Annotated in this window: 53 protein-coding genes (1 of these 53 cut by a window edge); 26 read left to right on the top strand and 27 right to left on the bottom strand. The window is 60.9% G+C overall.

Going from position 1 to position 56854, the window contains the following annotated elements; translation table 11 throughout:
* On the bottom strand, window positions 1-116 hold the 5' end (the start) of the coding sequence (locus AOA60_RS04250) for a YchJ family protein (protein ID WP_099583328.1). The gene continues 355 nt to the left of window position 1, outside the view; the window shows 116 of its 471 coding nt (coding positions 1-116); the start codon lies at window positions 114-116; its stop codon lies beyond the left edge, outside the window.
* A 4-nt stretch (window positions 117-120) separates the two neighbouring features.
* On the bottom strand, window positions 121-618 hold the full coding sequence (locus tag AOA60_RS04245) for a DUF6231 family protein (RefSeq protein WP_099583327.1): 498 nt from the start codon (window positions 616-618) through the stop codon (window positions 121-123).
* A gap of 206 nt (window positions 619-824) precedes the next feature.
* Here AOA60_RS04245 and AOA60_RS04240 point away from each other — a divergent pair, with 206 nt between their 5' ends.
* The gene (locus tag AOA60_RS04240; RefSeq protein ID WP_099583326.1) at window positions 825-1583 is read left to right on the top strand and encodes a hypothetical protein; all 759 of its coding nucleotides are present in this window, start codon (window positions 825-827) and stop codon (window positions 1581-1583) included.
* Between the two features lie 100 nt (window positions 1584-1683).
* Here AOA60_RS04240 and AOA60_RS04235 read toward each other — a convergent pair whose 3' ends face one another.
* Complete coding sequence (locus AOA60_RS04235) at window positions 1684-2148, bottom strand: CopD family protein (protein ID WP_099583325.1); 465 nt, start codon at window positions 2146-2148, stop codon at window positions 1684-1686.
* Between the two features lie 99 nt (window positions 2149-2247).
* Here AOA60_RS04235 and dinG point away from each other — a divergent pair, with 99 nt between their 5' ends.
* The 6 genes from dinG (at window position 2248) to AOA60_RS04205 (ending at window position 10723) form a co-directional block, all read left to right on the top strand.
* The gene (dinG, locus tag AOA60_RS04230) at window positions 2248-4392 is read left to right on the top strand and encodes an ATP-dependent DNA helicase DinG (RefSeq protein WP_099583324.1); all 2145 of its coding nucleotides are present in this window, start codon (window positions 2248-2250) and stop codon (window positions 4390-4392) included.
* An 88-nt stretch (window positions 4393-4480) separates the two neighbouring features.
* A complete protein-coding gene (locus AOA60_RS04225) occupies window positions 4481-6778 on the top strand; it encodes a beta-galactosidase (RefSeq protein WP_099583323.1) in 2298 nt (765 codons plus the stop codon).
* An 82-nt stretch (window positions 6779-6860) separates the two neighbouring features.
* Window positions 6861-8006 carry a serine hydrolase domain-containing protein gene (locus tag AOA60_RS04220; protein WP_099583540.1) on the top strand — a complete coding sequence of 382 codons (1146 nt, stop codon included), beginning with the start codon at window positions 6861-6863 and terminating at the stop codon, window positions 8004-8006.
* Window positions 8007-8149: 143 nt separating this feature from the next.
* Window positions 8150-9319, top strand: a complete 1170-nt coding sequence (locus AOA60_RS04215) for an OmpA family protein (protein ID WP_099583322.1) — start codon at window positions 8150-8152, stop codon at window positions 9317-9319.
* Window positions 9320-9346: 27 nt separating this feature from the next.
* Window positions 9347-9994, top strand: a complete 648-nt coding sequence (gene pdxH / locus AOA60_RS04210) for a pyridoxamine 5'-phosphate oxidase (RefSeq protein WP_099583321.1) — start codon at window positions 9347-9349, stop codon at window positions 9992-9994.
* Window positions 9995-10258: 264 nt separating this feature from the next.
* Window positions 10259-10723 (top strand): glycine zipper 2TM domain-containing protein, encoded by a 465-nt coding sequence (locus AOA60_RS04205; RefSeq protein WP_003189251.1) that lies wholly within the window; start codon window positions 10259-10261, stop codon window positions 10721-10723.
* 75 nt (window positions 10724-10798) lie between these two features.
* On the opposite strand, the gene nhaA is transcribed toward AOA60_RS04205, so the two are convergent.
* A complete protein-coding gene (gene nhaA, locus AOA60_RS04200) occupies window positions 10799-11974 on the bottom strand; it encodes a Na+/H+ antiporter NhaA (protein WP_099583320.1) in 1176 nt (391 codons plus the stop codon).
* Between the two features lie 216 nt (window positions 11975-12190).
* On the opposite strand from nhaA, the gene AOA60_RS04195 reads away from it, so the two are divergent.
* Window positions 12191-13285, top strand: a complete 1095-nt coding sequence (locus AOA60_RS04195; protein WP_099583319.1) for a PLP-dependent cysteine synthase family protein — start codon at window positions 12191-12193, stop codon at window positions 13283-13285.
* Between the two features lie 62 nt (window positions 13286-13347).
* Here the strand turns inward: AOA60_RS04195 and AOA60_RS04190 are convergent, their stop codons facing one another.
* The 3 genes from AOA60_RS04190 to AOA60_RS04180 all read right to left on the bottom strand — a co-directional run bounded on the left by AOA60_RS04190 (window position 13348) and on the right by AOA60_RS04180 (window position 16433).
* Window positions 13348-14961, bottom strand: coding sequence for an NAD(P)/FAD-dependent oxidoreductase (locus tag AOA60_RS04190; protein WP_099583318.1), 1614 nt, complete (start codon window positions 14959-14961; stop codon window positions 13348-13350).
* A gap of 105 nt (window positions 14962-15066) precedes the next feature.
* Complete coding sequence (locus tag AOA60_RS04185; RefSeq protein ID WP_099583317.1) at window positions 15067-15738, bottom strand: COG3650 family protein; 672 nt, start codon at window positions 15736-15738, stop codon at window positions 15067-15069.
* 95 nt (window positions 15739-15833) lie between these two features.
* On the bottom strand, window positions 15834-16433 hold the full coding sequence (locus AOA60_RS04180; protein ID WP_099583316.1) for a short chain dehydrogenase: 600 nt from the start codon (window positions 16431-16433) through the stop codon (window positions 15834-15836).
* Window positions 16434-16536: 103 nt separating this feature from the next.
* On the opposite strand from AOA60_RS04180, the gene AOA60_RS04175 reads away from it, so the two are divergent.
* Window positions 16537-17445, top strand: coding sequence for a LysR family transcriptional regulator (locus AOA60_RS04175; protein ID WP_099583315.1), 909 nt, complete (start codon window positions 16537-16539; stop codon window positions 17443-17445).
* Here the strand turns inward: AOA60_RS04175 and AOA60_RS04170 are convergent.
* From AOA60_RS04170 to AOA60_RS04130, 9 genes are all read right to left on the bottom strand, one after another.
* Window positions 17442-17927, bottom strand: a complete 486-nt coding sequence (locus tag AOA60_RS04170; RefSeq protein ID WP_099583314.1) for a DoxX family protein — start codon at window positions 17925-17927, stop codon at window positions 17442-17444. The genes AOA60_RS04175 and AOA60_RS04170 overlap by 4 nt on opposite strands.
* A complete protein-coding gene (locus tag AOA60_RS04165; RefSeq protein WP_099583313.1) occupies window positions 17924-18700 on the bottom strand; it encodes a DNA-binding domain-containing protein in 777 nt (258 codons plus the stop codon). Before AOA60_RS04165 ends, AOA60_RS04170 begins: the two co-directional genes overlap by 4 nt.
* Window positions 18697-19575 carry a DUF692 domain-containing protein gene (locus AOA60_RS04160; protein WP_099583312.1) on the bottom strand — a complete coding sequence of 293 codons (879 nt, stop codon included), beginning with the start codon at window positions 19573-19575 and terminating at the stop codon, window positions 18697-18699. The genes AOA60_RS04165 and AOA60_RS04160 overlap by 4 nt, the downstream gene beginning before the upstream one ends.
* Window positions 19576-19598: 23 nt before the next feature.
* A complete protein-coding gene (locus tag AOA60_RS04155; protein WP_099583311.1) occupies window positions 19599-19895 on the bottom strand; it encodes a DUF2282 domain-containing protein in 297 nt (98 codons plus the stop codon).
* 181 nt (window positions 19896-20076) lie between these two features.
* Window positions 20077-20778 carry an ABC transporter ATP-binding protein gene (locus AOA60_RS04150; RefSeq protein WP_078731918.1) on the bottom strand — a complete coding sequence of 234 codons (702 nt, stop codon included), beginning with the start codon at window positions 20776-20778 and terminating at the stop codon, window positions 20077-20079.
* A gap of 1 nt (window position 20779) precedes the next feature.
* Window positions 20780-21547 carry a high-affinity branched-chain amino acid ABC transporter ATP-binding protein LivG gene (gene livG / locus AOA60_RS04145; protein WP_099583310.1) on the bottom strand — a complete coding sequence of 256 codons (768 nt, stop codon included), beginning with the start codon at window positions 21545-21547 and terminating at the stop codon, window positions 20780-20782.
* Window positions 21544-22797 carry a high-affinity branched-chain amino acid ABC transporter permease LivM gene (locus AOA60_RS04140; protein ID WP_099583309.1) on the bottom strand — a complete coding sequence of 418 codons (1254 nt, stop codon included), beginning with the start codon at window positions 22795-22797 and terminating at the stop codon, window positions 21544-21546. Before AOA60_RS04140 ends, livG begins: the two co-directional genes overlap by 4 nt.
* On the bottom strand, window positions 22794-23717 hold the full coding sequence (gene livH, locus AOA60_RS04135) for a high-affinity branched-chain amino acid ABC transporter permease LivH (protein WP_025855194.1): 924 nt from the start codon (window positions 23715-23717) through the stop codon (window positions 22794-22796). Before livH ends, AOA60_RS04140 begins: the two co-directional genes overlap by 4 nt.
* 229 nt (window positions 23718-23946) lie before the next feature.
* Window positions 23947-25074 carry a branched-chain amino acid ABC transporter substrate-binding protein gene (locus AOA60_RS04130; protein WP_099583308.1) on the bottom strand — a complete coding sequence of 376 codons (1128 nt, stop codon included), beginning with the start codon at window positions 25072-25074 and terminating at the stop codon, window positions 23947-23949.
* Window positions 25075-25414: 340 nt separating this feature from the next.
* Between AOA60_RS04130 and AOA60_RS04125 the strand changes: the two genes are divergently transcribed.
* Together AOA60_RS04125 and AOA60_RS04120 are read left to right on the top strand one after the other, a co-directional pair.
* The gene (locus AOA60_RS04125) at window positions 25415-25720 is read left to right on the top strand and encodes a DUF2288 domain-containing protein (RefSeq protein WP_099583307.1); all 306 of its coding nucleotides are present in this window, start codon (window positions 25415-25417) and stop codon (window positions 25718-25720) included.
* Between the two features lie 257 nt (window positions 25721-25977).
* The gene (locus AOA60_RS04120; protein WP_099583306.1) at window positions 25978-27069 is read left to right on the top strand and encodes a hypothetical protein; all 1092 of its coding nucleotides are present in this window, start codon (window positions 25978-25980) and stop codon (window positions 27067-27069) included.
* A gap of 36 nt (window positions 27070-27105) precedes the next feature.
* On the opposite strand, the gene AOA60_RS04115 is transcribed toward AOA60_RS04120, so the two are convergent.
* The 3 genes from AOA60_RS04115 to AOA60_RS04105 all read right to left on the bottom strand — a co-directional run bounded on the left by AOA60_RS04115 (window position 27106) and on the right by AOA60_RS04105 (window position 32273).
* Window positions 27106-29301 (bottom strand): hypothetical protein, encoded by a 2196-nt coding sequence (locus AOA60_RS04115; protein ID WP_099583539.1) that lies wholly within the window; start codon window positions 29299-29301, stop codon window positions 27106-27108.
* 203 nt (window positions 29302-29504) lie between these two features.
* Complete coding sequence (locus AOA60_RS04110) at window positions 29505-31769, bottom strand: bifunctional diguanylate cyclase/phosphodiesterase (protein ID WP_099583305.1); 2265 nt, start codon at window positions 31767-31769, stop codon at window positions 29505-29507.
* A 138-nt stretch (window positions 31770-31907) separates the two neighbouring features.
* Entirely contained in the window at window positions 31908-32273 is a 366-nt protein-coding gene (locus AOA60_RS04105) for a YkgJ family cysteine cluster protein (protein WP_099583304.1), read from the bottom strand.
* Between the two features lie 251 nt (window positions 32274-32524).
* Between AOA60_RS04105 and AOA60_RS04095 the strand changes: the two genes are divergently transcribed.
* Entirely contained in the window at window positions 32525-33871 is a 1347-nt protein-coding gene (locus tag AOA60_RS04095) for an MFS transporter (RefSeq protein ID WP_099583302.1), read from the top strand.
* 660 nt (window positions 33872-34531) lie between these two features.
* On the opposite strand, the gene rapA is transcribed toward AOA60_RS04095, so the two are convergent.
* Window positions 34532-37378 (bottom strand): RNA polymerase-associated protein RapA, encoded by a 2847-nt coding sequence (gene rapA / locus AOA60_RS04090; RefSeq protein WP_099583301.1) that lies wholly within the window; start codon window positions 37376-37378, stop codon window positions 34532-34534.
* A gap of 218 nt (window positions 37379-37596) precedes the next feature.
* Here rapA and AOA60_RS04085 point away from each other — a divergent pair, with 218 nt between their 5' ends.
* Complete coding sequence (locus tag AOA60_RS04085) at window positions 37597-37938, top strand: aspartate-semialdehyde dehydrogenase (RefSeq protein WP_099583300.1); 342 nt, start codon at window positions 37597-37599, stop codon at window positions 37936-37938.
* Here the strand turns inward: AOA60_RS04085 and AOA60_RS04080 are convergent.
* From AOA60_RS04080 to AOA60_RS04070, 3 genes are all read right to left on the bottom strand, one after another.
* A complete protein-coding gene (locus tag AOA60_RS04080) occupies window positions 37935-39116 on the bottom strand; it encodes an aminotransferase class V-fold PLP-dependent enzyme (RefSeq protein WP_099583299.1) in 1182 nt (393 codons plus the stop codon). The genes AOA60_RS04085 and AOA60_RS04080 overlap by 4 nt on opposite strands.
* Window positions 39113-39583 carry a RidA family protein gene (locus AOA60_RS04075; RefSeq protein WP_099583298.1) on the bottom strand — a complete coding sequence of 157 codons (471 nt, stop codon included), beginning with the start codon at window positions 39581-39583 and terminating at the stop codon, window positions 39113-39115. Before AOA60_RS04075 ends, AOA60_RS04080 begins: the two co-directional genes overlap by 4 nt.
* Before the next feature lie 91 nt (window positions 39584-39674).
* Window positions 39675-40547, bottom strand: a complete 873-nt coding sequence (locus tag AOA60_RS04070) for a LysR substrate-binding domain-containing protein (protein ID WP_099583297.1) — start codon at window positions 40545-40547, stop codon at window positions 39675-39677.
* 133 nt (window positions 40548-40680) lie between these two features.
* Here AOA60_RS04070 and AOA60_RS33005 point away from each other — a divergent pair, with 133 nt between their 5' ends.
* Window positions 40681-40842, top strand: coding sequence for a hypothetical protein (locus AOA60_RS33005; RefSeq protein ID WP_090408332.1), 162 nt, complete (start codon window positions 40681-40683; stop codon window positions 40840-40842).
* Window positions 40843-40985: 143 nt separating this feature from the next.
* Window positions 40986-41102: a cytochrome c oxidase subunit CcoM gene (ccoM, locus tag AOA60_RS34155; protein ID WP_276145525.1), complete on the top strand. Its 117-nt coding sequence runs from the start codon at window positions 40986-40988 to the stop codon at window positions 41100-41102.
* 151 nt (window positions 41103-41253) lie between these two features.
* On the opposite strand, the gene AOA60_RS04060 is transcribed toward ccoM, so the two are convergent.
* Both AOA60_RS04060 and AOA60_RS04055 read right to left on the bottom strand, forming a co-directional pair.
* Entirely contained in the window at window positions 41254-42729 is a 1476-nt protein-coding gene (locus tag AOA60_RS04060; RefSeq protein ID WP_099583296.1) for an inorganic phosphate transporter, read from the bottom strand.
* A 311-nt stretch (window positions 42730-43040) separates the two neighbouring features.
* The gene (locus AOA60_RS04055) at window positions 43041-43241 is read right to left on the bottom strand and encodes a hypothetical protein (protein ID WP_099583295.1); all 201 of its coding nucleotides are present in this window, start codon (window positions 43239-43241) and stop codon (window positions 43041-43043) included.
* A gap of 558 nt (window positions 43242-43799) precedes the next feature.
* Between AOA60_RS04055 and pcaR the strand changes: the two genes are divergently transcribed.
* From pcaR to pcaC, 11 genes are all read left to right on the top strand, one after another.
* A complete protein-coding gene (gene pcaR / locus AOA60_RS04050) occupies window positions 43800-44642 on the top strand; it encodes a pca regulon transcriptional regulator PcaR (RefSeq protein WP_025855315.1) in 843 nt (280 codons plus the stop codon).
* Between the two features lie 145 nt (window positions 44643-44787).
* Window positions 44788-46128 (top strand): MFS transporter, encoded by a 1341-nt coding sequence (locus tag AOA60_RS04045; RefSeq protein ID WP_099583294.1) that lies wholly within the window; start codon window positions 44788-44790, stop codon window positions 46126-46128.
* A 145-nt stretch (window positions 46129-46273) separates the two neighbouring features.
* A complete protein-coding gene (locus tag AOA60_RS04040; RefSeq protein ID WP_099583293.1) occupies window positions 46274-47131 on the top strand; it encodes a CoA transferase subunit A in 858 nt (285 codons plus the stop codon).
* Window positions 47131-47910, top strand: a complete 780-nt coding sequence (locus tag AOA60_RS04035; protein ID WP_099583292.1) for a CoA-transferase subunit beta — start codon at window positions 47131-47133, stop codon at window positions 47908-47910. The genes AOA60_RS04040 and AOA60_RS04035 overlap by 1 nt, the downstream gene beginning before the upstream one ends.
* Window positions 47907-49109, top strand: a complete 1203-nt coding sequence (pcaF, locus tag AOA60_RS04030) for a 3-oxoadipyl-CoA thiolase (protein WP_177411606.1) — start codon at window positions 47907-47909, stop codon at window positions 49107-49109. The genes AOA60_RS04035 and pcaF overlap by 4 nt, the downstream gene beginning before the upstream one ends.
* Window positions 49110-49126: 17 nt before the next feature.
* Window positions 49127-49831: a protocatechuate 3,4-dioxygenase subunit beta gene (gene pcaH / locus AOA60_RS04025; RefSeq protein ID WP_099583290.1), complete on the top strand. Its 705-nt coding sequence runs from the start codon at window positions 49127-49129 to the stop codon at window positions 49829-49831.
* Between the two features lies 1 nt (window position 49832).
* Window positions 49833-50399, top strand: a complete 567-nt coding sequence (gene pcaG, locus AOA60_RS04020) for a protocatechuate 3,4-dioxygenase subunit alpha (protein ID WP_099583289.1) — start codon at window positions 49833-49835, stop codon at window positions 50397-50399.
* Between the two features lie 198 nt (window positions 50400-50597).
* The gene (locus tag AOA60_RS04015; RefSeq protein WP_099583288.1) at window positions 50598-51893 is read left to right on the top strand and encodes an MFS family transporter; all 1296 of its coding nucleotides are present in this window, start codon (window positions 50598-50600) and stop codon (window positions 51891-51893) included.
* Between the two features lie 10 nt (window positions 51894-51903).
* The gene (locus AOA60_RS04010) at window positions 51904-53268 is read left to right on the top strand and encodes a 3-carboxy-cis,cis-muconate cycloisomerase (RefSeq protein ID WP_099583287.1); all 1365 of its coding nucleotides are present in this window, start codon (window positions 51904-51906) and stop codon (window positions 53266-53268) included.
* A 10-nt stretch (window positions 53269-53278) separates the two neighbouring features.
* Window positions 53279-54070 carry a 3-oxoadipate enol-lactonase gene (pcaD, locus tag AOA60_RS04005; protein ID WP_099583286.1) on the top strand — a complete coding sequence of 264 codons (792 nt, stop codon included), beginning with the start codon at window positions 53279-53281 and terminating at the stop codon, window positions 54068-54070.
* A 10-nt stretch (window positions 54071-54080) separates the two neighbouring features.
* Window positions 54081-54479 carry a 4-carboxymuconolactone decarboxylase gene (gene pcaC / locus AOA60_RS04000; protein ID WP_099583285.1) on the top strand — a complete coding sequence of 133 codons (399 nt, stop codon included), beginning with the start codon at window positions 54081-54083 and terminating at the stop codon, window positions 54477-54479.
* A gap of 65 nt (window positions 54480-54544) precedes the next feature.
* Here the strand turns inward: pcaC and AOA60_RS03995 are convergent, their stop codons facing one another.
* Window positions 54545-55444 carry a polysaccharide deacetylase family protein gene (locus tag AOA60_RS03995; protein WP_099583284.1) on the bottom strand — a complete coding sequence of 300 codons (900 nt, stop codon included), beginning with the start codon at window positions 55442-55444 and terminating at the stop codon, window positions 54545-54547.
* A gap of 84 nt (window positions 55445-55528) precedes the next feature.
* Window positions 55529-56779 carry an OprD family porin gene (locus tag AOA60_RS03990; protein ID WP_099583538.1) on the bottom strand — a complete coding sequence of 417 codons (1251 nt, stop codon included), beginning with the start codon at window positions 56777-56779 and terminating at the stop codon, window positions 55529-55531.
* Window positions 56780-56854: the final 75 nt, after the last annotated feature.

The raw sequence follows: 56854 nt of genomic DNA, 5'->3' as shown, positions 1-56854 counted from the left end.
CTGTAGCGTGAGCGCATCAACGCGCTGGCGCACGGCGCCGGATGGCCGGCGTGATAATGGCCGCAGCAGGCATCCAGCAGGTTGCCACTGCCGCAGGGGCAAATGGATGTACTCATTGGGTTACCACCAATACTTTCCAAAGTTTTCCGGGTTGGCCCAGAAGCGGGCGTTGAGCCAGTCCGGCACCTGTTTATAGTCAAGCAGATCGTAGGTAAACAGCGTCAACACCTGTTCATCGCGCTGGAAACGCTCGCCGGCCTGCAGGGCCAGGGAGAAAAAGTCAGTGTCTTTCCAGTCGCAGGCACCCAGGTCCACCAGTACCGCAATGCGGCTGGCGTTGAGGTTGCGAATACCGCCGAGCAGGGTCAGGCCCTGCGGTTTTGACAGGTGCTCCAGGCAATCGACCACCAATGCCAGGTCAAAGCGCTGCGCCGCCAGTTCTGCGGGCAACGGCCCAGGCGCCGCCACGGACACTTGGGTACCGGGGTGCGCCTCCTTAAAGGCATCCAGCGCCGGGAACTGGCTGGCGCCCAACAGCAACAGGCGTTTGGGCTGGTGCAGATCGAGCAAAGCGGCCAGGGCTTGCTGGGGGGGACGGGCAGAAATACCAGCGGTCATCAGAGATCCTCACATCAGGACCGTAGAGACTAGCGCGGCTGAGCGTGCGGGCCTAGAGCGAGAGGCTGCGAAAAATCCTCCAGGGGCGGTGATCCTCGCTTAACCCATGGCCTTCTCAAGTTTTTTGAACCTTCACTGGCAAATCGCCGGTAGAAGTCGTTACTGTGCGTCCAAAGAAAAATTTGAAAACACTCAGGAGCCCCATGATGCGTAAGGTTTTTCTGTTGGCCCTGCTGGTCAGCCCCGTTGCCCTGGCCCAGAGCGTCAGTGTCGAAACCAACTCGTTGATGCGCCTGCCCAGCAGCACCAGCGTGTTGCAACTGGAGCGCCTGGAGGTCGCCGACTACGGCACGTTGCTGATCCCGGCGACCATCAGCCAGGTCAACGTCGATGAGCTGCATCTGGGGCGTGACGCACGCATCGCTATTGTCCCCGGTGCTGTCGGGCTGCAATTGCAGGTGGGTCGTGCGCAACTGGAGCATGGCAGCCAGATCACCTCGCGCGGCGCGCCTGGCACTCATGAAAAACCGGCCAAGGCCGGACGAGACCTGACCTTGCGCATCAACTCGCTGACGGCTGAAGAGCTGTCGGTAGATGCCCGTGGCGGCGCCGGCGCCCAAGGGTATGCCGGGCTTGATGGCGCCAACGGCGTGGACCCTGGCTGCACCTGGGGCTCGGCAGGGCGCGGTTTTAATGGGGATAACGGCGGTGATGGCCTGCCAGGTGGCGCGGGCGCACAGGTACGCGTGGAGTTGCCGAAGGACTTCCCGGCTGAACACATCAAGGTCTGGGTGGACGGCGGCGCCGGTGGGTTGGCCGGTGTAGCAGGCAAACCCGGCAAGGGCGGGGAATCCAAAGGCTGCCTGGTGTACCGCGCCGATGGTGGCGAAAAAGGCCGGCCAGGGTTGGAAGGGCAGCCGGGGCCGGTTGGGCCGGCGGGGACGGTGACCATCCAGCGGCTTTGAGTCGAAAGGTCTGACGCCATCGGGGCAAGCCCCCTCCCACATTTGGAATGCATCTAACTGTGGGAGGGGGCTTGCCCCCGATGGCGATATAAGACTCGCCTCAGAACATCGGCCGAGCCGAAGCAATCGCCACCACCACTAGCCCCACAATCAGGTTGATCCCCACCAACTTGCGAATCTGCCCCAGCGCAGCCGCGCCCGCCGGCCAATCCTGTGCCGTCACTGCTGCCTTCAACTGCGGAAACTTCAACGCCTGGATGCGGATAAACAGCGCCGTCATCACCAGATACAAGCCCATCATCACCTGCACGTAACGGGGTGCAGTCTCAAACCCGCTGAAGCGCAGGTGCAGCAGGCCGACACCGCTGATCGGCAAAATCAGCACCGCCACCCACACCCATACGAAAAAACGTTGAAACACATTCGCCCACAGCGTCAGCCGGGCAGGGCCCTCAAGTGCCGCCACAGCGGCGGGGCGCAGGATCATCCAGGCGAAAAACATACCGCCCACCCATACCAGGGCGGCCAATACATGCAGGGTGTAAGCGAGGCTAAACGCGGTCATTGTGGTACTCCGTTCTGCGCGGGATTAATTAGCGGGGTATGATAGCGGCCGATCCGAACCACTGAAAATTTATCCAGCGTTTTTTGCGCCCGACTATCCATGATCAGCACTGAACTCAAAACCACGATCCAGGGCGCCTACTCGCGTTTTCTCGAAGCCAAGAGCCTGAAACCGCGCTATGGCCAACGCCTGATGATCGCCGAAGTTGCCAAGGTCCTCGGGGATATCGACACCGACGACGAAGGTCGCCGCGAGGGTGACCCGGCGGTCGTGGCCGTCGAAGCCGGCACCGGTACCGGCAAGACCGTGGCCTACAGCCTGGCCGCGATCCCTACCGCCAAGGCCGCGGGCAAACGCCTGGTGATCGCCACCGCCACCGTCGCCCTGCAAGAGCAGATCGTCTACAAAGACCTGCCTGACCTGATGCGCAACAGCGGCCTGAACTTCACGTTCGCCCTGGCCAAGGGCCGCGGTCGCTACATGTGCCTGTCCAAGCTCGACGTGTTGTTGCAGGAAGGCCACGCGCAGACGGCCACGGCGTCGCTGTTCGAAGAAGAAGGCTTCAAGATTGAGGTTGATGAAGTCAGCCAGAAGCTGTTTACCAGCATGATCGAGAAACTCGCCGGCAATAAATGGGACGGCGACCGCGACAGCTGGCCCACCGCCCTGGAAGACGCCGACTGGGCGCGCCTGACCACCGACCATAGCCAGTGCACCAACCGCCATTGCCCGAACTTCGGCCAATGCGCCTTCTACAAGGCACGCGAGGGCATGGGCAAGGTCGACGTAATCGTCACCAACCACGATATGGTCCTGGCCGACCTGGCCCTGGGCGGCGGCGCTGTGTTGCCGGACCCCCGCGACACGCTCTATGTGTTCGACGAAGGGCATCACCTGCCCGACAAGGCCATCGGCCACTTCGCCCACTACACGCGCCTGCGCTCCACCGCCGACTGGTTGGAGTCCACCGCGAAGAACCTCACCAAATTGCTGGCCCAGCACCCGCTGCCCGGTGACCTGGGCAAGCTGATCGAGCAGGTGCCAGAGCTGGCGCGGGAGATCAAGACCCAGCAGCAGTTCATGTTCAGCGCCTGCGAGCAGGTTGCCGACTTCAAGCCCGGCGAAGATGTGGAAGGCCGTGAACGCCCTCGACACCGCTTTGTCGGCGGGATGATCCCCGAGCATATGCGCGAAATGGGCATTGAGCTGAAGAAGGGCTTTTCACGCCTGACCGACCTGTTCACCCGTCTCACGGATCTGCTCAAGGAAGGCATGGATGGCGAGGTCAATATCGGCATCGCCAGCAACCAGGCCGAGGAGTGGTACCCGCTGTTCGGCAGCCTGTTGTCCCGTTCCCAGGGCAACTGGGAGCTGTGGACTGCGTTTACCGTCGAAGACCCGGAAGACAACCCGCCCATGGCGCGTTGGCTGACCTTGTCGGAAAGCGGCGCGCTGTTTGATATCGAGGTCAACGCCAGCCCGATCCTTGCCGCCGAAATGCTGCGGCGCAACCTGTGGAACGTGGCCTACGGCTGCCTGGTGACCTCGGCCACGCTGACCGCCCTGGGCACTTTCGACCGCTTCCGCATGCGTGCCGGGCTGCCGAAAAAAGCCGTCACCGCCGTGGTGCCGAGCCCGTTCCACCACGCCGACGCCGGTGTGTTGCGGGTACCGGACCTCAAGGCCGATCCGCGTGACGCGCCGGCCCACACTGCGGCGATCATTCGTGACTTGCCGGGCCTGGTCGAAGGCTCCCGGGGCACGCTGGTGCTGTTCTCCTCGCGCAAGCAGATGCAGGACGTGTTCGACGGCCTCGACCGCGACTGGCGCAAGCAAGTGTTTATCCAGGGCAACCTGTCCAAGCAGGAAACCCTGAACAAGCACAAGGCGCGCGTCGATGGCGGCGATTCCAGCGTACTGTTCGGCCTGGCGAGCTTTGCCGAGGGTGTCGACTTGCCGGGCGCGTACTGCGAGCACGTGGTGATCGCCAAGATCCCGTTCTCGGTACCGGATGATCCGGTGGAGGCCGCGTTGGCCGAATGGATCGAAGCCCGGGGCGGTAACCCGTTCATGGAAATCTCCGTGCCGGATGCTTCCCTGAAGCTGGTGCAGGCCTGCGGGCGCTTGCTGCGTACCGAAGAAGACCGGGGCACCATCACCTTGCTCGACCGTCGTTTGGTCACCCAGCGCTACGGTAAAGCTATCCTCAATGCTTTACCGCCGTTCCGGCGCGAAATTTCTTAAGCCACCGTGGGCGGATTCGCCCACTTCGTGGTCTATCTCATCAATGTCATCAGGCCATTCACCGGCCGTTTGGGAGAACCTTGCTCGTATGATTCGCACGCTGCCCGCCCTTTTTGCCCTGCTGTTCACTGCGCCCTTGATGGCCGCGCCTGCCGGGCAACAAACCCTGTTCAACTTCGTCCGGCCTGCCGATGTGGTCAAGGTGGCGACCCAGGACGCCAGCCTGCCGCAATACAACGCCGAGCAAACCCCTGAAGGTGAGGTGTTGCGCCGCATCACGTTCAACCCGGCTGCCGAACCCAGCCTGGTGCTCAGCCCGCAGACCGGCGTGTGGGATTGGTCGCAGTCCGGCGCCATGAGCCTGCGTATCCAGAGCGCCATGGACTGGGCGCTGACCCTCTACGTCAAGGTGCAGAGCAGTGACGGCAAGACCTTGGTCAGCCGCATCGACCTGCCGGCCGGCCCGGCCCAGACCCTGCTGATCCCGCTGCAAGCCAACACGCCACTGAGCCAGGGCATGAAGGCCGGCCCGCCGATGCCGATCACCGTGGACGGCCAACGCGTATTGCTGGCCGGCAGTGCGGGGGAAATCGACCGCAGCCAAGTGGTTTCGGTGACGCTGTCGATGATCAAGCCCAATGCGGCCCAAAGCATTCTGCTGGAGCGCTTTGGCGTGCAGGACAGTGAGCCGGTTTTGAAGGCTGCTTACAGCGAGCTGGTGGACACGTACGGGCAATCCACCCGTGCGCGCTGGCCGGAGAAAGTCAGCAGCGACGAGCAACTCAAGGCCGCCGTCGCCAAGGAGCAAGCCCAGCTCCAGGGTTGGCTGGCTGCGCGGGATAAATCCGCATTGGACCGGTTTGGCGGCTGGAACAAAGGCCCTGTATTCAAGGCCAGCGGTTTTTTCCACACCGAAAAGCGTGACGGCCGCTGGTATCTGGTGACGCCGGAGGGGCATCCGTTCTATTCCTTGGGCGTCAATACCGTGGCTGCCGACAACAGCCAGACCTATGTGGCGGGCCGCGAATGGATGTTCGCGGCTTTGCCCAAGGCCGGTGAACCTTTGGACAAGTATTACGGCAGCGGCGATAACCGCACTGGCAACGGCGCCGGTGAAGGTCGCAGCTTCGGTGCCGGGCGTTGGTACGATTTCTACGGTGCCAACCTGCAGCGCGCTTACGGCGGCGAAGGCTTCGACCAGAAGCGTTGGGTGACCCACACCCTTGATCGTCTGCAAGCCTGGGGTTTCAACACCGTTGGCAACTGGAGCGATGCAGAATTGGCCCGCGCCGACCGTGTGCCGTACACCTTGCCGCTGTCGATCGTCGGCGATTACGCCAGCATCAGCACCGGCACGGACTGGTGGGGCGGCATGCCCGATCCGTTCGACCCGCGCTTCGCCATGGCCACCGAGCGTGCCGTGGCCATCGCCGCCCGCGATCACCGTGACGACCCGTGGTTGATCGGCTTCTTTGCCGATAACGAACTGGCCTGGGCCGGGCCGGGTGATGATCCGAAATCCCGTTACGCCTTGGCCTACGGCACGCTGCGCATGACCACTGACGTTCCGGCCAAACGTGCGTTCCTCAAGCAACTTCGGGACAAGTACCGCAACGAAGATGGCCTGTCGAAAGCGTGGGGCATCGAATTGGCGGGTTGGGAGCTGATGGAAGACCCAGGTTTCGAGCCACCCATGCCAAACCCGGAGCACCCGGAAATCGAGGCGGACTTCAAATACTTCCAGAAAACCTTCGCCGATGCCTACTTCAAGACCATCTCCGACTCCCTCAAATGGCACGCGCCGAACCAGTTGCTGCTGGGCGGTCGTTATGCGGTGAGCACTCCGGAAGCTGTGGCGTCGTGCGCGCAGTATTGCGATGTGCTGAGTTTCAACATGTACACCCTCAAGCCCCAGGACGGTTACGACTTCGCCGCGTTGCGCGCACTGGATAAACCGGTGCTGATCACTGAATTCAACTTTGGCTCTGCCGACCGTGGCCCGTTCTGGGGCGGTGTGACCCAGTTGGCCAGGGAAGAAGATCGCGCTGCGGCGTACGCCAACTTCCTCAAGCAGGCCATGGCCGAACCGTCGATTGTCGGCGTGCACTGGTTCCAGTACCTGGACCAGCCGGTGACCGGCCGTTTGCTGGACGGTGAAAACGGCCACTTCGGCCTGGTGGGCATCACCGATGTGCCTTACCAGGGGTTTGTCGACAGCGTGCGTAAAAGCAACCTGGCGACGGTAGAACAACTGGGCAAGGAAGCAGAAAAGGCCAAGGCGGCCGGCGCGGTCCGTGAAGGCGAAGGCGGTAAATCTGGGCATGACGGCAAAAGCGCGGGGCAGGGCGCCGGGCATGCTGGTGGGCACGCCGGAAACGGTCACTGATTGAGGGCTGACGGGTTCACAAAAGCCACAAGGGCTGGAACAATGTCGGCCACTTTCCATGGTGTTTTTCGAGGCGGCTTACGTGCAGATTCAGGGTCATTACGAACTCCGGTTCGAAGCGGTACGTGAAGCGTTTGCCGCGCTGTTCGATGACCCGCAGGAGCGTGGTGCCGGGCTCTGCATCCAGATCGGCGGCGAAACCGTCGTCGACCTGTGGGCGGGCACGGCGGACAAGGACGGCGCCGAGGCCTGGCACAGCGACACCATCGTCAACCTGTTCTCCTGCACCAAGACCTTCACCGCCGTCACGGCCCTGCAACTGGTGGCCGAGGGCAAGTTGCAGCTGGACGCTCCCGTGGCCAGGTATTGGCCGGAATTTGCCGCTGCCGGCAAGGAAAACATCACGCTGCGCCAGTTGCTCTGCCATCAGGCGGGTTTGCCGGCGATCCGCGAAATGCTGCCTACCGAAGCCCTGTACGACTGGCAATTGATGGTCGACACCCTGGCTGCCGAAGCACCTTGGTGGACGCCAGGCCAGGGCCATGGCTACGAAGCGATTACCTACGGTTGGTTGGTCGGCGAATTGCTGCGTCGCGCCGATGGGCGTGGGCCGGGTGAGTCGATTGTGGCGCGGGTTGCAAGGCCGTTGGGCCTGGACTTTCATGTGGGCCTGGCAGACGCAGAGTTTTATCGTGTTGCCCATATTGCACGCAGCAAAGGCAATATGGGCGATGAGTCCGCGCAACGGTTACTGCAAGTAATGATGCGTGAGCCCACCGCCATGACTACACGGGCATTTGCCAACCCACCGTCTATTCTGACCAGTACTAATAAACCTGAATGGCGACGCATGCAGCAGCCCGCGGCTAATGGTCACGGTAATGCACGCAGTCTGGCGGGTTTTTACAGTGGGTTGTTGGACGGTAGTTTGTTGGAAGCCGACATGCTCGAAGAGTTGACCCGTGAACACAGTATCGGGTTGGATAAAACATTATTGACACAAACTCGTTTTGGCCTGGGCTGCATGTTGGATCAACCGCAATTGCCCAACGCCACGTTTGGCCTGGGCCCACGGGCTTTCGGGCACCCGGGCGCTGGCGGCTCGGTCGGTTTTGCCGATCCTGGGCATGATGTAGCGTTTGGTTTCGTGACTAATACATTGGGGCCTTATGTACTTATGGACCCCCGTGCACAGAAGTTGGTCGGAATATTGGCCGGTTGTCTGTAAACCCCTTGCTGTTTCACGTTTTTTTGTTACAAAGGCAACTATAAGAAGGCGCTGAACGAAATTTTGTAACTTTAAAGTTCTGTAAGCGTCTGTTTAACGGGTCATCCAGACCCCCGTTTCTTTTCTCATTTTGTGGATATCTCATGTTATCGAACAAGTCCTTGGCACTGGCGCTTTGCCTCACCATTACCGGCTGCGCACAAACTCCACAGAATGATGCCGAGGGTGGGCATTGGTGGTCATTTGGATCTGATAAGGCCGCTACCAAGGACGCAGTGACCCAAACCGACGCCAAGCCAGATGCCAAGCCTGCTGCTGGCGCCAAGCCTGCCGCACCTGTAGCGGCTGCTGCACCTGCACCTGCACCCGTACCCGCATCTGCTCCGGCAGCCAAGGCTGACACTGGCTCCAGCTGGTGGCCGTTCTCCTCCAAAAGCGCCGACGAAAAAGCTGCCGATGCCAAGGCTGCAGACCTGAAAGCCGACCTCAAGGCCGCCACTCCGGCACCTGCCGCTGCGCCAGCCGTGGCCAAGACTGACAGCGAAACCCATTGGTGGTGGCCGTTCGAAAGCAAACCCAAGCCATTGTCCAAGGTCGACGTGACCAACGTGCCGATGCCTGATCCGAAAATCACCCAGGCCTGGTTGGACGACTATGAGCCGCGCCTGCGCGCCGCCATCAAGGACAGCAACCTGCAACTGGAACGTCGCGACAACGTGCTCGTCGTGATTGCCCCGGTTGATGGCTCCTACAACCCGAAACGTCCAGCCATGCTGCTGCCGGTTACCCTTGGCCCGTTCACACGTGTTGCCAAGGCTGTTGAAGCCGATCCCAAGACCGCCGTGCTGGTTCTTGGTCACGTAGACGCCACCGGCACCGCCCCGGCGAGCCAGGCGTTGAGCAAGGAACGCGCACAGTCGATCGCTTCGATTTTCAGCCTCAGCGGCTTGAAGCAGGATCGACTGATGCTGCGTGGCATGGGTGACCTGATGCCACGTGCCGCCAACGACAGCACCCAGGGCCGTGCGCTGAACCGTCGCATGGAAATTATGTTCACTCAGCGTACAACTATGTTGGCGCTGCTGAGCAAGTACAACTCGGGCAAGACGCCGCCTGTGGCTGAAATGGTTGCGGTACAGAACGTACCTGCACCGGCTCCTGCTGCCAAAGCACCGGCGAAAAAAGCCCCGGCCGCCAAGAAAGCTGCCGCCAAGCCAGCCGCTAAAAAGGCGCCGGCCAAGCCAGCGGCCAAGAAAGCGGCTCCGGCCAAAGCCAAGGCTGCTGCACCGGCGAACGACCAGGCCAAAAACTGATCCGCTGAACCAGAAGGATAAAGCCGCATGACCCAGGCACTGGCCGATATGCGCCGTGACTACACACGGGACGGTTTGAGCGAGGCCCAGGCCCCGGACGAGCCGTTTGCGTTGTTCCACCAGTGGTTTGCCGACGCGGTGAAAACCGAGCAGCCACCGGTGGAAGCCAATGCCATGACCCTGGCAACGGTCGACCAGGACGGTCGCCCGCACTGCCGCATCCTATTGCTCAAGGGCCTGGATGCGCAGGGCTTTACCTTCTTTACCAACTATCAGAGCGCCAAGGGTCAACAGCTCGCGGCGCGACCGTTCGCAGCCATGACGTTTTTCTGGCCGACCCTTGAGCGCCAGGTGCGCATCGAAGGGCGGGTGGTCAAGGTCACGCCTGAGGAGTCGGACGCGTATTATCAGGTCCGGCCTTTGGGCAGCCGCCTGGGTGCCTGGGCCTCCCCGCAGAGCCAGGTCATTCGTGACCGTGCAGAACTGCAAGACCTGCTCAAGGCCACCGAACAGCGTTTCAGCGATACCCAGCCCGACTGCCCCGAGCATTGGGGTGGCTATCGTCTGCTGCCGGAGCGTATCGAGTTCTGGCAAGGCCGCGCCAGCCGCCTGCATGACCGCCTGAATTACCGCCTGCAAGGGACCGAGTGGGCCCGCGAGCGCCTGGCACCCTGAGCGGCACCTTTCGTCACCTCACCTGAATGTTGTTCGCAGCACCGACGTCTCTATGGGAGAGACTTCGGTCGCATGCGGCTGCCCGGCTACAATGATGAAACCGTCATGACATCTGTTGGCGCAAAAACTGAGCTACCGTTTGTCGAGTTTTCTGGTGTGTGCAGTCTGTACTCAGGCTGAATGAAAGCAGTTTTCTGTGGTGCTTGCCGTGACAGGCGCCAAGCCGCAGCGTCTAATGAACACCTGTCCTTTGGAGTTGATGCTATGCGTAAGTCCGTTTTACTGGTTGCCTGCTTTACCACCCTGTCGCTGCTGCTGGGTGGCTGCGCCTCAAGTTTGACCGGCGATTCGTATTCCCGTGATGAAGCGCGTCGTGTACAGACCGTGCGCATGGGCACCATCGAATCTCTGCGTCCGGTGAAAATCGAAGGCACCAAGACCCCAATCGGCGGCGCTGCCGGCGCAGTCATCGGCGGTGTTGGCGGCAGCGCCATCGGCGGCGGCCGTGGCAGCATTGTCACTGCGGTGATCGGTGCAGTCGCCGGCGGCCTGTTGGGTTCGGCCACCGAAGAAGGCCTGACCCGCACCCAAGGCGTGGAAATCACCGTTCGCGAAGACGACGGCAGCATGCGCGCCTACGTGCAGGCCGTGCAGGAGAATGAAATCTTCCGCATTGGCGACCGCGTGCGGATCATGACGGTGGATGGCACCAGCCGCGTTACCCGTTAAGCAGTAAGCAGCAGGCAAAGAAAAACCCCAGCCGGGTGACCGGTTGGGGTTTTTTGTGGGCGTTGTTCAGGGGGGTCAGGCTTTCTTGCGACTCGCCATCGCCGTCACCATATACCCGATACATGCCGCCAATATCGACCCGGTCAGAATCCCCATGCGATCCTCGCCGGCAAACTCGCTGACGCCTGGTACAAACGCCAGGGAGCCGACAAACAGGCTCATGGTGAAGCCGATGCCGCACAGGATTGCCACACCAAAGACTTGGCCCCAGCTCGCACCACTTGGCAGTGCTGCGAGGCCGGTCTTGATGGCCAGCCAGGTGAGGCCGAACACACCGACGGTCTTGCCGATCAACAGGCCCGCGGCAATACCCATGGGCACGTGATGGGTGAAGCTTTCCAGGCTGACACCGGTGAGGGATACGCCGGCGTTGGCAAAGGCGAACAGCGGCAGGATGCCGTAAGCCACCCACGGGTGAAGGGCGTGTTCGAGGGTCAGCAGCGGCGAGGGTTCGGCGTTCTTGGTGCGCATCGGGATGCAGAACGCCAGCGTCACGCCGGCCAGCGTGGCGTGCACGCCACTCTTGAGTACACAGACCCACAGGATCAGGCCGACGATCAGGTAGGCCCAGAGCTTGATCACGCCGAGGCGGTTCATCGCGATCAAGGCCACCAGGCACGCGCCTGCGCCTGCCAGCGCTGCGCCGGACAAATCGGCGGAATAGAACACAGCGATCACGATGATTGCACCGAGGTCATCGATGATGGCCAGTGTCATCAGGAACAGCTTCAGCGACACCGGCACGCGTTTGCCCAGCAGCGCCAACACGCCCAGGGCGAAGGCAATGTCGGTGGCCATCGGGATTGCCCAGCCCGAGAGGGCGCTCGGGAAGTCCTTGTTGATCGCCCAGTAGATCAGCGCCGGCACCACCATACCGCCGATGGCAGCAGCGCCGGGCAGTACCACTTGCGATGGTTTGGACAGATGGCCGTCAAGCAGCTCGCGCTTGACCTCCAGGCCGATCAACAGGAAGAACAGCGCCATCAGGCCATCGTTGATCCACAACAAGGCCGGCTTGTCGATTTTCAACGCGCCGATCTGCGCCACCACGGGCACGTCGAGAAATGCGCCGTACAGGTGCGACAACGGTGAGTTGTTGATGATCAGTGCCAGGGCCGCAGCGGCGATCAACAACAGACCGCTGGCGGCTTCCAGCTGGAAGAAACGGGTGAAAGTGCTACGCAGAGCCAAGGGATGCTCTCCAATCCGGATTCAATAGGTGGGTACCCTAACCCGTACCGTTAGTTGTTAAAACAAAAGTTATATTCTTATTTGTTATAAGCAATGGGCAGGTTCAGCGTTACGTCAGGGGCCGGGAATTGTGTGTCCAATTGAGTCGTTACTGTATCTGTGTCGAGTGTAGGAAAGATCCTAATATTGGCCTGGAAATCCTTAGAGAAACCCACCATGAGTGACCATCGTCCCTGGGCTCGCGAAGCCATTCGTATCATCGAAGCAGACTTCCAGCGCAGCGCTGACACCCACCTGATCCCCTTGCCGCTGCCGGGGTTGCCCGGTATCGAGTTGTACTTCAAGGACGAGTCGAGCCATCCCACCGGCAGCCTGAAACACCGGCTGGCCCGCTCGCTGTTTCTGTATGCGCTGTGCAACGGCTGGCTCAAGCCCGGAGCACCGGTGATCGAGGCCTCCAGCGGTTCCACGGCGATCTCCGAAGCTTACTTCGCACGGCTGCTGGGCCTGCCGTTTATCGCGGTGATGCCCGCCACTACCTCCCAGGAAAAAATCGCGCAGATTGCTTTCTATGGCGGCAAGAGCCATTTGGTGCAGGATCCGACGCAGATTTACGCCGAATCCGAACGCCTTGCGCAGGAAAGTGGCGGTCACTTCATGGACCAGTTCACCTACGCCGAACGCGCTACTGACTGGCGCGCGAACAACAACATCGCCGAGTCGATCTTCCAGCAGATGCGCTTTGAGCAGCATCCCGAGCCGAGCTGGCTGATTTCCAGCCCCGGCACCGGCGGCACCACGGCGACACTGGGTCGCTATGTGCGCTATCGCCAGCACTGCACCCGTGTGCTGTGCGCCGATGCCGAGCGTTCGGTGTTTTTTGACTATTACCAGACGGGTGATGCGAGCCTGCGCCTCGATTGCGGTTCGCGCATCGAAGGCATTGGCCGGCCACGGGTCGAGGCGTCGTTTTTGCCGAAGGTGATCGATGCGATGGTCAAGGTCCCGGATGCGCTGTCACTGGCAGCCATGCATTACCTGGCCGAGCGGCTGGGTCGGCGAGTCGGTGGTTCCAGCGGGACCAACCTGGTGGGTGCACTGATGGCGGCGCAGCAGATGAAGGCTGCGGGGGAGTCGGGTTCTATCGTGGCGATCTTGTGCGACGGCGGGGAGCGATACGCCACGACCTATTACGACCAGGCATGGCTGGCAGGGCAGGGGTATGAGTTGGACGGGTTGATGGCGGCCGTTGCGGCCAGTGTGGAGCGGGGCGAACCGTTGCCGGGCAGCGTCTTGCGCGCAAATATCTGACCCGGCGCTGACGCGAATGTGGAAGAGGGGCTTACCCCTCCCACATTCAATTTGCGCTGTTCTCAGGCCTGGATGCCGAGCATATCCCGCGCCAACGCTTCGGCGATCCGAATCCCATCAACGCCTGCCGACAGAATCCCACCGGCATAACCGGCGCCTTCGCCGGCCGGGAACAGACCCTTCACATTCAAGCTCTGCATCGATTCGTCACGGGTAATCCGCAGCGGTGATGAGGTGCGGGTTTCGATGCCGGTCAAGACGGCGTCGTGCAACGAGTAGCCCTTGATCTGCTTTTCAAAGGCTGGCAACGCTTCGCGGATAGCTTCAATAGCAAATTCCGGCAGCGCCAGTGCGAGATCGCCCAAGGACACGCCCGGTTTGTAGGACGGTTCCACACTGCCGATGGCGGTGGACGGCTTGCCGGCGATGAAATCACCCACCAGCTGCGCCGGCGCCTCGTAGTTGCTGCCGCCGAGGATGTAGGCGTGGGATTCCAGGCGTTCCTGCAACTCGATACCTGCGAGTGGGCCACCTGGGTAATCCACTTCCGGCGTGATCCCCACCACGATGCCGGAGTTGGCATTGCGCTCGTTACGCGAGTACTGGCTCATGCCGTTGGTCACGACGCGGTTCGGCTCGGAGGTGGCTGCCACCACGGTGCCGCCGGGGCACATGCAGAAGCTGTAGACCGAGCGGCCATTCTTCGCGTGGTGCACCAGTTTGTAATCGGCGGCGCCCAGCTTCGGGTGCCCGGCGTATTTGCCCAGCCGCGCAGCGTCGATCAGCGACTGCGGGTGCTCGATGCGAAAGCCCACCGAGAACGGCTTGGCTTCCATGTACACGCCGCGGCCGTGGAGCATGCGGAAGGTGTCGCGGGCGCTATGGCCCAGGGCCAGGATCACGTGCCTGGACAGGATCTGCTCGCCGCCATCCACCACCACGCCGTTCAGTTGGCCGTCTTCGATCAACACGTCCGTCACGCGTTGTTCAAAGCGCACTTCACCGCCGAGGGCGATGATCTGCTCGCGCATGTTTTCCACCACGCCGGTCAGGCGGAATGTACCGATATGCGGTTTGCTGACGTAGAGGATTTCTTCCGGCGCGCCGGCCTTGACGAATTCGTGCAGCACTTTGCGGCCGTGGAATTTCGGATCCTTGATCTGGCTATAGAGTTTGCCGTCGGAAAACGTGCCGGCGCCGCCTTCACCAAACTGCACGTTGGACTCGGGGTTGAGCACGCTTTTGCGCCACAGGCCCCAGGTGTCCTTGGTGCGCTGGCGCACTTCCTTGCCGCGTTCGAGGATGATCGGCTTGAAGCCCATTTGCGCCAGCAGCAGCCCGGCGAAGATGCCGCACGGGCCAAAACCGACGACGATCGGCCGCTCAACCAAACCTTCGGGGGCCTGGCCGACAACCTTGTAGCTGATGTCCGGCGCCGGGTTGACGTTGCGGTCATCGGCAAACTTGAGCAGGAGGGCGGCTTCACCCTTCACGTCCAGGTCGATGGTGTAAATGAAGCACAGCTCCGACGTCTTCTTGCGGGCGTCGTAGCTGCGTTTGAACAAGGTGAAATCGAGCAGGTCATCACTGGCGATGCCCAGGCGCTGCAAGATGGCAGGCCGCAGGTCTTCTTCGGGATGGTCGATGGGCAGCTTGAGTTCGGTGATTCGTAACATGACAGGATCCGGTGTGCGGCGTTCGGTGAGGCCGGCGGTTTTGCAAACCGGCGATTATAAGCCCCAACCGTGGTTTCCCGTCATGCTAAAAAGCGCAGGATGCGATCAATCGTCCCGCGAACCACCGAAAGCCGCGCAGCCACGCTGGACTTGACCGTTGATCCGCAATTCAGCGGTCATGTGTTGCAGGCTGCCACTGACGCTGTCCACGCAGCGTTGCGGGGCCACCCACAGCTCGACGTGCTGGTTGTTGGCTTCGGTCATCAGGTTGAAGCGACCGTCACCGATCTGCTCCTCTACATACGGCACCGCCAGTGGCGGCTGGCCTTCGCGCTCAAGCACCATGCCCTTGGCGGTGACGTTCATCGCCCAGGCGGGCTTGTGGCCTTTGGCGCGCAGGGTCATGCGCTTGAAGTCCGGGTCGTCGCAGGCTGCGGTCGAGCGTTCTACGCGATAGAGTTGTTGCAGGTCCACGCTGCCCTGAGTGCCGCTGGCAACGCCGGAGAACTTGCCGCGCAGGTCGGCAAACAATGCACCCTGCTGACCGGCCAGGGAGGCCGCTTCCTGCAGGATGCTGGTGCCACCGGTGTCGTTGATCACATAGTTGCGTTTGTCGTTGCACGGCTGGAACAAGAGCTTGCCACCGACGGCTGTGAGTTCACCCTGCATGCGGGTCAGCCCCGCGAGAGAGGGCTTCGCCGGCTCGCTTTCGAACATCTGGCAAGCGGCGAACAGGGGAAGCAAGGCAAACAGGGCGAGGTTACGGACGGCACGCATAAGGGGTCTCCAGGCAAGTGCCGCCACGTTACGCAGGCTGGCGATGCATCACAAGCCCGGCCGCCAGCTTCAGCCATTTCTGACAGGCGTAGAATTCAGCCTACGATAAAGGTCTGGCCGGTCTGCAAGCCTTCCACGCTTTTTGCGTAGGCCAATGCCACATCATCGCCCGGAACCGGTTTATAGCCACGGAAATACGGCGCGTAGCTGCCCATGGCTTCCACCAGTACCGTGGGGCTGACGGAGTTGATCCGCAGGCCCCGGGGCAATTCAATGGCGGCGGCCTTCACAAAGGCGTCGATTGCACCGTTGACCAATGCGGCCGAGGCGCCGGTACGAATCGGATCGCGGTTGAGAATGCCGCTGGTGAAGGTGAACGAGCCTGCGTCGTTGGCGTATTCACGGCCAATCAGCAGCAGGTTGACCTGGCCCATCAGCTTGTCACGCAGGCCCAGTTCAAAGTCGCTATCGCTCATGTCCCCCAGCGCCACAAAATTCACACTGCCAGCGGCACAGACCAGGGCGTCGAACTTGCCGGTCTGCTCGAACAGCGTGCGGATCGAGGCACTGTCGCTGATATCCACCTGGAAGTCGCCGCTGCTGCGGCCGATGCTGATCACGTCATGACGCTGCGCCAGTTCGGCCTTAATGGCTGAACCGACGGTGCCGCTGGCGCCAATCAATAGGATTTTCATGGTGCAGTTCCTCCAGGGGTAAGTGAAGGTTCAGTCTAGAGTGGCTTTTCAAGCGGATAAACGTGCTAATAGGCAACCTTTGGTTTTCAAATGGAAACAATCCGTGAGCGAGATGGATGACCTGGCGGCCTTTGCCGTACTGATCGAAGCGGGCAGCTTTACCGTGGCGGCCGAACAGCTGGGCTGCAGCAAAGGCCAGTTGTCCAAGCGCATCTCCCAGTTGGAGGCGCAGTTTTCCGTTGTGTTGTTGCACCGCACCACACGCAAGCTCAGCCTGACGGCCGCTGGCGCGGCGTTGCTGCCGCAGGCCCAGGCATTGGTGGTGCAAGTAGAACGTGCGCGTCAGGCATTGGCGCGGCTCAAGGACGATCTGGCCGGGCCGGTGCGTATGACCGTTCCCGTTTCATTAGGCGAAACCTTCTTCGATGGCTTGTTGCTGGAGTTTTCCAGGCAGTACCCCCAGGTGCAGATCGAGCTTGAGCTCAACAACAGCTACCGAGACCTGGCGCGGGACGGTTTTGACTTGGGGGTGCGTTCGGGGGCGATCGAAAACGAGCGTCTGGTGGCCAAACCTTTGCTGGCCTGGCATGAGATGACCTGCGCCAGCCCCGCCTATCTGGAGCAGCACGGCGAACCACTGACCCCGGCGGATCTTGCGGCGCACACCTGCTTGCTCAATAGCCACTACAGCGGTCGTGAGGAATGGCTGTATCACCAGCAGCACGAGTTGTTGCGGGTCAGGGTGAGTGGCACGTTCGCGTCCAACCACTACAACCTGTTGAAGAAGGCCGCGCTGGTCGGTGCCGGAATCGCCCGGCTGCCGTCCTACGTACTGCACTCGGAATTGGCTGACGGCCGATTGCGCTGGCTCCTGCGCGATTACCAGACGCGAAGCCTGCCGATGTACCTGGTTCACCCTTATCAAGGTGGCCTGCCCAGGCGTACCCAGGTACTGGCTGACTACTTGGTGGACTGGTTCAAGCGCAGCGGCGAGACGCTGGATCGGCTTTAACGGGAGCGGCGGGCGATCAAGTGGTCGATGGAAAAACAGCCTGGACCCTTGGCAACCAACAGCAACAACAAGGCAAGCCAGGTGCCGTGGGTAGGGTAGGCGTCCGGGTACACAAACAGCTGAATAACCAACGTCATGCCGATCAAGGCCAGGGCCGAGAACCGCGTGGCGAACCCCACCAATATCAGCACCGGGAAAAAGTGCTCGGCAAACGCCGCCATGTGCGCGGCCACTTCCGGCGACAACAACGGCACGTGGTACTCACTGCGAAACAGCGGCAATGTCGACGCGGCGAGTTTCGGTTCGCCCAGCTGGAACGTGCCGCTGATCAGGTCTATCGCGAAACCTTCGACCTTGGTTTGCCCGGATTTCCAGAACACGGCTGCAATGGAAAACCGCGCAATAAACGCGATCAGGCTGTAGGGGATTTTCTCGAAAAGCGCGATGGCCCGTCTGATGAGGCACGAAGGGGTGGTGTTCATGGCGATACCTTTTGTTCTGGGAGCAGGTGAGTGATGGCGTCGTGGTTGATCAGCAGTGACAGACATTGGTGCAGGTCAAATTCGGCGCAGGCTTCAAGGGCGTCTGCCACGGCCGTTTCCAATGCAGCGCCGTGGTTCAGGCTATTGATAAACGCGACCGAGCCGCCGTCGATGGCGAAGACCTTGACGCTCAGTCCGTGGCGCAGCACCAGTGCACTTTGTGCCTGCCAGGGATCAAGGCTGGCCAGGGCGCCCTCGGTCTGGTGCGCCGCCCAAACTGCGACCACGGCGTAGGCGCAGTTCAACGTGGCGAGGGATGGGTGCAGTTTCAGGCGTAATGCGCCCAGCGCCGTTTGGGCCTGCAGGTGTTGTAGTACGACCTGCTGATTCACCGACGGCGTATCCGCTGCGTGATAGGCACGAACCCGCAGGCGTTCCAAGCGGGCCACATCGGCCAGGTAAGGCACGCTGGCGGCGGGTTCAAAACCCTGGATGAAGTCGGCAAATGTGCTGCCGTAGTCGCTCATCAACGGGCTGTCGGGTGGTGAAGCCTGGACGTAAACGCTGGCCATTGCGCGGAAAAAATCATCACCTACCAGGCGCACCGTTACGGGGTACGCCGTGGCCAGTGCATTGATCAGTGCACTGTGGACATTGTTGCGATACACCGTAAAACGACTGGCCGGGTCGGCGCCGTTACTGCTGAACAGGCCGTCCGGGCAGGGCTGATCGGGCGCCAGCAAGGCGCTGGTGAATGCGTCGTGAAGGCTCATGGGCGGACCTTGGATAAATAACGTTCGGCCTGATGGGCTTCAGCGTGCAACACGTTGAAGGCAGGCACTTGGTTGTCACGCTCAATCAGGGTGGCGACCGGGCCCGTGCGTGTGAGCACCTGCTCGTAAAGCTGCCATACCCTGTTGTCGATGGGGGCACCGTGGTCATCTATCAGCAGGCGATCACCCAGGCTGTCGGTGTCTTCGGCAAAACCTGCCAGATGAATCTCGCCCACGGCGTGCAACGGCAGGGCGTCGATGTAGGCCAGCGGGCTGCGTTGGTGATTGATACATGACACGTAGACGTTGTTCACGTCCAACAGCAAGCCGCAGCCGGTACGGCGGATGATCTCGCTGATGAAGTCGGTCTCGTCCAGGGTGGAGCGCTCGAACTGCAGGTAGGTCGATGGATTCTCCAGCAACATCGGCCGCTTGAGGGCGCTCTGCACCTGATCGACGTGTTCGCAGACCCGGTTCAGGGTGCTGGCGTCGTAGGCCAGGGGCAGCAAGTCATTGAGAAACACCGGGCCGTGGCTGGACCAAGCCAGGTGTTCGGAAAAAGAGTGGGGTTGGTAGCGTTCGATCAGCGCCGCAAGCCGTGCCAGGTGCTCACGGTTGAGCGGGCCTTCGCCGCCGATGGACAGGCCCACGCCATGCAGCGACAGCGGGTACTGTTGGCGAATCAACCCCAGGTAATGATGGAAAGGGCCGCCGGCGACCATGTAGTTCTCGGCGTGCACTTCAAAAAAACCGATATCGGGAAGGGTCTGGAGCACCTCGTTGAAGTGCTCGCTCTTAAGCCCCAGCCCGGCCCTGGAAGGAAGGCCGGGTGCCTGAGCCGTTGAGACCTTGTGCAGAGTGGAAAGCGTCATCATCCGTACTCAGGCTATGCAGGGTTTCAGGACTTGGCGGTGAAGGCCGCTTCCTGGCCGAAGCCGGTCGGCGAGGTAGAGCTTGGGGTTTGGGTGCAGGTGCCGGCGGGGGCCAGTTTCCAGGCGTTGGCCTGATCCTTGGTTTTCGACGTGCCCGCACAGGAAGTGCCCGCGCCTGCGGCGCAATCGTTTTTGCCGGCTTCTGCGACGCCGAAGCATTTCTGCATGTCGTCGGCGGCATGGGCGGTGGTGGTCAGGGCGGACAGGCTCAGGGCGGAACCCAGGGCCAGGATGAGGGCGGAGGCGGACAGTTTGGTGGTCATGGTGTATCTCCAGTAGTGGTCGTGTGGGCAGGCTTGAGTGCCTGCATGCACCACTAGAGAGGGGAGGGCTGAGTTCGTTACATGCGGATCGAAAATAATTATTCAGGGATCACGCGAAACAAATGTGGGAGGGGGCAAGCTCCCTCCCACATTTAGCTCCGGTTTATTCAGCAACCGTCTCTTAGCCGCCCAGGTACGCCTCCCGTACCTTCGGATCGGTCAGCAACTGCTCACCCGTGCCCTGCATCACCACCCGACCGTTTTCCAATACATAGGCGCGGTCGGCGATTTTCAGCGCCTGGTTGGCGTTCTGTTCCACCAAAAACACGGTCACACCGTCTTTGCGCAGCTGTTCGATGATGTCGAAAATCTGCTGGATGATGATCGGTGCCAGGCCCAGGGACGGTTCGTCCAGCAGCAGCAGCTTGGGCTTGCTCATCAGCGCCCGGCCGATGGCGAGCATTTGCTGCTCGCCGCCGGACATGGTGCCGCCGCGCTGGCTGAAGCGTTCCTTGAGCCTTGGAAACAGGTGCAGCACCTTGTCCATCTGCTCCTGGTAGTCGCCCTTGTCGGTGAAGAACCCGCCCATGGCGAGGTTCTCTTCGACGGTCAGGCGCGAGAACACGCGGCGGCCTTCCGGCACTACGGCGATGCTCTTGCGCATGATGTGCGACGACTCCTGGCCCACCAGCTCTTCACCCATGTAGCGGATGCTGCCGCTGTGGGCCTGGGGTGAACCGCACAAGGTCATCAGCAAGGTGGACTTGCCGGCGCCGTTGGCGCCGATCAGGGTCACGATTTCACCCTGGCGCACTTCCACATTGACGCTGTGCAGGGCCTGGATCTTGCCGTAGAAAGTGGAAACGTTTTCGAATTGCAGCATTTTACGCTTCCCCCAAATAGGCTTTGATCACTTCAGGATTGTCGCGGATCTGCTCCGGCGTCCCGTCGGCCAGCGGCGTGCCCTGGTTGATCACCACGATGTGGTCGGAAATGCTCATGACCAGTTTCATGTCGTGTTCGATCAACAGCACCGTGGCGTTGTTTTCCTCACGCAGCACGCCGATCAGCGCCTTGAGGTCTTCGGTTTCCCTGGGGTTCAGGCCGGCCGCTGGTTCGTCGAGCATGAGGATTCGCGGGCGGGTCATCATGCAGCGGGCGATTTCCAGGCGACGTTGCTGGCCATAGGCCAGGGTGCCGGCAGGGCGGTTGGCGAACTCGGTCAAGTTGACCTTGTCCAGCCAGTACTCCGCATACTCCATGGCCTCGCGCTCGCTTTTGCGGAACGCCGGGGTCTTGAACAGGCCTGCAAAGAAGTTGGTGTTCAGGTGACGGTGTTGGGCGATCAACAGGTTCTCGACCGCCGTCATGTCCTTGAACAACCGCACGTTCTGGAAGGTACGCACCACGCCCTTGCGGGCGATCTCGTGGCCGGCCAAACCCTGGATCGGCTGACCGTCCAGCAGGATGCTGCCACCGCTCGGCTTGTAGAAGCCGGTGAGGCAGTTGAACACTGTGGTCTTGCCGGCGCCGTTGGGGCCGATCAATGCCACTACCTGTTTCTCCTTGACGGTCAGGGCCACGCCGTTGACCGCCAGCAAACCGCCAAAGCGCATGCTCAGATTTTCGACTTTCAGGATCTCGCGGCTCATTTGCGCAGCTCCATGTGTGGACGTTGCATGGGCAGCAGGCCTTGAGGGCGCCAGATCATCATCAGCACCATCATGGCGCCGAACATCAACATGCGGTATTCGCTGAACTCACGCATCATTTCCGGCAGCAGGATCATCACGATTGCCGCCAGGATCACGCCCAGTTGCGAGCCCATGCCACCCAGTACCACGATGGCGAGGATGATCGCCGACTCGATAAAGGTGAACGACTCCGGGGTGACCAGGCCTTGGCGCGCAGCAAAGAAGCTCCCGGCGAAACCGGCGAACGCGGCACCGAGGGTGAAGGCGGAGAGCTTGATGATGGTCGGGTTCAGGCCCAGGGCGCGGCAGGCGATCTCATCTTCGCGCAGCGCTTCCCATGCACGGCCAATCGGCATGCGCAGCAAGCGGTTGATCACGAACAGTGCTGCCAGCGCCAGCAACAGCGCAACCAGGTACAGGAACACCACTTTGCTCACCGGGTTGTAGGCAATCCCGAAGTACTCGTGGAAAGTCTGCATGCCCTCGGCGGCGGTGCGGTCGAACGACAGCCCGAAGAACGTTGGCTTGGGGATGCTGCTGATGCCGTTGGGGCCGCCGGTGATGTCCGTGAGGTTACGCAGGAACAGGCGGATGATTTCCCCGAAGCCCAACGTCACGATGGCCAGGTAGTCACCGCGCAGGCGCAGCACCGGGAAGCCCAGCAGGAAGCCGAACGTGGCCGCCGCCATGCCGGCCAGCGGCAGGCAGATCCAGAAACTCCAGCCCAGGTAGTGCGAGAGCAGCGCGTAGGTGTAGGCACCCACGGCGTAGAAGCCCACATAGCCCAGATCGAGCAGGCCGGCGAGGCCCACCACGATGTTCAGGCCCAGGCCCAGCAGCACGTAGATCAGGATCAGGGTAGCGATATCCACCGCCCCGCGCGAGCCGAAGAACGGCCAGATCAACGCGGCCACGATCAGGCCGATGATGATGTAGCGCTGGGTGCGCGGCAGGGTCAGGAATTGGCTGACCTTGGGCGATACCAACGGGCCGCGGTTGCGCTTGAGCAAGGCACCGACCTGATCGCTGAACAGCACGCGCAGGAACATCAGCACCGAGCACAGGGCAATGATGGTCAGGGTCACGGGACCGGTGCCATGCACTTCCAGGTTGATGCCGACAATGCTCAGCTTGAGGCCGAGTACCGGAAAGGCCACGGCCCATACCAGCAAGGCGCTGAAAAACGCCGATTTAAGATATCTGCTCATACTTTCTCAACCTCCGGACGGCCCAGGATGCCGGTCGGACGGAACAACAGCACCAGAACCAACAGGCCGAACGCGACGACGTCCTTGTATTGGTCGCCGAAGATATCGGCACCAAACGCCTCGGCCACACCCAGCACCAGCCCGCCGAGCATCGCGCCCGGGATACTGCCGATGCCGCCCAATACCGCCGCGGTAAAGGCCTTGAGCCCTACCAGGAAACCGGCGTTGGGGTTGATCACGCCGTACTGCATGCTCAGCAGCACCGCCGCAACAGCGGCCAGCGCGGCACCGATCACGAAGGTCAGGGCGATGATGTTGTTGGTGTTGATGCCAAGCAGGTTGGCCATCTTGATGTCTTCGGCGCAGGCCCGGCACGCGCGCCCCAGACGGGAGCGGGAGATGAACAGGGTCAAGCCCAGCATCGCCACCAGGGTGACGACGAAAACCAGGACCTGCATGTACGAAATCAGCACTTCTTGTGCGCCACCCGGGCCGAAGGAGAAGCTCCCCGGGATCAGGTTGGGAATGGACTTGTCCTTGGAGTCCTGGGACAGCAGTACGGTGTTCTGCAGGAAAATCGACATGCCGATGGCGGAAATCAGCGGGATCAGGCGGTTGCTGCCACGCAAGGGACGGTAGGCAACACGCTCGATACTGTAGCCATAGGCACTGGTCACGATGATCGACGCGAGGAACGCAGCGGTCATCAACAGCGGCAGGGAGTGGATACCCATCATGGCCAGCCCGGCAAGGGCGATGAAGGCCACGTAGGAACCAATCATGTACACCTCGCCATGGGCGAAGTTGATCATTCCAATGATGCCGTAAACCATTGTGTAGCCAATGGCTATCAAGGCATAGGTGCTGCCAACGGTCATACCGTTAACCAGCGTTTGGAAAAAATGATAGATCTCAGGCATTACAGCGCTCCTAAAAACCCGATACGCATTTCACTGGTGGAGTCATGTTCCGGCCCTGTGCTGTGTTCTGTGAGCACATTTGCACAAAGCGTTTGCCAGCGAACCGCTGGTGACGGTTTTAAGATTTTCAGGTGAGCCAGCGCCCGGATCGCGGGTGACAGGCCCATAAACCTCGTAAAACAAAGCCCACTGCTCTCACAGTGGGCTTGTTGGACCAGTAACGCCTGGCTTACTGAGGGGAAACTTCGGTTTTAGGTTTGCCGAAGTGCCATTCGTAGACCACGAACTTGAAGTCCTTCAGGTCGCCCTTGGCGTCGAAGCTCAGCTCGCCGGTAGGGGTCTTGAAGGTGCCTGCGTGGATGGCAGCAGCCACTTTGGCGGTGTCATCGCTCTTCGCGGCGGCGATACCACCAGCGATCACTTCAACAGCCGAGTAGGCCGGGAACACGAACGGACCGGTTGGGTCCTGCTTGTTCTTGGTGAACTCTTCAACAATGGCCTTGTTGGCCGGATCGGTGTCGAAAGACTTCGGCAGGGTCACCAGCAGACCTTCGGAAGCGTTCTGGGCGATTTGCGAGATGGAGTCGTTGCCGACGCCTTCAGGGCCCATGAACTTGGCGTTCACGCCTTTTTCCTTGGCTTGGCGCAGGATCAGGCCCAGCTCAGGGTGGTAGCCACCGTAGTAGACGAAGTCGACGTTGGCTTGCTTGAGCTTCTGGATCAGCGAGCCGAAGTCCTTGTCGCCAGCGTTGATACCTTCGAAGAGGGCAACTTTCACGCCTTTCTTCTCGAGAGTCTGTTTAACGGCGGTGGCGATGCCTTCACCGTATTGCTGCTTGTCGTGGATGACTGCAACGACTTTTGGCTTCACGTGGTCGGCAATGTAGTTGCCGGCCGCCGGGCCTTGGGCGCTGTCCAGGCCGATGGTGCGGAACACCAGCTTATAGCCACGGGAAGTGATTTCCGGGCTGGTGGCTGCCGGGGTGATCATGATCACGCCTTCGTCTTCATAGATGTCGGACGCTGGCTGAGTGGAGCTGGAGCAGAGGTGACCGACCACGAACTTGACGCCGTCGTTGACCACTTTGTTGGCCACGGCCACGGCTTGTTTAGGATCGCAAGCGTCGTCGTATTCCTTGGCTTCAAGCATTTTGCCGTCGACGCCGCCTTTGGCGTTGATGTCGGCGATTGCCTGCTTGGCACCCATGAATTGCATGTCGCCGTATTGCGTTACAGGACCCGTCTTCGGACCGGCGATGCCGATCTTGATGGTGTCAGCTGCGAACGAATGGCCGGCAACCCCAGCCAGGACCATAGCGGCAAACAGTTTGGAAATCTGCTTAGTAGCCTTATTCATAGTGCTCCACTCTTACTGTTGTATTTTTTATAGTTCTAGCGGCCTTGTGAGCTGCAGAACCGGATCAGATATCTCGGATATCCCCCCGGCAGTGCCCTGGCAACTGTACCGGTACAGTGTAGAGCGCCGATTCATCGCTTGAAAAGCTGGCTGCTGGGGGCAAAAGCCGGGTGTGTCGCTTTAATGAAAGAAAAAGACAGAATTGCGGCGGGTGATGCCAGAGTTTCGGGCAATCCTTGGCTTTCCTGACACTTTCTATCGATGACTCATTTGCAACTGGGTTTTTCTAGCTTGGCCGCGACGTTATGATTGCGCCGATTTTTTCCCAAGGTGAATTCCCATGACGCAAGAACCTAGCACCCTCTATGCCAAGCTGCTCGGTGAAACGGCCGAAATTTCCTGGAAGGAGCTTGAGCCGTTCTTTGCCAAGGGTGCCCTATTGTGGGTCGACGCCGATCTGGATTTGATCGAAGCCGCCGAGGGAATGGCCGAGGACAACCGTGACAAAGTCACTGCCTGGCTGGCCTCGGGCAGCCTGGGCGAAGTGTCTGCAACGCGGGCATTGGACCTTGTGGCGCGTGACCCTGGCTTGTGGGCGGTGGTGGTTTCGCCGTGGATACTGATCCAGGAAAGGGCGCCGCAATAGCTGTTGGCACCAAAACGGTGCGCGTAATCCCGCTGCAAAAGTGTGTAGCCGAGTAACCGCAATCGACGTGATGGCATGTTGCCGTGAAGAAAGGTCACAGCTCAGGGTGACGTGCGCGTCATGGGAACAGTTTTCCCGTGGGCGAACGGCTGGGAGAATTGTTTCTCGGTGTTAATAGATGGAAGTCGGAGGTCAGAACATTCCGTAGGAAGCGGTGAATTCCGGTAAAGTTCGCCGCTTGTTACCCGGAGCTAGTTATGCCGTCAGCGCTGCCCCCTTTAGCCAAGCCCTCGCACCAACTGCTTTACCTTATCTACGGTAATCAGGACGTTTATCGGCGCGAAGCCAAATTCAGCATCCTCACCGCCTTGTCCCAGCTGAAAGCGGGCGAGTCGTTGTGCATTCGGGTCATGACCGATCGCCCCCAGGACTACCTCGGCTGGCCGGTTGAAACCATCACCCTGGATGAACAGACCCTGACCCAATGGCAGGGTGAGAACGGCTATACCCACCGCCGCAAGGCCTGCGCGATTGCCCACGGGCTGACGCTGGCGGACAAAACCCTGTTTGTCGACACCGACACCCTGTTCCTCAAATCCCCCCATCGTGTGTTCGAGCTGATCGAGCCGGGCCAGTACGTGATGGATGGCTTCGAGTACGACTGGAGTTACGTCTGTCAGCGTGCGGACTACCTCAAGCTGGGCGAACACCTACAGGCCCACGGCATCTGTGCCGATAACAGCTTCAAGCTCTACAACAGTGGCCTGTGCGGTGTGCGCGCCAGTGATGCGCCGCTGCTCGAAGCGTCTATCCGCCTGATCGACGAGTGGACCCAGCACGCGTTCGATATCCACACCATCGAGCAAATCGCGATTTCCTTTGCGATGCGCGATCAGAAGGTGCGCGAGGCGCGCAAGTTCGTGCATCACTACTTTGCCGACAAGCGCTTCTTCCATGCCATGCAGGCGCACTTCTTCACGCTGCACGGTGAGGTATTCGGCCCCGAGTTGGTAGCGCGTTGCCTGGATGTGCCGCAGGTCAAACCCGTGCCGTCGCCCTGGCAGCGGCTGCGTATCAAATGGAAGCTGCGCAATCAGCGCAAACACGTCAAAAAGGTCGGCCGCGATTTGCTCTACGGCAGTTCGGCACCTGAGCATCCGTACTACGACGTGTGCCGACATGGCTGGTGGGAATCGGCATCGCGGGAGATTCGCGGCTGGAATGAGGCCGAGCAGAAGCGCTTTTTCGGCGCGAAAGACGCCGGCTGGCCGAAGCATTTCCCCCGGCCTGCCAAGCGCGCTGACGAAAAGACCATCATCGCGTTCCTGCGCCAACGCATGACGCACTGAGCTGGCGACGGCGCCACGCGGCGCCGTCGCACAGTGCTAGGCGGTTTTGCCGGTGTGGTTGTTCAACGAAATTACCTTGGTCTTGCCGATGCGGTGACGGTAGATCTCGCGCAGGTACTTGATCGCTTTCTTCACGCAGTCCCGTGACAGACGAATGTCATTGATCGACACGAACTTGTCTTTGTCGTTGATCAACTCGCGGTACTTTTTTTCATACATCGGCTTGATCGCGTACCAGTTGGTGTCGAGGATCTTCGCCGGGTTTTCAAACTCGTTGAGCAACTCGTCGATCCGGTCTTCGTCGAAGTCCTCGTGGATGATGAAGTCCAGGATCGAGTTGTCCAGGGTGTCGTCGAAGCGGTACGGGTTGCGTGCGAAGCAGCGTTTGATAAAGGCCACGATCAACGTCAGGAAGTCATCCGACAGGCACGGGCTCTTGGCGATCAAGGTGGTCAGCGACAGGTTGGCCGAGGCGCCGATCACCAGGGCATAGCGCTTGAGGGTGGTGTTGGGGAACAGGCTGTTGAGGTGGGTCTTGAGCCGGTTCAGGTCCATATAGGACAGCTTGTAGTCCTTGGGCAGCGAGACGATGGACACCACCGACGAGCAGTTCTTGAAGAAGTGCAGGTCGTGCAGCGCCGCCGCGTCATAGCCGGAGTTCTTGTACTGCTCCAGGGACGCCTTGTAGCGCTTGGACTCGATCGGCAACAGGCTGATGCCTTCGATGGCCTGGGTGACTTTGTTGAAGTGCGGCAGGTCGATGGAGCGGAAGAACAGGTCGTCGATGTTCAGGCGTTGCGGCTCTTTTTCGAAGACTTTGAACTTGTCATTCGACGGCGCCGGGGTTTCCGGGACCACGGACTCGGCGTAGGCAATCGCCACCGGGCCGGCCAGGCTCATGAACAGGTCGTTGGCGTCCAGGCGGATGGTTTCGCCGATATCGATGCCGGCGCGACGGAAGTAGTTCTGGTCGTAGTCGGTGGTCACGGCCTGGGCGGTGAGGATGTTGAAGATCTGTTGGGAGATGTACTGGTTGGCGTGTTTTTCCATGGTATTGACGTCAATGTTCTGGATGTTGCCGTCATCGCTTTCTTCGGCGTAACGCATGATGTCGTTGGAGATCAGCATCATCGCGTTCCACGGACGGATACGCCCCTTCACACTGGCTTCGCTGCTGTCCTCGTTGTCGAAGTTGTACGAGAAGTCCCACTCTTCCGACAGGTATTTGCACAGCAGCCGTCCGGCATTGATGTGCAACGCTTCGGACATTTCGCTGCGGTGATCGGAAATATTCGGCAGTACGCAAATGCCGCTGGTGAAGATCGGTTCGAAGACGAAAGCGTGGCCGCTCTTGCTGTCGTGCTCGTCGGCGGGCTTGGTGTCGAACGTCTTGTTCATGTACGAGTGCTGCTGGGCCAGGCCGAATTCCGAGGCCATGCCCGAGCCGGTGCCGCCACCGGCGCTGAAGATCGAAAAATACAGGCGCGACTGGTTGGCCTTGATACCGCAGGAGTCGATCAGGTACGAGTGGATCATCTTCCAGTCAGGGCTGGAAAAACGCTGGGTGTCTTTATTGAGGATGATCTTGGCCAGGTACTGGCCGAGGATCGGCGCATTACCGGCGCCGCCGGCATGGACTTCCGACAGGTCCATGATTTTCATCTTGCTGTAGTCGCGCAGGAAGCCGCTTTTTTCGCTCTTGCGCGAGAAGCGGATACGCCCGGCAATGTCCTTGTCCAGGTCGCCGAGCATCACCAATGGTTCCACCAGAAACACCGGCTTGCTGGCTTTGCCGCCGCCCAGGCGCAGGTTGTTGCGGATCCACTGGGTGGGGCTGTAACCCTTGTCCTGATGGCTCTTTTTAAATTGAAGCTTATCTTCGTTGCTGAACTCGTTCAGGTAGAACTTGCGCGCGTTGTACACCAACTCCGCCACGTCCAGCGCAATGTTCGAACCGCAGCGCCCCAGGCCGATCAGGCACACCGACGGGAATTCCTGCTCGCTGCGCTGCTCGCCGTCCATTTCCAACTGAGGCGGGCGCGGGAACACCATGTCGCGCAGGCCGTCGAGGTTATCGAGGATGCGGTCGGTATTGGTCTCGGTGAAGTACAGGTATTGCTGGGTGGACAGCGGGCGGGCGCTGCTCGATGACTTTGAACCTGAGGATTTTTCCGCAGGAGCTGTGGGCAACACGTCGGATACCACGGTGGCAGAGTTATTTTTAGAAGTCATGGTGCGCCATGTGCCTGGGCGGATGGCTGAAAAGAATAAAACGGCCATCACGGAGTGGGAGTTCGCGACTTTGCAGTGCGTCCTTGTCCGGGATAATCGGGTTTGACCCTGTGTTCTCAGGGCAAACCTGGCCGGACTCTGATGAATCGGCCGTTTGTCGGGAATCTTGAGATAAATGATGGCGAAATGCCAAAGATTCGGCGTCAGCGAATTGGCCTGACGATGGAAGGGGGGCCTGAGCGCGCCGGGGACGCTTCTTTCGGCGGGCTGGTGTCCTTTGCCGCCGTGCCGCTCAACGGATTGAGCGGGTTGCGCATATCGATACCCTGCATCACGCCGATGATGTCGCTGGCGGGCACCGCCGGGCTCAGTAGGTAGCCCTGGACGTAATCACAGCCGTGCTTGAGCAGCAAGTCGAACTGGGCCTGGGTTTCCACGCCTTCGGTCACCACGTGCAGGTGCAGGGTATGGGCCATGCCGATGATCGCCTGGACGATTTCGATATCGGTCGCCGACTTGGGAATGTCCTGGATAAACGAACGATCGATCTTCAAGGTGTTGAGCGGCAGGCGCTTGAGGTAGGCGAGGGAGGAGTAGCCGGTGCCGAAGTCGTCGATGGACAGCGACACACCCAGCGCCCGGATTTGCCGCAACAGCGCCAGGGTGCTGCTGATGTTGCCCATCAGCGCATTTTCAGTCACTTCCAGTTCCAGGCGGTCGGCGCCGATTCCGCTGAAGCGCAGGGCGTCCTCGATTTCGTCCGCCAGTTCATCGCGGGCCAGGTTCAGGGCCGAGCAATTCACCGTCATGGTCAGGTCGGTATAGCCTCGGTCGCAGAGCAGGCTCAAGTCGTGGCAGGCCTGGCGCAGTACCCAGTGGTCGAGGTCGGCGATCAGCCCGTTGCTTTCGGCAATGCCGATAAAACGGTCCGGGGCCAGCAGCCCATGTTGCGGATGTTGCCAGCGCACCAAGGCTTCCAGGCGCGTGACCTTGCCCAGTTTCATGTCAAAGATCGGTTGGTAGAACAGCACCAGTTGGTTCTGGGCGCGCAGGGCGCTGCGCAGTTCTTCTTCCAATTGCAGTTCGAGGAAGGCCCTGGTTTTCAGGTTGGAGCTGAAGAAGTTCAGACTGTTACGTCCCGTTTCTTTGGACTGGTACAGCGCCAGGTCGGCGGTCTTCAGCAGCTCTTCGCAGGTCGCGCCGTCATCGGGAAACAGGCTGATGCCGATGCTGGTGGTCATTACCATGCGCCGGCCGGCCAGTTCGATGGGCTCTTTCATTTTCTGCATGATGCGCTGGGCCAGGTGCCGCGCTTCGTCGCGGTGGTGGACGCTGATCAGGATGCAGAACTCATCGCCGCCAAACCGGGCGACCACGTCTGCGTGGCTGCGCACCGAGCCTTTGATATGGCTGGCGAGTACGGTGAGCAATTGATCGCCGGCGTCATGGCCGAGGCTGTCGTTGATGCGCTTGAAGTGGTCGATGTCCAGGAAAATAACCGCCATCATGCCGTTTGACGCGGTCTTTTCGGCGATTTTTTCCGCAAAGATCTGATTGAAACCCCGGCGATTGAGCAGGCTGGTCAGGGCGTCGTAATGGGCCACCTGTTGCAGGGAGGCACGCGCCTGGTCCAGTTCGCTGAGCAGCGCGTTGACCCGTCGCAGGTCGCGCTCCTTGTGTTGCAGCTTCTTGTCCGCCAGGGCCGCGCTGATGCTGCTGCCGATGACCAGCAAGGTGATCACGGCGACCGACAGACCCAGTTGGATGGGGTTGTTGTCCTGCGTCAACGAAAGGTCGGCGCCCGTGGGCACAATCAGTCGCATCGCCGCCATGCCGGTAAAATGCATGCTCAGAATGCCCGCGCCCAGCACCAGGCTGGCGGCGTATTTGAGCAGTTGATGAAAGACCCCGGCGCCGGTGCGCAGGTAGCTGGACAGCAACAACGCCGCCAGGCTGGCGCCCATGGCGATGCCCAGGGACGCAAAGAACAGCCCCGACTCGAAGTACATCTGAGCCTGGGAGTGCATAGCCGACATGCCGACGTAGTGCATCAAGGTGATGCCAAACCCCATCCACACCGACGCCAGCAGGTACTGGTGCAAGCGCACATTGGTATGACTGAGGGTTTTCATGGCGAACAATGAGGCGATCAGGGCGATCAGCAGCGACGCGAACGTGGTGATCAGTTCGTAGTGAATGGCAATGGGCGCCTGGAAGGCCAGCATGCTGATGAAGTGGGTGGACCAGATGCCACCCGCCAGGCATCCGGCACCCAGCCAGCGCCAGTGGCGGCGCGCGGTGGGGTCTTCGACATGGCCAACGCGTTCGGCCATGTCCAGCGTGCCGAACCCCGCCGCACAGGCGACCAGGTAGGCCAGTAGCACCAGGAAAGGGTTATGACTGCAATTGAGTAATAAGTGCCCGTTCTCTGGAAGGTCGGTAAAGAAGTGCAGACCCAGCCATTCCATAGCATGTCCTGTCATAGCGTCACGTCACAGCCTACGGCAGTGACCTATGAGGTCGAGTATAGAAGCCTCGAAGGATTTGCCAGGGATAATGGCACTTTGCTCTCAATGATTTTGGCATGCCGCTCATAGCGATTAATGCTAAGCGCTGATGGGCAGCTCCAACTCGAATGGCGCTTGCAACGGCGGCAGGCCAAATGCGGCGCGGGCTGCATCGCAATCTAGGCTCTGCTCGCCCTGGCTCCACGACGCATCGAATTCTCGGCAGGTGCTTGAGCGTTGCTCATAAATTGAGCAGCTGGTGCCTTTGCCGACTTCGCCTTCAAGGCTGCAGCAGCGCGCGGGCTTCTGGTCGGTGCCGATCATCGCGACGCGCGTCGGATTGATCTGGACCACCAGGTCATCGGGCACTGTGCCGCCCGACGAGGCGCACTCACCCCAGAAGAAAGACACTCGGAAGTATGAACAGCAGGCACCGCAACTCAGACACGGACTGGCTTCGGACATGGGCGTCGTCAATAAGAAAAGTAAGAAGGGGGGCTACGGGAAGGCTCGCCATTCTATCCGTGCCATGGCCGTTGGGAAGAGGGGCGCGCACTTATATTTTTGTAGGCGAAGTCCCGTAGCGCCGGGTGAAATCATGCCCTATCAGCTTTACGAATCATTACAGACAACCTGGGCTCGCCTGACTATGTTGCAGGTACCGAGCAGGATGCATCGGGCATCGCAGCTCTCATAACAATAAAAGAGACGGACCCATGCAGAACTCGACCCAAGCGGCGAATGCCTGGCGCATTCTGTTCCTGCTGTTTCTGGCCAACCTGTTCAACTTCTTCGATCGCACCATTCCGGCGATCATCATCGAGCCGATCCGCATGGAATGGCACCTGAGCGACTTCCAGCTCGGCATCATCGGCACGGCCTTTACCATCGTCTACGCCATTGCCGGCCTGCCGCTCGGTCGCCTGGCCGATACCGGCTCGCGTAGCAAACTGATGGGGTGGGGCCTGTTTGCATGGAGCGGGCTGACGGCGGTCAACGGTCTGGTCGGCAGTTTCTGGACGTTTTTGCTGGTGCGTATGGGCATCGGTATTGGTGAAGCCAGCTATGCGCCGGCCGCCAACTCGCTGATTGGCGACCTGTTCCCGGCGCATCGTCGCGCCCGGGCGATGGGGATTTTCATGCTGGGCCTGCCGCTGGGCCTGTTGCTGGCGTTTTTTACCATTGGTTGGATGGTCAAGGCTTTCGACAGCTGGCGCGCCCCGTTTTTTATCGCCGCCGTGCCGGGGATGATCCTCGCGGTGTTCATGTTCTATATCAAGGAACCCAAGCGCGGCGCTGCCGAAACCGTACAAGTCTCCCAGGAGCGCGTCGACCGCCCGATCCGCCGCGTGCTGGCCGTACCGACTTTTCTGTGGCTGGTGCTGGCCGGGCTGTGCTTTAACTTTGCCACCTACGCGTGCAACTCGTTTCTGGTGCCGATGCTGCAACGGTACTTCCTTATGCCGTTACAGGATGCGGCCGTTGCCACCGGGGTGATTGTCGGTTTGACCGGCTTGGTGGGGCTGACCCTGGGCGGCTGGATCGCCGACAAGATTCACCAACGGGTTGCCAATGGGCGGCTGCTGTTTGCCGCGTGCAGCCTGATCATCTCCACCGTCACGACCGCCTGGGCCTTGCATGCCGGGCGCATCGAGATTGGTGTGTTTGTGGCGCTGTTCAGTGTGGGTTGGTTGTTTGCCTATAACTTCTACACCTGCGTGTACACGGCGATCCAGGACGTGGTCGAGCCGCGCCTGCGAGCCACGGCGATGGCGTTGTTCTTTGCCGGGTTGTACTTGCTGGGCGGGGGCATGGGGCCGATTGTGGTGGGCGGATTGTCCGATCACTTTGCTCATTCGGCGATGTATGCCGATGGGGCTGCGCAGATGACCGAGGCTTATAAAGCCGTGGGTCTGCATGACGCCATGTACCTGATTCCGGTGGCGCTGTTCTTGACGATGCTGTTCTTGTTCCAGGCCTCGCGCAGTTTTGTGCGCGATGCCAAGCGCATGAAGGCCGGACTGGTGGCTGACGAGGTGCCGTCGGCTGCGGTGACGGCTTGAGATGGAGGTGATGCCATCGGGGGCAAGCCCCCTCCCACAGTTGACCGTGTTGCTCTGTCGATCATCGATCAATGTGGGAGGGGGCTTGCCCCCGATGAGCATAGGTATCGACACAACTTCCAGTGCATGCTGAATCTATGGCAAATGGGCTGTTGTGGTGAGCGGGCTTGTCCCGCGCTGGGCTGCGAAGCAGCCCCAATAACAAACACCGCGTAGCATCAGCAAGAACCCGATCACCTGGTTTTAGGGCGGCTTCGCCACCCAGCGCGGGGCAAGCCCGCTCACCACAGTGTTATGTGTAAGCCTTTGAGAGTTGTGTAGATACCCATGGCGATCGGGGGCAAGCCCTAATGCCAGTCAGTTAAGGACGAACACCGTACCTGTGGCGAGGGAGCTTGCTCCCGCTGGGCCGCGAAGCGGCCCCAAAAATGGGACTGCTGCGCAGTCCAACGGGAGCAAGCTCCCTCGCCACAGGTTACTTTTTGCCCTTTTATCTCTTAACTGACCGGCATTAGGGCAAGCCCCCTCCCACATTGATCGGTGATAGACAAGACCGCTCGGTCAACTGTGGGAGGGGGCTTGCCCCCGATGAGGCCCCCAAAGCCAATAAAAAAGGCCCGCATTGCGCGGGCCTTCTTGTTCAGCGGGGCAGGGCGGTAATCAACCCGCTACCAATACCCGAATCGCCTCCAGTCGCAGCGCCGCCTTGTCGAGCATGGCCAGGCCTTGCTCGCGTTGGTTGCGCAGGGCGACCAGCTCGCTGTCACGTACGGTCGGGTTGACCGCTTGCAACGCAGTCAGGCGCGCCAGCTCTTCGTCGGTGTCCGCTGCCAGGCGACGCTTGGCCTCGGCCACGCGCTCGGCATGTTGCGGGGTGATCTTCTCTTCACCCGCGTTGATCCGTGGCGTCAACTGGTCGCGCTGGGCCTGGATGAACTTGTTGGCGCTGGCCCGCGGCACGCTTTCCAGCTGGTCGTTGAGGGTCACGAATGACACACGCCCTGACAGGTCATTACCGTTCGCATCCAGCAGGCAGCGCAGTGCCGCCGGCGGCAGGTAGCGACCCAGTTGCAGCGCACGCGGTGCAACTACTTCGCTGACGTAGAGCAGTTCCAGCAACACGGTGCCCGGCTTGAGCGCCTTGTTCTTGATCAGCGCCACGGCGGTGTTGCCCATAGAACCGGACAGCACCAGGTCCATGCCGCCCTGCACCATCGGGTGCTCCCAGGTGATGAACTGCATGTCTTCGCGTGACAGTGCCTGGTTACGGTCGTAGGTGATGGTCACACCTTCGTCGTCGCCCAGGGGGAAGCTGGCGTCGAGCATTTTTTCGCTGGGCTTGAGGATCAGCGCGTTTTCCGAATGGTCTTCGCTGTCGATGCCAAAGGCGTCAAACAGGGTTTCCATGTAGATCGGCAGGGTGAACTGGTCGTCTTGCTCAAGAATGTCTTCAACCAGTGCATCGCCTTCGCCGGCGCCGCCGGAGTTGAGTTCCAGCAGGCGGTCGCGACCGGTGTGCAGCTCTTGCTCCAGGCGCTCGCGTTCGGCACGGGCCTCGTCGATCAGGGCTTGCCACTCGCCGTCGTCGGCGTTTTCCAGCAGCGGCAGCAGGCGTGGGCCAAACTGATGCTGCAAGGCGTTGCCGGTCGGGCAGGTGTTGAGGAATGCGTTCAGCGCTTCGTGGTACCACTGGAAGAGACGCTCTTGCGGGCTGGTTTCCAGGTACGGTACGTGCAGTTCGATCACATGTTTCTGGCCGATCCGGTCCAGACGGCCGATGCGTTGTTCCAGCAGGTCGGGATGGGACGGCAGGTCGAACAGCACCAGGTGGTGGGAGAACTGGAAGTTGCGGCCTTCGGAGCCGATTTCCGAGCAGATCAGCACCTGGGCGCCGAACTCTTCATCGGCAAAGTAGGCGGCGGCGCGATCACGTTCGAGGATGTTCATGCCCTCGTGGAACACCGTGGCCGGGATGCCGGAGCGCACCCGCAGGGCGTCTTCCAGGTCCATGGCGGTTTCAGCGTGGGCGCAGATCACCAGGACTTTGGTGCGCTTGAGCATTTTCAGCTGGTCGATCAGCCACTCGACGCGCGGGTCGAAGCGCCACCAGCGGTTTTCTTCGTCAATGTCCGGCTGCGACTGGAAGCTGACTTCCGGGTACAGCTCGGCGTGTTCGCCCAGCGGCAACTCCAGGTATTCATCCGGGTTCGGCATCGGGTAGGCGTGCAGCTTGCGCTCCGGGAAACCCTGCACGGCGGCACGGGTGTTACGGAACAGCACGCGGCCGGTGCCGTGGCGGTCGAGCAGCTCACGCACCAGACGCGCACTGGCTTCGGCGTCGCCATCGTTGACGGCGGTGAGCAGCGCTTCGCCTTCGTTACCGAGGAAACCCTGGATGGTCTTGTGGGCGGTCGGCGACAGGCGGCCCTTATCGAGCAGTTCCTGCACGGCTTCGGCCACCGGACGATAGTTTTCGCTCTCGGCGCGGAAGGCCTGCAGATCGTGGAAGCGGTTCGGGTCCAACAGGCGCAGGCGCGCGAAGTGGCTGTCCTGGCCCAGTTGCTCCGGGGTGGCGGTGAGCAGCAGCACGCCTGGTATCACTTCGGCGAGTTGCTCGACGAGAGAGTATTGCGGGCTGGCTTTTTCTTCATGCCAGACCAGGTGGTGGGCTTCGTCGACTACCAGCAAGTCCCAGCCAGCGGCGAACAGCGCGTCCTGGGCCTTCTCGTCGTCCACCAGCCATTCCAGGGCCACGAGGGCCAACTGGTTGTCTTCGAACGGGTTGGCGGCATCGCTTTCGATGAAGCGTTCTTCGTCGAACAGCGCGACCTGCAGGTTGAAGCGGCGGCGCATTTCCACCAGCCACTGGTGTTGCAGGTTTTCCGGGACCAGGATCAACACGCGGTTGGCGCGGCCCGAGAGCAACTGGCGATGGATCACCAGGCCGGCTTCGATGGTCTTGCCCAGGCCGACTTCGTCAGCCAGCAATACCCGCGGCGCGATACGGTCAGCGACTTCACGGGCGATGTGCAGTTGGTGAGCAATAGGTTGCGCACGTACGCCACCCAGGCCCCATAGCGTGGACTGCAACTGACGGCTGGTGTGTTCCAGGGTGTGATAGCGCAGCGAGAACCAGGCCAGCGGGTCGATCTGGCCGGCGAACAGACGGTCGCTGGCCAGGCGGAACTGGATAAAGTTGGAGAGTTGGGTTTCCGGCAGGGTGACCTGCTCGTTCTGCCCATTGAGGCCGTGGTAGACCAGCAGACCGTCGACGTCGTCGACTTCCTGTACGGTCATTTTCCAGCCTTCGAAATGGGTGATGGAGTCACCCGGCGAGAACCTCACACGGGTGAGGGGCGCATTCCGTAGCGCATACTGGCGAGTGTCGCCAGTGGCCGGATAGAGCACGGTCAACAAGCGGCCGTCCTGTGCCAGAACGGTGCCTAACCCCAGCTCTGCTTCGCTGTCACTAATCCAGCGTTGCCCCGGTTGATACTGCTGCGCCATGCTGCCTGACTCCCGCCGTGAAAAAGCCGACTATCTTAACGGAACAAGGCCCGCAGCCAAAGGACTCTGACAAAAACTACTCCGTTTGAGTGCAGGGCGGAGTGCTGAATCGACGGGTGGCGGGCACTTGCGAGTGTCGACTGGGTCACAGGTTGGCGAGTCCGCGCTCAAGTCGCTGTGGCCCCCGCCGACAGCCTGCTGACAGGAGAACAACTATCATGCTGCCACCTATGCTGCCCGTCAGCGTTATACCGGTTACGTCGCAACTCGACCCGGTCCGTCAGAAACCAGATATTCCGCCCGTGGTCCCTGTTCAACCGGGCTCCAGTGAAAGCACTATCGACTTGAAAAAAGGCGATGCCGAGCAGTCGACCTTTCTGCTGCGCGAAGAGCAACGCCGCCAGCAGGAACAGCAGAAACGCCGGCGCGAAGCCGATGAGGATCCGGACCAGCACCTGGCGATCCCGGGCGACCTGCTCAATGCCGACAACACCGTACCGGTTGTGCCGCTGATCGAAGACGCGCCGCGCCAGGGCCTTTGGGTGGACGTCGAGGTTTAAACCCGCAGTTGCCTCAAGGCCGCTAGCAGCGACTCGATGTCGTGATCGTTGTTGAGGGGGCTGACGGAGATTCGTGCAACGCTTGCCAGGCCCCGCGCCTGCATATCCAGCGGGGTGTAGGCCACGCCGTTGGCGCCAATATTGATGTGCCTGAGTCCCAATTGTCGTTTCAGCTCGAAGGCGTCGCAGCCGGCGAGGTTGAAGGCGATCAGCCCTGATTGAAACGTGCCCAGGTCATGCAGGGAAACCCCCGGAATCTCACACAATGCTGCGCGAATTTGCGCGCTGGTTTGTGCGACGTGTTTCCATACTCGCTCAATCCCCCAGTCATTCATCTCGTGCAGCGCATTCCCCAGTCCCGCCAACAGGGCGAAGGACACTTCGCTGGTTTCAAAGCGCCGTGCGTCGTCACGCAGGTCGAAACCGGCGGCGGTCCAGGGGGCTGAAAACACATCGCGTTGGGCCGGGTTCAACTGTTGGAGAAAGTCCGGCCGCACATACAACAGCGCCGTGCCACGCGGCCCGCGCAGGTGTTTGCGGCCGGCCGACTTGAGCACATCACACTGCAACGCCTGCACATCCACCGGCACCTGGCCGACCGCTTGGCCGGCGTCGATAAAGTAGGGGATGCCATGACGCCGGGCCACTGCGCCGATGGCCTGGGCGGGGTTGATCAGGCCGCCGTTGGCCGGCAGCCAGGTGAGGTCGATCAGCTTTACGCTGGCATCGATCATCGCCTCCAGTGCCACCGGGCACACCGCGCCAGTGGCGTCGCAGGGGATGACGTCCACCCGCGCACCTGCTTGCACGGCCAATTGCATGCTCGCCAGGTTGCCGCCCCATTCGTGGCGCCCCACCAGAATGCGATCACCCGGTTGCCACGGGCCCAGGGCTTGGAATGCCATGCTCCAGGCAGTCGAACCGCTGCCGGCAAAGGCTATCGACGTGGCGGGCGCGTTGAGCAGTTGCGCGGCGGCGTGTCGAGCTTTTTCCACGAGCATGGCGCCATGTTCACCGGCTTCCATCGGACCGTCCCGGGCTTCGCGCTGGAGTTGGTCAATGATGGCGTCAAGTGTCGCCTGGCTTGGCAGCGAGGCGCCGGCAGGGTTGAAGTGCACCAGGCCCGACTGGCAGCCAGGCGTGGCCTCCCTTAATCGTTGAACATCGAGCGAGCTCACGGCTGCAGCTCGAAAATCGCGTCAACCTCTACCGCCACACCGGCTGGCAGACTGGCAACCCCCACTGCGGTGCGCACATGCCGGCCTTGTTCACCGAGGGCATTGACCAGCAGGTTCGACGCACCGTTGGCCACCGCGCCCTGGCGCTGGAAATCGGCGCTGCTCGCGATAAACACCCCCAGGCGCACAGTGCGCACCAGGCGCGACAGGTCATCGCCCAAGGCATCGCTCAATTGCGCGAGCAAGCTCAGTGCCGCCAGTTCTGCCGCCTGGACACCTTCTTCTTCACTGAGGGATTCGCCCACTCGGCCGAGGTAAGCAGGCCTTGCGTCGACCAGAGGGATTTGCCCGGAGATAAACAGCTGGTTCTGGCTGATGACATGGTTGATGTAGTTGGCAATCGGCTGGCTGGGAGCTGGCAGCGTCAGGCCAAGGGCGTGCACGCGTTGGCGCAGGGAGTTGCTCATGCTGAGTCCTCTGGTTTCAAGAGGGTTGAGCATGTTGTTCCGGGGGGGACTGCGACAAACGGATAGATCTCACTCGACGTATCGAAATAACTCACGCGTCGGCGCAGATCTCCCTTAGCCACTGGCTGAAGCATTCGACCGCTTGGTGGGCAGGGCCTTGAGGGGTGATCAGCCAATAGCCGATATCGCTGTGGTAGGGCGGCCAGTCGAAGGCTTGCACCAGGCTGCCGTCCTGGAGTCGGCGTTGGATGAGATGGTGACGACCCATCGCGATGCCCTGGCCGGCCACGGCGGCTTCGACCACGATGTTGTAGTCGTGCAGCATGACGCGCGGGTGCTGTTCAAGGCTGACTTGATAGTGCTGGGACCAATCCGTCCATTCGAACGGCCGGTGTGAGGTTGCCATCAGCAAGGGGCCGTTGCCCAGTGAGTTGGCCTTGAACGTCGGGCTGCAGACCGGTGAAATGACTTCAGCCATCAGGCGCGTGGCCTGCACGTGCGGCCAATCGCCCTTGCCGTAGCGGATGGCCAGGTCGACCTCGGCGGCGGCGACGTTGGCCAGTTGGATTGACGGCAACAGCTCCACCTGGATGTGTGGGTAGCGGTTGAGAAACCCCGCCAGGCGCGGCGCCAGCCACAGCGTGGCGAAAGACGCCAGCAGGCCGACGCGCAATACCGTGGCGCTGGGCATCTGCCGTTGGGCGCGTGTCGCGGTGGCGATGGCATCGAGGGCCGGGCGGATTTCATCGTAGTAACGCTGCCCTTCTGCGGTCAGATCGATGGCGCGGGTGCGTCGGATAAACAACGGTTTGCCCAGGTGCTGTTCGAGTTTCTGGACCTGATGGCTGAGGGCGCTTTGGGTCACTGAGAGCTCCTGGGCCGCCTTGATAAAGCTCAAGTGCCGGGCCACGGCTTCAAAAGCACGAAGGGCCAGCAGCGGGGGAAGATCCTTGTGCAGTGACACCTGAGTGCGCCTCCTGAGTTGGGCGGAAAGTACCGATTTTGGGCGACGGTCTGCGTTTTGTCGCGTGCTGATTTGCCGTCGGGCACAGGAGCCCGCATTATTGAGCCCTACTTGCCACGACGTAAGACAAACCATGAGTGATGACGACAAGCTGATCGACCTGAATGCCGAACGCGCCAAGCGCGTGCATGACCTCAATGACAAACGCCTGAATGAAGTGCGCCAGGCATTTGAACAGGCAATGCCTTTAGGCAAAGCCAAGAAAAAATCAAAGAACAAACCGAAAAAGCGTTAATACGGCCTGCGTCTGTTGATGCAGGTCAGTTATTGCCCTTCTTTACGCCCCGTTGCGGGCGACATTGATCCCCGTCAATTTTCCAATTCGCCTTCTCCAGTAACTTAGCCCTATCGCAACAGGGCAAGTGCAGGAGGCCGGTCATGTTTATCGATAATGTGGTATTCGCCGGGGTGCTGACTGTCAGCCTCATGGTGCTGTTTTTTGTAGGGTTTGGGATTTTTATCTGGAAGGACGCTAATAAGCGTAAAGAACCGTAAGTCTTTCTGGATTACATGAGCACGCAAGGCATTTTGGGCGACTTCGGTCGCCTTTTTTTTTGCCTGGTATTTAATGATGTCGGTTAATACTGATCCATAAAAAAAGGTGCGGTCCTCACAGAGGCCGCACCTTTTTTTCAGCGCCTGGCTATCAGTTGCCCAGCGCCTTGGACGCCAGCCAGAACAACCCGGCCGACAGGCCAACGGTCGCAGGCAACGTCAACACCCAAGCCATCAGGATGGTCTTGACCGTGCCACCTTGCAGGCCGCTCTTGTTCGCGACCATGGTGCCGGCCACGCCGGAAGACAGCACATGTGTCGTGGACACCGGCAGGGCAAAGATATTGGCAAAGCCAATCATGGTAGCGGTGGTGATCTGCGCTGACATGCCCTGGGCATAGGTCATGCCCTGCTTGCCGATCTTCTCACCGATGGTCAGTACCACACGCTTCCAACCCACCATGGTGCCCAGGCCCAAGGCCAATGCGACGGCGAGGATTACCCAGAACGGCGCGTACTCGGTCGTCGCGGTCAGGTCTTTGCGAAGCTTGTCGAGGTCGGACTTCTCACGCGCATCCAGGCCCGGCAGCTTGCCGACTTTCTTCGCGGTGTCGTCCAGGCAGAGCAGGTAGCGACGCACTTCGATACGCTGGTCCGAGGTCAGCGAATGGTAGTCCGAGACCCCGCTCAGCGTACTGACGAGCGCTTTGATAGTGGGCTCGGTCTGCTGCGGGTTGCACTGGAACTTGCCCGGCAGATCGTCCTTCACGCTTTTGCCCAGGGCCAGGAATTCGCCGAGGGTGGCGTTATTGCGCTGGTAGAACTGGCTCAAATGCACGGTGGCGTCGCGGGTACGCTCGATCTGGTAGGTGGTGCTGCCCAAGTCGAGTACGAACTGCGCCGGTACGATACCGATCAGCACCAGCATGATCAGGCCGATGCCTTTCTGACCATCGTTGGAGCCGTGCACGAAACTCACGGCCATGGCGGAGATCACCAGGACCAGGCGGTTCCAGAACGGCGGGTGCTTCTTGTCGTCGAGCTTGCGGCGCTGGTCCGGGGTCTTGTGCATCTTCGACAGCGGGCGCCACCATTTCAGACCGATCAGCACCAGGGCTGCGACCAGGAAGCCGGCCATCGGCGAGAACACCAGGGAGGCGCCGATATCGATAGCCTTCTGCCAGTTCACACCGTCAGCCAGGGGAATATCGTTGATCAGGGCGTTGGCCAGGCCGACACCGAGGATCGAGCCGATCAGGGTGTGGGAGCTGGAAGCAGGAATACCGAAGTACCAGGTGCCCAGGTTCCAGGTGATCGCTGCGGCCAATAACGAGAAGACCATCGCCAAACCATGGCCGGTGTTCACGTTGATCAGCAACTCCACCGGCAGCAAATGCACGATGGCGTAGGCGACACCGACACCACCGAGCAATACGCCGAGGAAGTTGAACACCCCGGAGAAGAACACGGCCAGATGCGGCGGCATGGCTTTGGTATAGATGACTGTGGCCACCGCGTTAGCGGTGTCATGAAAGCCATTGATGAACTCGAAGGCGAGGACAAAGGCCAGGGCGAGCAACAGGCTCACGAGAACCCAAGCATCCAGTCCGCTGAATAAATCGATCATGAAGGTTTTCTGACCCGGTCGTAAGGGGGCGCGATTATGCCAGAAAACCTCAGTAATCGATGCACTAGCTGCTCATCGGTAACAAACTTCATTGAAACGCCAGGGGCGAAACCGGGCGATCCCAGGGTTTTCGGGGCTTTGGCAAGTCTTTGATTTATAAAGTACAGGTCTGAAAAGACCGGGTTTTGTCACCGAATCGTCATGTCTGAAACATTTGTATGAAATTTTACTGGCGATCGTGGGATCCAGGGCCCGGGCTGCTGGCTAAGCGCTAGCAGCCCGGGCCGCGCCCCTGGCTCAATCCGAAGCACTTATGGCTCTTCGGCCTTGAGTTCCTGTTCAATCTTTTGGATTTCCTGGGTAAACGCCTGGTCGAGCAGGCTGGCTCGCTTGCGCCAGGGTTTGCGCTCAGGTTCAGGCTGGGCGGCGTAGGTGGTGACTTCCCCGCCGTAAACGTCCTTGTAACGTTGCTCCTGGCGCTCAAGTTCCGCGCGCAGTTCATCTTTCGTCACATTGTTACCTAATTGAGTTGAGTGTAATTACCCGGCAGCGTAGTGCCTGAATGTCGCCTTCGGATTGTTCAAAGTTGAACCAGTGATGCGCTCAAGTTTGAACCGCTGATACTAAAGACCGTTGGTGATAACTGTCATTCAAGGCAGGTAGTTGCGACCTTCCATGCACGGCATGTGCCTGGGCTGGCGAGCTCTGGTCCCGATAGTGAAACCGGGCTGACCTCCGCACAGCGTGCATTATAGCGGCGCATTTGAATAACACTATCGGTATAAAGTTAAAAAGCGTCAACTTTGTGTGAGCGTTTTGTTACACGCAGACGTCAGCAATTGCTGAAATTCTGGCGCCATAAAGTCAACAAGGAACTAAAGATTCAACCTTCTCATCGCAACTTTACTCTGCCAGGCGGGTGAGGGTGCGGGCACGGCTCAAATTGCGATAATCGCATGATCGTCCGATAATCGCCCAATGTTGCCGGCCCTGCCTTGTGCAGGGCGGCCGGTGCGGCTTGTAATACCCGCCCAATCCCTGCGGTTGACAATAAGAGAAAGGAACCTGAGATGAACGATCAATTGCGCAACTCCTTCGCGTCAGTGGCGCCGCCGATCGTTGCCTCGCCGGCCAAGCGGATCCAGGCGTTTACCGGTGACCCCGACTTCATGACCTCCCTGGCCCGTGGCCTGGCCGTCGTGCAGGCATTCCAGGAGCGCAAGCGCCACCTGACGATTGCCCAGATCAGTCACCGCACCGAAATCCCCCGCGCCGCTGTGCGCCGTTGCCTGCATACCCTGATCAAACTGGGCTACGCCACCACCGACGGGCGCACTTATTCACTGTTGCCCAAAGTCCTGACCCTGGGCCATGCCTACCTCTCATCCACGCCACTGGCGGTGTCGGCCCAGCCGTACCTGGACCGTATGAGTGAACAACTGCACGAAGCCTGCAACATGGCCACCCTGGAAGGCGATGACATCCTCTATATCGCCCGCTCAGCCACGACCCAGCGCCTGATTTCGGTGGACCTCTCGGTGGGCGGCCGTTTGCCGGCCTATTGCACTTCCATGGGGCGCATCCTGCTCGCGGCATTGGACGACGCTTCGCTGCAGGACTACCTCGATCACGCCGACCTGCAAACCAAGACCAGTCGCACCCTCACCACACCTGAAGCCTTGTTCGAATGCCTGCAACAAGTGCGTCAGCAGGGCTGGTGCATCGTCGACCAGGAACTGGAACAAGGCCTGCGCTCCATCGCGGTGCCGGTGTATGACGCCTCGGGCCAGGTATTGGCGGCACTCAATGTCAGCACCCATGCAGGGCGGGTCAGCCGCAGCGAGCTGGAACAGCGTTTCCTGCCGAGCATGCTCAGCGCCAGCCGTGAGCTGAGTGCGCAACTGTTTGCCTAAGCTGTTCGGTGACCGCACAGATCCCGGCTTGATCAATTGACGGTGTTTCACCCGGCTTATTATTGTGCGGCAGCGCTCTAAGGGGCGCCCCAATAATAATGACGACCCCAGGTCGTTGGCCCGCCCTCGGTGTGGAATAAAAATAATGAATCAGCCTTCTGTCGGTACCACGCTGGACGTGCAGTCCTTCATCAACACCCAGCCACTGTCACGCTATCAGTGGCGCGTGGTCATCCTGTGTTTCCTGATAGTTTTCCTCGACGGCCTCGACACTGCAGCCATGGGCTTTATTGCGCCTGCGCTGTCCCAGGACTGGGGCATCGACCGCGCCAGCCTCGGCCCGGTGATGAGTGCTGCGTTGATCGGCATGGTATTCGGCGCGCTGGGTTCCGGCCCGCTGGCCGACCGTTTTGGCCGTAAAGTGGTGCTGGTCGGTGCCGTACTGGTGTTTGGTGCGTTCAGCCTCGCCTCGGCCTACAGCAGCAATGTCGACCAGTTGCTGGTGCTGCGTTTCCTCACAGGGCTGGGCCTGGGCGCGGGTATGCCCAATGCCACCACGCTGCTGTCCGAATACACCCCCGAACGTCATAAATCGTTGCTGGTGACCAGCATGTTCTGCGGCTTCAACCTGGGCATGGCCGGTGGCGGGTTTATCTCGGCCAAGCTGATCCCGGCGTTTGGCTGGCATGCGTTGTTGATGATCGGCGGCATCCTGCCGTTGATCCTGGTGGTGGTCCTGCTGCTCTGGCTGCCGGAGTCGGCGCGTTACCTGGTGGTGCGCAACCGTGGAACCGACAAGGTGCGCAAAACCTTGTCACCCATCGAGCCCACTATCGTTGCCCAGGCCACGGCCTTCAGCGTACCCGAACAGAAAATCGTCAAGGCCCGCAATGTGTTCGCGGTGATCTTCTCCGGCACCTACAGCGCCGGCACCTTGCTGCTGTGGCTCACCTACTTCATGGGCCTGGTGATTGTGTACCTGCTGACCAGTTGGCTGCCGACGCTGATGCGTGACAGCGGCGCGAGCATGGAGCAAGCCGCGTTTATCGGTGCGTTGTTCCAGTTCGGTGGGGTACTGAGCGCCGTTGGCGTGGGTTGGGCGATGGACCGGTTCAATCCCCACAAAGTCATCGGTATTTTCTACCTGCTGGCTGGGGTGTTTGCCTGCGCGGTCGGACAGAGCCTGGGCAATATCACCGTGCTGGCGACCTTGGTGCTGATTGCCGGGATGTGCGTTAACGGTGCGCAATCGGCGATGCCGTCCCTGGCGGCGCGTTTCTACCCGACCCAAGGCCGCGCCACCGGCGTGTCGTGGATGCTCGGCATCGGCCGCTTCGGCGCGATCCTCGGCGCCTGGATGGGCGCCACCTTGCTGGGCCTGGGCTGGAACTTCGAGCAGGTGCTCACCGCCCTGGTGATCCCGGCCGCAGTCGCCACCGCGGCAGTGGTCATCAAGGGCATGGTCAGCCATGCGGATGCGACCTGAGGTTGATTGATAGCTTGCCAACAATCGGTTCGATAATCGAACGCTTAGTCGATTATCGGATTGTTTGGCCCATTTCCCCAGCTTAATCTTCAAGCACTTCGGCGCCACCTCAGCGCCTTTTTCGATAACCCGGGAGCCCAACCCCATGGCTGACATTCTCACCCTGCGTGATGCGGTCAAGCGCTTCGTGAACGACGGCGATACCGTCGCCCTCGAAGGCTTTACCCACCTGATCCCTACCGCCGCAGGCCATGAAATCATTCGTCAGGGCAAGAAAGACCTGACGCTGGTACGCATGACGCCTGACCTGATCTACGACCAGTTGATCGGCGCCGGCTGTGCACGCAAGCTGATTTTCTCCTGGGGCGGCAACCCTGGCGTGGGTTCCCTGCATCGCCTGCGTGACGCGGTCGAGAAACACTGGCCGCAGCCGCTGGAGATCGAAGAACACAGCCATGCCGACCTGGCGAATGCCTACGTCGCTGGTGCCTCAGGCCTGCCGTTCGCGGTGCTGCGTGCCTACGCCGGTTCCGACCTGCCCAAGGTCAACCCGCTGATCAAAAGTGTGACTTGCCCGTTTACCGGCGAAGTGCTGGCGGCGGTGCCGTCGGTACGCCCGGACATCACCGTGATTCACGCCCAGAAGGCCGACCGCAAGGGCAACGTGTTGCTCTGGGGCATTCTCGGTGTGCAGAAGGAAGCGGCCCTGGCGGCCAAGCGTTGCATCGTCACCGTCGAGGAAATTGTTGACGACCTGAATGCACCGATGAACAGCTGCGTATTGCCGACCTGGGCCCTGACTGCTGTCTGCCACGTACCCGGCGGCGCGCATCCTTCCTACGCCCACGGTTACAACGAGCGCGACAATCGCTTCTACCAGGCGTGGGACCCGATTGCCCGCGACCGTGGGACGTTTACCGCCTGGATTGACGAATACATCCACGGAACTGCCGACTTCAGTGAATTCCAGGCCAAACTGGCCACCGCGCAGGAGGCCAAGTAATGGCTTACTCGACCAATGAAATGATGACCGTCGCCGCCGCGCGCCGCCTCAAAAACGGCTCGGTGTGCTTTGTCGGCATCGGCCTGCCCTCGAAAGCAGCCAACCTGGCGCGCCTGACTTCGTCGCCCGACGTGGTGTTGATCTATGAGTCCGGCCCAATTGGCGCCAAGCCTTCGGTACTGCCGTTGTCCATCGGTGACGGTGAACTGGCGGAAACCGCTGACACCGTGGTGCCAACCGGTGAGATTTTTCGCTACTGGCTGCAAGGCGGGCGCATTGACGTCGGCTTTCTCGGTGCGGCTCAGGTCGACCGTTTCGGCAACATCAACACCACCGTGGTCGGTGACTATCACCAGCCCAAAGTACGCCTGCCAGGTGCCGGTGGCGCGCCGGAGATTGCCGGTTCCGCCAAGAGCGTGCTGATCATCCTCAAGCAGTCGTCCCGGTCGTTCGTGGACAAGCTGGACTTCATCACCTCCGTCGGCCACGGCGAGGGCGGCGATTCACGCAAGCGCCTGGGCCTGCCGGGCGCCGGTCCTGTCGGCATCATTACCGACCTGTGCATCATGGAGCCGGAAGAGGGCACCCATGAATTTGTGGTCACCGCGCTGCACCCTGGCGTAACTCGCGAGCAAGTGGTGGCCGCCACCGGTTGGGCGATCCGCTTTGCCGACCAGGTCAGCATCACTGCCGAACCGACGGACATCGAACTGACCGCCCTGCGTGACCTCGAAGCCCGCACGGCCGCCGCTCATGGCCAAGCACCTGGAGAAGCCTGATGCGCGACGTGTTTATCTGTGATGCCATCCGCACGCCCATCGGCCGGTTTGGCGGTGGCCTGGCCACGGTGCGTGCCGACGACCTGGCGGCGCTGCCGATCAAGGCGCTGATGGAACGCAACCCGTCGGTGGACTGGCGTGCGGTGGACGAGGTGTTCCTCGGCTGCGCCAACCAGGCCGGCGAAGACAACCGCAACGTTGCGCGCATGGCGCTGTTGCTGGCGGGCCTGCCCGAGACTATTCCCGGCGTGACCCTCAACCGGTTGTGCGCCTCGGGCATGGACGCCATCGGCACCGCGTTTCGCGCCATCGCCAGCGGCGAAATGGAGCTGACGATTGCCGGCGGCGTCGAGTCGATGTCCCGTGCACCGTTCGTGATGGGCAAGGCCGATGCGGCGTTTTCGCGCAACATGAAGCTGGAAGACACCACCATCGGCTGGCGTTTTATCAACCCGCTGATGAAGGAACAATACGGCGTGGATGCAATGCCGCAGACCGCCGATAACGTCGCCGACGATTACCAAGTGTCCCGCGCCGATCAGGACGCCTTCGCCCTGCGCAGCCAGCAACGCACGGCAGCCGCTCAGGCGGCCGGGTTCTTTGCCGAAGAAATCGTGCCAGTGCGGGTCGCCCATAAAAAAGGCGAAACCGTGGTGGCGCACGATGAGCATCCACGGGACACCACCCTCGAAGCCCTGACCAAGCTCAAGCCGGTCAACGGCCCTGACAAAACTGTCACCGCTGGTAATGCTTCGGGTGTGAATGATGGCGCCGCCGCGCTGATCCTGGCGTCCGCCGAAGCGGTCAAGAAACACGGCCTCACCGCCCGTGCCCGCGTGTTGGGCATGGCCAGCGCCGGTGTCGCCCCGCGTGTGATGGGCATCGGCCCGGTGCCGGCGGTGCGCAAACTGGTGGAGCGCCTGGGGTTGGCGGTCACCGATTTTGACGTGATCGAACTCAACGAAGCCTTCGCCAGCCAAGGCCTGGCGGTGCTGCGTGAATTGGGGATCGCCGACGACGCGCCCCAGGTCAATCCGAACGGTGGCGCCATCGCCCTTGGGCATCCGCTGGGCATGAGCGGTGCACGGTTGGTCCTGACAGCCCTGCATCAGTTGGAAAAAACCGGTGGCCGTAAAGGCCTGGCGACCATGTGTGTCGGCGTCGGCCAAGGCTTGGCCCTGGCGATTGAACGCATCTAATAAGAGAGGACTGCTCCATGAGTGACAAGCCCGGTTACCGGCGCCCGCAAGCGGGCACTCAACCTGATTACCTGCACCCGGCCTACCAGTCGACGAACCTGCGTTCGCCGTCCCAGCCGCTGGTGTTCCTGCCCCATTCCTTGTCGGAAATCACCGGCCCGACCATCGGTGCCGAGCGGATCAACGAGAAGGACAACGACCTCACCGCGCAGCATGAAGGCGAACCACAGGGCGAGCGCATCATCATTCATGGCCGCGTGCTGGACGAAAACGGTTTGCCGGTGCCGGGCATCCTCGTGGAGATCTGGCAGGCCAACGCCGCCGGTCGCTACAACCACAAGCGCGATGTGCACGACGCGCCGCTGGACCCGAATTTCACCGGCACCGGCCGCACCGTCACCGACGCCGATGGCTGGTACCAGTTCCAGACCATCAAGCCCGGCGCCTACCCGTGGGGCAACCATCACAATGCATGGCGCCCGGCGCATATCCACTTTTCGCTGTTTGGCCCGAGTGTGCTGACGCGGTTGGTCACGCAGATGTATTTCCCCGGCGACCCGTTGCTGGAATACGACCCGATCTACAACTGCGTGCCGGACACTTCGGCCAAGCAGCGCTTGATCGCCAGCTTCGACCTGGAAAAAACCATTCCTTCCTATGCCCTCGGCTACCGCTGGGACATCGTCCTGCGCGGCCGCGACGCCACGCCGATGGAGAAATGAGATGAGCCTTTACGCAACCACGTCCCACACCGTCGGGCCGTATTACCACATCGGCCTGACCTGGCTGAACCGCGAAGACCTGACCGTCGCCGCCACCCTTGGCGAGCGCGTGGCGATCAGCGGGCAAGTGGTGGATGGCAACGGTGATGTGGTCAACGACGCCATGCTCGAGGTCTGGCAGGCCAATGCCGCCGGCAAGTACGACCATCCGGAAGATGAGCAGGACAAGGCCGTCGACCCTAACTTTGAAGGGTTTGGCCGGGTGCCGGTGGACGCCGAAGGGCGCTTCCGGTTTACCACCATCAAGCCGGGGGCTGTTCCGGGCCTGAAAGGCACGACCCAGGCGCCGCATTTGGTGGTGCTGGTGTTTGCGCGAGGCTTGGTGAAGCACTTGCTGACGCGAATTTATTTTGACGGTGAGGTGCTCAATGGCGATGACGCGCTGCTGGCATGTGTGCCGGCCGAGCGGCGTAGCACCTTGATTGCCAGGCAGGATGAGCAGGGTGTGTATCAGTGGAATGTGATTTTGCAGGGGACGGATAAGGAGACGGTGTTTTTTGATTATTGAGTAAGGCTTGGGGGCCTCTTCGGGGGCAAGCCCCCTCCCACAGTTGATCGAGTTGTCTGAGCCTTACTCGGTTAAGTGTGGGAGGGGGCTTGCCCCCGATAGGGCCCTCAGGCAACCCATTATCCAAATGTCTGCTTGCGGAACATGGTTGTTGCAAAGTATGTCTAGGCTATAACCGTTCCCACTGAGTGAAAAATCATGACAACCACCACCAGTCACTACACCGGAGAAGAACGCAGCAAACGGATCTTCGCGATTGTCGGTGCCTCCTCCGGCAACCTGGTCGAATGGTTCGACTTCTACGTCTACGCCTTCTGCGCCATTTACTTCGCCCCGGCGTTTTTCCCCTCGGACGACCCCACGGTCCAACTGCTCAACACCGCCGGCGTATTCGCCGCCGGGTTCCTGATGCGCCCCATCGGCGGCTGGCTGTTTGGCCGGGTGGCCGATAAACACGGTCGCAAAAATTCGATGATGATTTCGGTGCTGATGATGTGTGCCGGCTCGCTGGTCATCGCCTTCCTGCCCACCTACAAAGACATCGGCGCCTGGGCCCCGGCGTTGCTGCTGGTGGCGCGGTTGTTCCAGGGGTTGTCGGTGGGTGGCGAGTACGGCACCACCGCAACCTATATGAGTGAAGTCGCCCTCAAAGGGCAGCGCGGTTTCTTCGCCTCGTTCCAATACGTCACCCTGATCGGCGGGCAACTGCTGGCGGTGTTGGTGGTGGTGATCCTGCAACAGATCCTCACCGAAGAAGAATTGCGCGCCTGGGGCTGGCGGATTCCGTTCGTGATCGGCGCGATTGCGGCGGTGATTTCGCTGTTGCTGCGTCGCACCCTCAAGGAAACCAGCAGCAAGGAAATGCGCCAGGACAAGGACGCCGGCAGCATCGCTGCGCTGTTTCGCAACCATAAAGCGGCGTTTATCACCGTGCTCGGCTACACCGCCGGCGGCTCGCTGATTTTCTACACGTTCACCACCTACATGCAGAAGTACCTGGTGAACACCGCCGGGATGCACGCCAAGACCGCCAGCTACATCATGACCGGCGCGCTGTTCGTGTACATGTGCATGCAGCCGCTGTTCGGCATGCTCTCGGACAAGATCGGTCGACGCAACTCGATGCTCTGGTTTGGCGCCCTCGGTACCCTGTGCACCGTGCCGATCCTTTTGACCCTGAAAACCGTGACCAGCCCGTTCCTGGCGTTTGTGCTGATTTCCCTGGCGTTGGCTATCGTGAGCTTCTACACCTCGATCAGCGGCCTGGTGAAAGCAGAAATGTTCCCGCCCCATGTGCGTGCCTTGGGCGTAGGCCTGGCCTATGCGGTGGCCAATGCGATCTTCGGCGGCTCGGCGGAATACGTGGCCTTGGGTCTGAAATCCATGGGCATGGAAAACACCTTTTATTGGTACGTCACCGGCATGATGGCCGTGGCTTTCCTGTTCAGCTTGCGTCTGCCGAAACAGGCGGAGTACTTGCACCACGATTTGTAAGGAACGCGTTATGACACTGCGCACCAGCAATCAGCTGTTCGACGCTTACTTCACAGCTGACAGCATGGCCGAGGTGTTCTGCGACCAGGGGCGCTTGCAGGGCATGTTGGATTTTGAGGCAGGTTTGGCCCGCGCCGAGGCGCGGGTCGGGTTGATTCCCCAGGCCGCCGTTGCACCGATTGCCCAGGCATGCCTGGCGTCGTTGTACGACGTGGACGCGCTTGGCGTGGCGATTGCCACCGCAGGCAATTCGGCGATTCCGTTGGTCAAGGCGCTGGGTAAGTTGATCGCCAGCGAAGATGCCGGGGCCGAACGCTACGTGCATCTGGGCGCGACCAGCCAGGATGTGATGGACACCGGGCTGGTGCTGCAATTGCGGCGCGCACTGGTGTTGATCGAAACCGACCTTGCTCGCTTGGGGGATGTACTCGCCGCCCAGGCCCAGCGTTATGCGACCACACCGATGGCCGGGCGTACCTGGCTGCAGCACGCAACGCCCGTGACGTTGGGCATGAAAATCGCCGGTTGGCTGGGCGCCGTGACGCGCAGTCGTCAACGTCTTACCGAGCTGAAACCGCGCCTGTTGGTGCTGCAATTCGGCGGCGCCTCCGGCACCTTGGCCGCACTCGGTGAGCAGGCGATGCCGGTGGCCGAGGCGTTGGCGGCTGAGCTGCAACTGAGCTTGCCCGAACAGCCCTGGCACACTCAGCGTGATCGCCTGGTGGAGTTCGCCAGCGTGCTGGGGTTGATCGCCGGCAGCCTCGGCAAGCTGGGCCGCGACATCAGCCTGTTGATGCAGACCGAAGCGGCGGAAGTGTTCGAACCGTCGGCGCCGGGCAAGGGTGGCTCGTCGACTATGCCGCACAAACGCAATCCAGTCGGCGCTGCGGTGCTGATCAGTACGGCCACCCGCGTGCCTGGGTTGGTCGCGACGATGTTCAGCGCGATGCCCCAGGAGCATGAGCGCAGCCTGGGCTTGTGGCATGCCGAATGGGAAACCTTGCCGGAGATCTGCCGGTTGGTCTCCGGTGCCTTGCAACAGGCGCTGCAGGTGAGCGAGGGGTTGGAAGTCGACCCCGAGCGCATGAAGCAGAACCTCGATCTGACCCAGGGCCTGGTCCTGGCCGAAGCAGTCAGCATCGTGCTTGCCCAGCGCCTGGGCCGCGAAACCGCACACCATTTGCTGGAGCAGTGCTGCAAGCGAGCAGTCGCCGAAGGGCGCCATCTACGCGCCGTATTGGCCGACGAACCGCAGGTCAGCGCCGAGCTGTCTGCACCCGAACTCGACCGCCTGCTCGACCCGGCCCACTATCTGGGCCAGGCGCACACTTGGGTCACCCGTGCTGTCACCGAACATTTTGAACTGACTGCCTGAGGAGGCCACCATGCCATTTGCACAACTTGCCGAGGGCGACCTGCATTACCAACTCGATGGCCCCGTGGACGCGCCAGTATTGGTGCTGTCCAACTCGTTGGGCACTGACCTGCATATGTGGGACATCCAGATTTCGGCCTTCACCGAGCATTTTCGCGTGTTGCGTTTCGATACCCGTGGCCATGGCAAATCCCTGGTTACCAAGGGCCCCTACAGCATCGAACAGCTCGGCCGTGATGTGCTGGCGCTGTTGGACGCACTGGATATTCAACGCGCGCATTTTTGCGGCCTGTCCATGGGCGGCCTGATTGGCCAATGGCTGGGCATCAACGCCGGTGAGCGTTTGCAGAGCCTGGTGGTGTGCAACACCGCGGCCAAGATCGGCACGCCGGAGATCTGGAACCCGCGCATCGAGATGGTGTTGCGCGACGGTGCAGCGGCGATGGTGGCCTTGCGTGATGCCTCCATTGCGCGCTGGTTCACCGCTGACTTCGCAGCGGCCAACCCGCACCAGGCCCAGCAGATCACCGACATGCTCGCGTCCACTTCGCCCGAGGGTTATGCGGCCAACTGCGGCGCCGTGCGGGATGCGGATTTCCGTGAGCAACTGCGCACGATCAAAGTGCCGACCCTGGTGATTGCCGGCACCGAAGATGCCGTCACACCGCCAGAGGGTGGCCGCTTTATTCAGACCCATGTGAGGGGTGCCGAGTACGCTGAGTTCTATGCGGCGCACCTGTCCAACGTTCAGGCCGGTGCTGCATTCAGCGACCGTGTAATTGAATTTTTGCTGGCCCGTTGAGGAGCTTTTTGTGGAAGAGAAACAACGTTACACCGAGGGGCTGCAAGTACGCCGCGACGTGCTGGGCGACGCGCATGTCGACCGTAGCCTCAATGCCCTGACCGAGTTCAATAGCGAATTCCAGGAAATGATCACCCGCCACGCCTGGGGTGACATCTGGACCCGCCCGGGCCTGCCTCGGCACACCCGCAGCCTGATCACCATTGCCATGCTGATCGGCATGAACCGCGCCGAAGAGCTCAAGCTGCACCTGCGCGCCGCTGCCAGCAATGGCGTGACCCGTGCCGAGATCAAGGAAGTGCTGATGCAGAGCGCGATCTACTGCGGGATCCCGGCGGCGAATGCCACCTTCCACCTGGCTGAATCCGTGTGGGATGAGCTGGGCGTTGAGTCCCGCCAACCCGACTAGATTTGAACTGCGCTCAAAATGTGGGAGGGGACTCCCACCTGTTTGATTTCACAAGGCTTCAAGTTTCAGTGGGAATCAGCATCCCACACCCAGTTCCATACCCCCGGCAGGTGCACGGCTTCGCTCACATCCTTGACCGTCCGCGCCAGCGCCGCACGCTGCAGTGCATCATGGTCGGTATAGAACGGCTCGGCGGCGGTCTTCATGCCGGTGACCTGGGCACTGTCCAGCAGGATCTGCAAATATTCCTGCATATGCCGCGCGGTGTAGCGGTTGATGTCGTGGAAGGTCACCACCACCGGTATCACCCCATCCACCGTTGGCAACTCGCCCAATGCAATGCGCTCGCGCACCACCGATAGTTGCCGATACAGGTTGGCGCGGCGGCGTGGGCTGCCGTTGAAGCCCCAGATTTTGCCGTCATTGGCGCTCAAGTCCGTCAGCAGCACGTGCAGGCCATGGCGCTGGTAGGCGGCGAAGGTGCGGCGGTCGTAGTTCCAGAACGGCGGGCGCACCAGCACCGGTGGCGCGCCGGTGATCGCGGCGATATCGGCAGAACCCTGGGCGAGGGTGCTTTCCAGTTCGGCGTTGTTCAGCCAGCGATGGTTGGTATGAAACGCCGTGGCTGTGTGGAAGGCCAGGATATGCCCGCCCGCGTACTCACGTTCCATGGTCTTGCGACCCCGTGAACTGCCGCCGGAACGGGCCGCCTCGGTCTGCAAAAAGAACACCGCCTTGATCCCCGGCAACACCGGGTTGTGCGCCAGGTCGGCCACCACCGAACGGCTCGGGTTGTTGTAGCCCGAGGCACTGGGACCGTCATCGAAGGTCAGCAGGAAACGGATCGGCGCCTGGCTTTGCAGGCGCTGCTCAGTCTGGGGCGTCAGGGCGACGGGCGCGCCGATGCAGCCACTGAGGCTCACGGCCAGGGCCAGCACGGCCGATGCGATGGCGAAGGATTTCATGGTGTATGCGGGCTCGAAAAAGAGGCCGCTGCTGGGCGGATCAGCAGCGGCAGGCGCGCACCATACAGCAAGTGCGACGCTGGATTACAGCAGACTTATCGGGTAACTGACGATCAACCGGTTTTCGTCAAACTCGTTGTTGCTGTAGTCGCGGCGCATGCTGGAGTTGCGCCAGCGCATCGTCAGGTTTTTCAGGCTGCCGCTTTGCACGGTGTAGCCCAATTCGCTTTCGCGACCCCATTCCTTGCCATCAGTGATGGTGCCGGTGTGCACGTTGCTGCCGCTGATATAGCGGTTCATCAAGGTCAGGCCCGGCACACCGAGGGCGGCGAAGTTGTAGTCGTGGCGCAGTTGCCAGGATCTTTCCTGGGCGTTGTCGTAGCTGGAGTTATAGCTGTCGTTGGCCAGGGTGCCGCCGCTGGTGCCGTTGACGCGCATCCAGGCGTTGTTGCCGGTGAGTTTTTGCAGGCCGACATAGAAGGTGTTGCCGCCGTACTTGGCAGAGAGCAGGCCGGACCAGGTCTTGTTGTCCAACTCGCCAGCGCGGGCACTGCCGTCGTCCTTGCCGTAGAAGAACCCGAGGTTGGCGCCCAGGGTCCAGTCACCGAGGGGCTGGCTGTGGGTCAGGTTGACGTATTGTTGGCTGTAGATGTCCTTGAGCTGGGCATTCCACAGGCCGACCTGGGTGCGTTTGTCGTTGAACGCGTATTCGCCGCCCTGGAAGTTGAAGCGGTCAGAGGTGAAGGCGGCTTTGCCGGTCATCGACAGGTCGGTCATGCTGCTGTCGTCACGCGGGCTGTTGGCGCGGAATTGGCCGCCGTAGAGGGTCAGTCCGTCGATTTCCCTGGACGTGATCTGCCCGCCGCGCAGGGTTTGCGGCAGGGAACGGCCGTCGTCCGAGCGCAGGATCGGCAGCACCGGCATCCACTCGCCGACCTTGACTTCGGTCTTCGAAATACGGGCCTTGAACGCTACACCGAGGCGCCCGAACTCATCCGCCGGCCGGCCGTCGCGATCCAGCGGCAACAGCTGTGTGCCACCGGTGCCGCGCCCGCCATCGAGCTTCAACGAATACAGCCCCAGCACATCCACACCGAACCCAACCGTGCCCTGGGTAAAGCCGGACTTGGCGTCAAGAATGAAACTCTGCGTCCACTCCTGCGCGCCGCCCTGGGTCTTGGTCGGGTTGGTGAAATTGCGGTTGATAAAAAAATTGCGCAAGTTGAGGTTGGCGCTGGCGTCTTCCAGGAAGCCGTGCTCTTCGGCGACGACGGGAATTGCCAGGCTGGCGACAGCGGTGGCCAGCAAGAGCTGGCAGGGACGGAACGTGCTCATGGCGTTGGACCTGTTGTTATTGGGGTTATGCAGGTGGCGGCCATGGTGCGGGGCGGTACGGGGGCGATGAAAGTG

Origin of the sequence: Pseudomonas sp. 2822-17, assembly GCF_002742485.1 — a bacterium.
GTDB lineage: Bacteria > Pseudomonadota > Gammaproteobacteria > Pseudomonadales > Pseudomonadaceae > Aquipseudomonas > Aquipseudomonas cyclaminis.
The sequence above is the reverse complement of the archived record's forward strand: the minus strand, read 5'-3'. Positions and strand labels throughout refer to the sequence as shown.

Coding starts and splice junctions, on each gene's coding strand:
- AOA60_RS04225 (WP_099583323.1), top strand. CDS start 4,481: ATGATTCGCACGCTGCCCGCCCTTTTTGCCCTGCTGTTCACTGCGCCC.
- dinG (WP_099583324.1), top strand. CDS start 2,248: ATGATCAGCACTGAACTCAAAACCACGATCCAGGGCGCCTACTCGCGT.
- AOA60_RS04125 (WP_099583307.1), top strand. CDS start 25,415: ATGACGCAAGAACCTAGCACCCTCTATGCCAAGCTGCTCGGTGAAACG.
- pdxH (WP_099583321.1), top strand. CDS start 9,347: ATGACCCAGGCACTGGCCGATATGCGCCGTGACTACACACGGGACGGT.
- AOA60_RS04035 (WP_099583292.1), top strand. CDS start 47,131: ATGGCTTACTCGACCAATGAAATGATGACCGTCGCCGCCGCGCGCCGC.
- AOA60_RS04205 (WP_003189251.1), top strand. CDS start 10,259: ATGCGTAAGTCCGTTTTACTGGTTGCCTGCTTTACCACCCTGTCGCTG.
- pcaG (WP_099583289.1), top strand. CDS start 49,833: ATGAGCCTTTACGCAACCACGTCCCACACCGTCGGGCCGTATTACCAC.
- livH (WP_025855194.1), bottom strand. CDS start 23,717: ATGCCTGAGATCTATCATTTTTTCCAAACGCTGGTTAACGGTATGACC.
- AOA60_RS33005 (WP_090408332.1), top strand. CDS start 40,681: ATGAGTGATGACGACAAGCTGATCGACCTGAATGCCGAACGCGCCAAG.
- pcaH (WP_099583290.1), top strand. CDS start 49,127: ATGAGTGACAAGCCCGGTTACCGGCGCCCGCAAGCGGGCACTCAACCT.
- AOA60_RS04160 (WP_099583312.1), bottom strand. CDS start 19,575: ATGATGACGCTTTCCACTCTGCACAAGGTCTCAACGGCTCAGGCACCC.
- AOA60_RS04150 (WP_078731918.1), bottom strand. CDS start 20,778: ATGCTGCAATTCGAAAACGTTTCCACTTTCTACGGCAAGATCCAGGCC.
- AOA60_RS04165 (WP_099583313.1), bottom strand. CDS start 18,700: ATGAGCCTTCACGACGCATTCACCAGCGCCTTGCTGGCGCCCGATCAG.
- AOA60_RS04040 (WP_099583293.1), top strand. CDS start 46,274: ATGGCTGACATTCTCACCCTGCGTGATGCGGTCAAGCGCTTCGTGAAC.
- AOA60_RS04015 (WP_099583288.1), top strand. CDS start 50,598: ATGACAACCACCACCAGTCACTACACCGGAGAAGAACGCAGCAAACGG.
- AOA60_RS04245 (WP_099583327.1), bottom strand. CDS start 618: ATGACCGCTGGTATTTCTGCCCGTCCCCCCCAGCAAGCCCTGGCCGCT.
- AOA60_RS04105 (WP_099583304.1), bottom strand. CDS start 32,273: ATGTCCGAAGCCAGTCCGTGTCTGAGTTGCGGTGCCTGCTGTTCATAC.
- AOA60_RS04095 (WP_099583302.1), top strand. CDS start 32,525: ATGCAGAACTCGACCCAAGCGGCGAATGCCTGGCGCATTCTGTTCCTG.
- rapA (WP_099583301.1), bottom strand. CDS start 37,378: ATGGCGCAGCAGTATCAACCGGGGCAACGCTGGATTAGTGACAGCGAA.
- AOA60_RS04240 (WP_099583326.1), top strand. CDS start 825: ATGCGTAAGGTTTTTCTGTTGGCCCTGCTGGTCAGCCCCGTTGCCCTG.
- AOA60_RS04185 (WP_099583317.1), bottom strand. CDS start 15,738: ATGCGTGCCGTCCGTAACCTCGCCCTGTTTGCCTTGCTTCCCCTGTTC.
- AOA60_RS04115 (WP_099583539.1), bottom strand. CDS start 29,301: ATGACTTCTAAAAATAACTCTGCCACCGTGGTATCCGACGTGTTGCCC.
- AOA60_RS04180 (WP_099583316.1), bottom strand. CDS start 16,433: ATGAAAATCCTATTGATTGGCGCCAGCGGCACCGTCGGTTCAGCCATT.
- livG (WP_099583310.1), bottom strand. CDS start 21,547: ATGAGCCGCGAGATCCTGAAAGTCGAAAATCTGAGCATGCGCTTTGGC.
- AOA60_RS04130 (WP_099583308.1), bottom strand. CDS start 25,074: ATGAATAAGGCTACTAAGCAGATTTCCAAACTGTTTGCCGCTATGGTC.
- AOA60_RS04045 (WP_099583294.1), top strand. CDS start 44,788: ATGAATCAGCCTTCTGTCGGTACCACGCTGGACGTGCAGTCCTTCATC.
- ccoM (WP_276145525.1), top strand. CDS start 40,986: ATGTTTATCGATAATGTGGTATTCGCCGGGGTGCTGACTGTCAGCCTC.
- AOA60_RS03995 (WP_099583284.1), bottom strand. CDS start 55,444: ATGAAATCCTTCGCCATCGCATCGGCCGTGCTGGCCCTGGCCGTGAGC.
- pcaR (WP_025855315.1), top strand. CDS start 43,800: ATGAACGATCAATTGCGCAACTCCTTCGCGTCAGTGGCGCCGCCGATC.
- AOA60_RS04235 (WP_099583325.1), bottom strand. CDS start 2,148: ATGACCGCGTTTAGCCTCGCTTACACCCTGCATGTATTGGCCGCCCTG.
- AOA60_RS04170 (WP_099583314.1), bottom strand. CDS start 17,927: ATGAACACCACCCCTTCGTGCCTCATCAGACGGGCCATCGCGCTTTTC.
- AOA60_RS04215 (WP_099583322.1), top strand. CDS start 8,150: ATGTTATCGAACAAGTCCTTGGCACTGGCGCTTTGCCTCACCATTACC.
- AOA60_RS04010 (WP_099583287.1), top strand. CDS start 51,904: ATGACACTGCGCACCAGCAATCAGCTGTTCGACGCTTACTTCACAGCT.
- AOA60_RS03990 (WP_099583538.1), bottom strand. CDS start 56,779: ATGAGCACGTTCCGTCCCTGCCAGCTCTTGCTGGCCACCGCTGTCGCC.
- pcaD (WP_099583286.1), top strand. CDS start 53,279: ATGCCATTTGCACAACTTGCCGAGGGCGACCTGCATTACCAACTCGAT.
- AOA60_RS04120 (WP_099583306.1), top strand. CDS start 25,978: ATGCCGTCAGCGCTGCCCCCTTTAGCCAAGCCCTCGCACCAACTGCTT.
- AOA60_RS04190 (WP_099583318.1), bottom strand. CDS start 14,961: ATGTTACGAATCACCGAACTCAAGCTGCCCATCGACCATCCCGAAGAA.
- AOA60_RS04085 (WP_099583300.1), top strand. CDS start 37,597: ATGCTGCCACCTATGCTGCCCGTCAGCGTTATACCGGTTACGTCGCAA.
- AOA60_RS04140 (WP_099583309.1), bottom strand. CDS start 22,797: ATGAGCAGATATCTTAAATCGGCGTTTTTCAGCGCCTTGCTGGTATGG.
- AOA60_RS04060 (WP_099583296.1), bottom strand. CDS start 42,729: ATGATCGATTTATTCAGCGGACTGGATGCTTGGGTTCTCGTGAGCCTG.
- AOA60_RS04075 (WP_099583298.1), bottom strand. CDS start 39,583: ATGAGCAACTCCCTGCGCCAACGCGTGCACGCCCTTGGCCTGACGCTG.
- AOA60_RS04195 (WP_099583319.1), top strand. CDS start 12,191: ATGAGTGACCATCGTCCCTGGGCTCGCGAAGCCATTCGTATCATCGAA.
- AOA60_RS04110 (WP_099583305.1), bottom strand. CDS start 31,769: ATGGAATGGCTGGGTCTGCACTTCTTTACCGACCTTCCAGAGAACGGG.
- AOA60_RS04155 (WP_099583311.1), bottom strand. CDS start 19,895: ATGACCACCAAACTGTCCGCCTCCGCCCTCATCCTGGCCCTGGGTTCC.